We start from the raw sequence: 48,187 nt of genomic DNA, 5'->3' as shown, positions 1-48,187 counted from the left end.
CCAACAGCTATCGACTTGCATAAGCGATTGGTAGCAGAAGTGAAATCAGCTAATCCTTGGTACTATGAGGTTTCTAAATGCGCTCCTCAAGAGGCGTTGCGGCATCTTCAAAAAGCTTTTGGGCATTGGTTTAAAGTTCCCAAAAGAGGTAAGCCAAGATTTAAAAAGAAGAACATCTTGAAAAAGCTCAATGGCTACCACAAAGCCACAATGGATGCAATTATCCGCTGCTACCAGTATTGGATTGCTGTAACTGATTGTGACGGCTTCCGCATTGATGCTGCCAAACACATCCCCAAGGACATCTGTGCCCAGCGTAACAGCTTAGCAGCTACCAACCTGCATCATTACATCTCTAGATACTTTTCTGGAGATGTCTATTCGCCTTCAAGCTTTTGTTTGGCTTGCAGAAGTTCCTGTTTTTGAGCATCACTAATGGTTGGATACTGTAGATTGAGCGACTCTAAGGTGTGGCAAATAATGCTGCTGACAGCGAGATGGGTAAACCATTTGCGATCGGCAGGAATGACGTACCAGGGAGCCCATTCTGTACTCGTGTGGTTAAATACATCTTCAAAAGCACCCATGTAGTCATCCCAAAAATCCCGTTCTTTGACATCATTGGCGGAAAATTTCCAGTTTTTTTCCGGTTCATTAATTCGTTCTAAAAAGCGATTTTTCTGTTCTGCTTTGGACACATTTAGAAAGAATTTTAGAATCACAATGCCGTTGTCAACCAAATATTCTTCAAAGTTATTTATCTGTTTAAACCGCTTTTTCCAAATATCCTGTTTGGCGATCGCAGGCAGTTGTTGACGCTCTAAAAATGCAGGATGCACTCGCACGACCAAAACTTCTTCGTAGTAGGAACGATTAAAAATCCCAATCCGTCCCCGTTCTGGCACCACCTTTGCACATCGCCATAAATAATCATGATGTAATTCTTCTGCTGATGGGCCTTTGAAGCTGTTAACTTCACAACCTTCTGGATTTATACCTGACATGACGTGCTTGATTGTGCCATCTTTTCCGGCTGCATCCAACGCCTGAAATATCAACAGTAAAGCGTAGGTATTCTGAGCATAGAGTTTATCCTGTAACTGAGCCATTTTGGTAATGGTTTGAGTCAGCAGTGCTTCTGCATCATCTTTTGTCACTTCATGAGCTTTGTAACTGGGGTCAAAGTCCTTTTGGAGATTAATCTTTCGATCGGTTGGCACTTTGCACAATTGAATCAGTTCATCGTATTTGATTGGGCTATTCATATTAATTGTTAGGGTTGTAAGGTATCGGTTTAAAGCTGGACATTTTGCAGAGAAAGGCGAACAGGGAAGTGGAAAGTTTGACCAGGATTGACGCATTCTCTGCCTGAAATTTAGATCCCCCCTAGCCCCCCTTAATAAGGGGGGAACTTAATCAAGCCTTAAATGTGGCGTTAACTTCGGAAACCGCCAAACACTAGCCCCCTTAATAAGGGGGGAACTTAATCAAGCCCCCTTTTTAAGGGGGTTGGGGGATCTCGTAAGTCCCAAATCTTAGTCGAGTTTTAACCAGAGATCCGTTGCCAGAGGCTTTGATAGGTTTTGCCTAAGCCAGCTTTTGCTGGGTTGAGAAGGGAATAAACTGCTAATTTGACCCGATCGATCGCCAGGAACCAAACCAAAGCATACAACCAACTAAACCATACACCTTGGAGTCCAATCGGCGCAATCAAAATACCAAATAGTGCAATGCAGGAGGAGATGATAACAGAAGCACCTGTGGCTAGGGCTAAACTTTTAGCGGGTGGCATAGTCCAGAAAGCGCGTCGGGTGCGGACTGAATAAAGCGTCATCATGCCTAACAGGGCGATATTGAGGAAGATATAAGTCTGCGTTTGCGCCGAGTTAAGTTGCCAAAAGCGATCGCACAAGTAATACAACAAAAAGGTAGCAATAACACAGATGGTTCCTAGAACCGATGATAGGGTCAATACTTGACTCATATTCCATTGTTGCGGTGTCTTCGGAATCCGGGCATTATCATAAGCGATCGTGACGATCGCGCCATCATTCAAAATCGCCAAGAAAACGATCATGATTGCTGTAATCGGATAAGTGTTGAAAAACAGAATTGCCAGTGTGGTAAACACCAAAATTTGAATCGTGGCAACGATCCGATAAAGGGTATAGCTAGTCATGCGTTCAAAGATTTGGCGACTGAGTTTAATCGCATCCACAATCACCGAAAGCCCCGGAGTTGAGAGTACAATATCAGCTGCGGAACGAGCCGCATCAGTTGCACCAGATACAGCAATCCCCACATCAGCCTTTTTCAATGCTGGGGCATCATTGACACCATCCCCCGTCATGCCAACAATGTAACCCTGTTTTTGCAAGACATCGACAATGTGGAATTTATCTTCGGGAAACACTTGTCCGAATCCATCCGCCTGTAGGATCTGCTGATCCAATGAAGTCTCCTGTTGCGTGGGTGCTTCCCGAAAGACATTAGCATCCACAATGTTCTGTCCCAATCCTAATTGACGGGAGGTTTCTTTGGCGATCGCTACCTGATCGCCTGTCACCATTTTGATCGGTACGCCTAACTTCAAAGCATTTTGAATGGTGATTTGCGAATCGGAACGAGGTGGGTCAAACATGGGCAGAATGCCGAGAAATTGCCACTCACCATTAGCATCGGTACGCGCTACTCCCAAAGCCCGATAACCTCGTTTAGCATACTCGTCAATTTGTTGATTGACAACAGGTGCAATCTCTGTATGATTCGGAACCAGATCCAGGATCACTTGGGGCGCACCCTTACTCGTTTTAAAGGTTTGACCATTTGACCCTTTCACAGTTGCCTCTGTGCGTTTACCGACAGGATCAAAAGGTTTGAACTGGATGACTTGATAAGGTATCAATTGCTTTGGATCTTTGACTCCCTGAAATACGACTGCATCAATCGGATCTCCATCCTGATTTTTAGATGCCAGCGCCGCCATCAGAACGATCTCATCCTGAGACACTCCAGACATGACAAATGGTTCGCCCAAACTCAACTGATTTAGAGTTAAGGTGCCTGTTTTATCAGAGCAAAGCATATTCATCCCCGCCAGTTCTTCGATCGATGACAGACGAGTAACTAGAGCATTTTTCTCAGAAAGCTGTTTAGCACCGACTGACATACTGACTGATAACACTGTTGGCATAGCAACGGGAACAGAAGCGATCGTCAACACCAAGCAGAACTTTAATAATCTGAGTACATCTACGCCTTGATGGAGATCGATCCCCTGAAATAGTCTGACTAGAATAATGATGCCGATCAACAATAGAGCAATGACGATCAAAAAATCGCCCACCTTCAAAACCGCTTTTTGAAAGTGGCTGACATTCGCGGTTTGGGCGACTAGATTCGCAGTTTTGCCAAAAAAGGTATTAATACCTGTACCATTGACGATCGCTTCTGCATTCCCCTGTTTCATTACCGAACCCGAATAAATCTGCTGTCCTGACGATCGGGTTACTGGCAACGATTCCCCAGTCAAAGCAGCCTGATCGATCTTCACCAGATCTCCCTTTAATAAACGAGCATCGGCTGGGATCACATCGCCAATTTTCAATTGAATCACATCTCCTGGCACCAACTCCCGCGCTGGAACTGTCACCCACTTGCCATCTCGTTTGGCTTTTGCATTCAGGGCTAATTGAGCCTTGAGTGCCGCAACTGCATCCCCAGCGGTTTTTTCCTCAAAATAGCCAATCAAGCCATTCGCCAACAGAAGAACTGAAATAATGGCAAAGTCTACCCAATCTCCGACGATCGCAGAGAAAAGGATCGCAGCTTCAATCATCCAGGAAAATGGATTCCAGAAAAATGACAGAAACTTCAGCAAGGGGCTTTCTTTCTTCTCCGGTAGCTCGTTGTAACCATCTTGGGAAAGACGTGCATGAGCTTCATTCTGGCTCAAACCATCAGCAGAGGATTTGAGCGTTTTTATCAACAAATCCATTGGCATATCTGCCAAATCTGTTTGTTTGCCATTACCTTTTGTGGCAGTCGGTGTAGAACTCATGCAAAATTCCCTCCAAGAAATTACAACCCAAACAGGAAACGATCGCCATCAACATCAGAACAGTGGGAATACAGAACAGTGGGAATACCAAAAGCAGCTTTGATACTGGGCAACAAAAAAATTCCCAGGGTCGCCCCAACCTTGCTAAAAGCATCTGCCAAACCGCTTCCAGATGCCCTCACCTTCGTCGGAAATAACTGGGCTGGCAGGGTAAACCTTTTCGTATACTGCCCTTATCGGTGACAAACTCATGCACCAGGACATTCCTCTGAGTCGTAGCAGGGTGAGAACCAATCATTAACATAATAAATATGAATTGCAAATACTCTACAACTAGAAAGTGACAGACCAGTGAAAAATAGTCTTTTCCCAAAAGATTAATGAATTTTTTCCCATTAACCTGAAAGAGCCAAAGTTACTATCTTTACCAACCACAAAAATCGATTCATATCATGGTTATCTAAGAAACTGGGTAAGACTAAACTTGATCCGAAGTAAGCTAAATGTTGTTCTATAGCGCGATCGAACTGACTGACGCTCAAGCTTTCAAAGGCAAAGAAACCTCGCAGGAGTTCTAATAATCTAAAGTCTAAACAGCCATCCATTCGTCCGATGTACGATCGCATTACTGATGGTGGTTGGGTAATTTCTCCCAGCGTTACACTATCAGATTTTATGCGTCGGGTTGCTTCTCGAAACACTGACCAAAAGGCATGACTCACACCATGAGCATAGTCTAACCGAAAGCCATCACAACCTTGTTGCAACCAGATGCAGGCGTTTTGGATAAAATGCTCGCGAACTCCGGGATGATCGGAATTAACTTCTGGTTGACCGGGAACATCAAAAAAACAATCGTATTCTAATGGATGGTTGCGAAAACGAAACCAATTATATGTCGGGTGTTGTTGATCGCCCAAAGCTGTCTGAAAAGCAGCGTGTTCGCTGGAGACATGATTTACCACGTAATCTAAAATAATCCGAATCCCGCCTTTGACAGCAATCTCTACACCTACTCGCACCGCGATTAAAATCGGTTCGTTTTCTGTGGGATCGATCGGATTGAGAGTGAGGTCGTGAAATAGTCCAACTCGCGCCATTCGGGTTTGTTGCAATCACCCTTGAGAAGTGGAGAGGGGACCAAAGATAAATTCGGGAAGTTGGGAAATTTTGTCCGTCATGGCAAATTTTTAACCAGTGTAAAAGTTACAGTAAACCAATTTTTATCATTAATCAATTTATCAAATTAGGGGATTCAAATGCGGTCTAAATACTTCTTATAAATTTGCTACAAGGATTTGTTAATTGCACTAGTTTTTCACTTTTTTGGATTAACTTGAGGGGTAATAATAAAGCCGTCCTAAAAGGACGGAACTTGTATCCCATTATTTCCAGTCAAGACGATCGCTCCTCAACTAAGAAACTCCGATCTAATTGGGAACAACTTAGCTCTAACTTTCACTATTGAAACTACTCTTTTCACCAATTTGTCACCTTTTTATCCTATTTTTATAGTGGCTTCGAGTTTTGCAGTTTCAGATTTGGCGAACTAAAACGCAATATCTGAGAATATAGCAAAGTTTTAGTGAGGATAAATTTGATGCAATTCGATTTTTCGCGATTCAAAAAGCTATTTTTGCAAACAACGATCGCTAGTTCTGCGATCGCTTTTGGTGCCGTTTTAACCGTTTCATCTTTGGGGAATGCTCAAAACTTAACCCCTTTAGCTTTATCAGAAATTCGCACCGAGTTCAAAAAAGCACCATACAGTAAGATATTTACAATTGGGCCTGCATATTTAATTAAAGATCGCGATTATAAAGCTGGAGCATCTGAAGTTGGAGTATTTGATACCTGGATCAATATTCCCAATCAAAATCGGTTACAGCTAAACGTCAACTACTGTGTTAATAAGGAAGATATCGCCAACACAGGGGCTTACCTTACCGATGTAGTCTTGCTTGATGCCAACAATAAACCCATTGTTGTGATTAATCAATTCATCAAAACATCGGTTTCTCAAACGACGCAAGTAATCCCTGGACAATATATTCCAGGAGCATATTATACCGACCCGTTCTACGATCCATTTGGTTATGATTGGGGTTTTGGGGCACCTATTTATTTTCCCCCTGTTGATTGTAGTATGGGTTTTGCTCGATTTGACCTGATGCCTGTTGCCAAGCAATTAGCCAATTTACCTAACCAAACTATCAAAGCCAAATTAATCTTTAACAATGGATTAAGTTATAACTGGGCAATAGGTAGTGGAACTGTCAGCCAAATAAAATTGCTTCCTACAGTGAACAAAAATTCGTCAATTTAGAATTAAAACAAGGGAAATAAGCTGCTTTGCAGCTAAATTTAATAAGCAGCATTTCTCTTGTTTTTAATTCTCCAAAACCATCTTCCTTCGCGTCCTTCGTGTCTATGCGCTACGCGCACGCTTCGCTAACGTGGTTCCAAAAAAAATCTTTTGTACCCAACAAAGAAGATTCCTATACTTAGATCTTGCACCTGCGTTTCTAGCCCGCCTGCCTTATCAATTCGCAGGCTAATAGCTCAAGTCCATTAAAATGGACTAAAAGCCTTTGAATACTAACTATTTAGTCCTATGATAGAGGAGTTTAGCTATGAGCCTGGGACTTGAGTCCCAGGCGGATTTTGGCACTGGTGCAAGATCTCAGTATACTTTATACCTTTGGGAAACATCCGAGTTTTTCTGTTTCACCGCAAATAAAAAGAAAGAAGAGAAAATTACCTTAATTCTCTCCTCTTCCTTATATTATTTACCCTTTTTTAAACTTCGACCAACCAGAATAAACTGCTTTACTTCCTAACTCTTCTTCAATGCGAAGTAGTTGGTTATATTTAGCGAGTCTTTCTCCGCGACAAGGCGCACCAGTTTTGATTTGTCCCGAACCAGTAGCAACTGCTAAATCTGCGATAAAATCATCAGGAGTTTCGCCAGAACGGTGACTGGTCATGTTAGTATATCCGGCAGCTGTAGCTTCTTTAATGGCGTTTAAAGTTTCTGTAATCGAACCAATTTGGTTAACTTTAATTAAAACAGAATTACCTACGCCATCGGCGATCGCTTTTCGGATAATTGCCGGGTTGGTAACAAATGCGTCATCCCCTACCAATTGAATTCTACTGCCCAAACGTTTGGTTATAAGTTGCCAACCTGACCAATCTTTTTCGCCTAAACCGTCTTCAATGGAAATAATTGGATATTGGTTTACCCAACCTTCCCAAAGATCGATCATTTCTTCGGTAGTTTTCCGACTTTTATCGGACTTGTAAAACTCGTATTTGCCGTCTTCTTCTCGGTACAATTCACTAGTTGCAGGATCGAGTGCGATCGCTACATCTTCCCCAGCTTTTAATCCTACCTTTTCAATTCCTTCTAAAATTACCTCAATTGCTTCCACATTACTTTTCAAACTAGGCGCAAAACCGCCTTCATCGCCTACTCCAGTACCGTAACCTTTCTTCTTCAAAATCGATTTTAGGGCGTGATAAATTTCCGCCCCCATGCGTAAAGATTCGCTGAAAGTTGGTGCTCCCACAGGGCCGATCATAAACTCTTGAAAGTCTACGTTATTATCAGCATGGGCACCGCCATTGAGAATATTAAACATGGGCACAGGCAGTAATACTGCATCATCGCCGCCTAAGTAGCGGTAAAGTGGTAAACCTGCCGAATTTGCTGCCGCCCTTGCCACTGCCATTGATACGCCTAAAATCGAGTTGGCACCTAAGTTAGATTTGTACTCAGTGCCATCCATTTCCAGCATTTTGTTGTCTACACCCGCTTGATCGCTGGCATCTGCGCCGATGAGGGCAGGGGCGATGATTTCATTGACATTTTTCACTGCCTTGAGTACGCCTTTGCCCAGATAGCGTGGTTCTGAGTCCCTCAGTTCTAGAGCTTCCCGACTTCCGGTAGAAGCGCCAGAGGGTACTGCTGCCCGTCCTTTGCTACCATCTTCTAGCACAATATCAACTTCAACTGTTGGGTTGCCGCGAGAGTCAAGAATTTCTCTGCCATGAATGGATGCGATCGCTACCATAAAATCAACTTCCTTTGTTTATATCTAGTGGTACTATCCGCTAACGATTAAACCAGAAGAATGGATTTGCCTCTCGCTACTTTTGTATTCTTTTAATCTACGTTGCCCAGATCCCCGACTTCTTCTGCGAAGTCGGGGATCTAGATTCAGCAAAACTAAATTTTAAATTAAATTATTCTCTCCTGCCCCTGTGCCCCTGTGCCCCTGTGCCCCCTTACTCCTCTTCCTCATCTCGCTGTTTTTTCAGCTGTCTAATTGATTCTTGACAACCACCAATAACTAATCCACTTACACCACCCACTACAGTATAATTCCGGTGCATATCTCGGTAAATTCGACTGCTAAATCTAGGGCGAAAAAGTCCACCCGCAGTGAATCCGATCGTTGCCCCAATTAATGCAGTTATTAAACTAGAAAAAACTATCAGTTTAAAATTCATTTCTTTTCCTCCACTGTTTCTGAACTTTCAGAAGATGTAGAAGACGGCATTTCCTCCGTATCATCTGGTTGCATAACTGTATTATCACTTGATGAAGTAGTTGAAGGTGGATAGTAAATAGTTGGTGAATCCCCATTACCTAATACTATAGTACCTTTACCATCTGCATCGGAACTAACAGTATGAGCAGGTGTTTCTTCAGTCTCTACACTTTCTTTTTCTTCCCTTCTGCCTTCTGCCAACTGACTTCTGCCTTCTTCTTCCTTTCTGCTTTCTACTTGCTTCTTCTTCTTCCCACCAAACACAAATTCTGCCACTTGCTTAATTATCACGTACAACACTGGCACCAAGAAGAAACTCATAATAGTTGCAACTAAAAAACCGCCAAAAACTGCCACTCCCAAAGACCAACGACTTGCAGAAGAAGCACCCTTAGCTACAACTAAAGGCCAAAAACCCACCAAAGTTGAAGCAGCCGTCATCAAAATTGGGCGAAAACGTTCCTTCGCTGCATTCGCCGCTGCTTGGGGAATAGTCATCCCAAAACTTTCTCGCGATTGGTTAGCAAATTCTACGATCAAAATGGCGTTTTTCGCCGCTAAACCTATCAACATTACTAAGGCAATTTGGCAATAAAGATCGTTTACTAACTCTCTGGGGTCAAGGGAAATAAATAGCATTGCCCCCAAAACTGCCATCGGTACAGTCAGCAAAATAATCAAAGGATCGATGTAATTTTCGTATTGTGCCGCTAATACTAAAAACACAATAACTAGACCCAAAGCCATAATTAAAGCACTTTGACCACCTGATTGCACTTCCTCACGGGTGAGTCCAGACCATTCGTAACCTAAATTAGGAATTCCTGCTGATTTAAACACTTGATCCATCGCCTGAATTGCTTGTCCAGAAGATTTACCGGGGGCGGGATTTCCTTGGATTTTAATACTCCGAAATAAGTTAAAGTGGGAAATTACTGATGGGCCAACAATTTGTTTGATTGTGGCTACTTCTTTGAGTTGAATTAGTTTATCGTTGCGCGATCGCAAATATATCTGCCCTAAATCTTCCGGCGCATTACGAAACTGTTCATCTGCTTGCACATACACCCGGTAACTACGTGGCCCAAAGTTAAAATCATTCACATAACGACCACCAATATAAGCACTCAAAGTCGTCATCGCTTGAGCAAAATCGATATTTTGACTTGATAATTTATCCCGGTCAATATCAATCTCAATCTGCGGAGTATTAGCAGTAAATTGCGTGAAAACTCTACTTAAATCCGGGTTTTGATTTGCCTTAGCAATAATCTGATTAGCATTACCAAGGAATTGGTCAAAAGTCAATTTTCCACCCGATTTATCTTGTAACTGAAATTCAAAACCACCCGTAGAACCAAATCCCGGTACTGAGGGTAAGTTAAATGCTTGCACAATTGCTTGTTGATTTTGGGCAAACTGTCGATTTAGTCTCGCCAAAATTGCCTTCACACTTTGATTTTTCTCTGTGCGTTCTGCCCAATTTTTTAACCTTACGAAAAATGTGCCTTTATTTGGGCCACTCCCATCTAAACCAAAACCACTTACAATTAGTGAACCTTGAATTTCAGGCAGTTTTTTAAATTCTTGATAAACTGAATCTGCGACTCGGTTGGTGTAATTTAAAGCCACTCCTTCCGGCGCTTGAATCATCCCCAAAAACAAACCTTGGTCTTCTTCAGGAATAAAACCTGTTGGTACTGACATATAAATCAAACCTGTCGCTACCAACAAAGCAATAAATATTCCAAAAACAACTATTTTCAACTTAATCAAAAGATTAATAACTTTGGTATAACCCGCATTAATCAAATTAAAAACGCGGTTAAATAGCCGGAAGAACCAAGCTAATGGCCCTTTACCTTCTCCCTGTTTATGCCGCAACAATATTGCCGCCATACTCGGAGAAAAACTCAAAGCATTAAACGTAGAAACCACAATGGAAAAGATAATAATTAAGGCAAATTGTTTGTACATAATCCCTGTCGCACCAGGGAAAAATGTCACTGGTAAAAACACAGCTATCAACACTAAAGAAGTGGAAACAACCGCACCCGCCAACTCATTCATTGACTCTAAAGCAGCTTGACGAGCACTCATTCCCTGTTCCATTTTACCAGCGACCGCTTCCACCACCACAATTCCATCATCAACCACCAAACCTGTTGCCAAAATCAAAGCAAACATAGTTAGGGTGTTCAGCGAAAAACCAAAGGCTAAAGCAAACCCCATTGTGCCTAGTAAAGACACGGGAATTGCCACTGCGGGAATAATCGTAGTCCGCCAATCTTGTAAGAAAATGAAAATGATTAAAATTACTAAAAGAATCGCTTCAATCAGAGTTTTAAACACTTCTTCTAAAGAAGTTTCAATAAACTCGGTGATATCATAAACCAAAGAACTTTTTAACCCAGGCGGAAAATCTTTTTCTAAGTCTGCCATTGTTTCTTTGATTTTTGCCGCCACATCAACCGCGTTACTTCCGGGTAATTGATATATTGAAATACCTACCCCTGGTTGACCGTTCACTAAAGCTTGAAAATCGTAATTTTCTGCCCCTAATTCTGTCCGACCGACATCTTTTAGTTTGATTAAAGTGCCATCTGGTTGCACTTTAATCACTAAGTTGGCAAATTCGGTTTCATCTTTTAATCTTCCCTGCACTCTTACCGGAAAAGTGTATGCTTGATCGGTAGGAGCAGGTTGGCTGCCAATTGTCCCTGCACCAATTTGCACATTTTGCGATTGTAAAGCGGAAATTACATCAGCTGCGGTTAATCCTCTGGCTGCCATTGCATTAGGATTAAGCCAAACTCTCATGGCATATTGGCGTTGACCGAGAATCGATAAATCTCCCACTCCCGGCACTCTTTTTAGAGTATCTGTAACGTACAAATCTAAATAATTGCTGATAAAAGTAGCGTCATATTTGTTGTTTTCGGCATTGAAACCATAAACTAACAAAATACTAGTTGAAGCTGTTTTTACTACTACCCCAGTTTGTTTTACTGTGTCTGGTAATTGAGGTTGAGCGAGGGCAACTTTGTTTTGAACGTTTACTTGGTCGATGTTTTTATCTGTGTCGATGCCAAAGAATGCTTGAATCGAACTTGCGCCAGCGTTGGTACTTTGGGAAGTAATGAATTCTAAACCTTCTACACCGTTAATTTGTCTTTCTATGGTTGTAGTAACTGTGTTTTCTACTGTTTGAGCATCAGCACCACTGTAGGTACTGCTTACTTGTACTTGAATCGGCGCAATATCAGGTAAGTTGTTGATGGGTAACAGGGGAATACAAATAGTACCAATCAGCACAATTAGGATTGTACAAACTGTGGTCAGGACTGGTCGTTTGATAAAGTTATCTGAAATTGAGAATATAGCCATCTGTTTAAAAAGTTTTGAGTTTTAAGTTTTGAGTTTTGAGTTGAAAAAGTTTTTTAGATAAAACTCAACATTCAAATTTCAGAACTGGGTTAGCGGTTAAGGTTCGGGAGTAATTAGAGTACCATTTTTTAATTTGAGAATATTGCTAACAGCGATACTTTCACCTGCTTTTAAGCCTTCTTTGACTTGATAATTACTTCCTTGAACTGAGCCTAATTGCACGGGTTTTTGCTCGACGATCGTTTGTGGTTGCCCTTGCTGATTTTTGCTTTGCTGCGCCACAAACGCAAAAGGCTGATTGCCTATTCTGGTGACAGAAGTTGTAGGAATTAAGATTCCTGTGGTTTGATTCCAAACAATTCTGGCTGTAACTGTTAGTTGATCTCGGAGATAATCTTTGATGTTGGGAAATCGTGCTTTGACTAAGATTGTTTGGGTGCTTTGATCGATTTGCGGCGAGATAAAGTTAATGCTTCCTGTGACTGCGGGTTGGTTATTTTGTGGGTTAATAATTTGGACTGGCAAACCGATTTTTAGTTGCGGGGTGCGTTTGACGGAAACGGGAATTTGTAGGTCAAAAGCATTGTTTTGAATAATAGTTGTAAGCGTCTGTCCGGTATTAACGTAATCTCCTACTTTTACCGGAATATTTCCCACTACGCCATTAATGGGGGCGACGACTTTGTTATAGTCTAAGGTTGTTGTGGCAGATTTGACATTTGCTTGGGCTTGGGATACGCCTGCTTGGGCTTGGGATACGGCGGCTTGGGCGGCTTTGATGTTGGCTTGGACTTGGGATACGGCGGCTTGGGCGGCTTTGATGTTGGCTTGGGCTTGAGATACGCCTGCTTGGGCAGATGTGACGGAGGCTTGGGCGCTGGCTAAGGATTTTTGGGCGGCTGCTAGTTGTTGGTTGGCAACGTTGACGGCAGCTTTGGCATTATTTAATTGGGCTGCTTTTTGGTCTAAGTCTTGTTTGGGTAATGCGCCTTGATTGACTAGACTTCTAGAGCGATCGTAATTCACTTGCGCTAGTTGCAACTGACCTTTTTTGGCTTGAATATCCGCAAGGGCTGCTTGCACTTGGGCTTCCTGACGGGCTACATCTGCAAGGGCTGCGGCAACTCTGGCTTGAGCGTTGGCTAAGTTGCTTTGTTGTGCTTGCACTTGGGCTTGGGCGTTGGCTAAGTTGCTTTGTTGTCCTTGGACTTGGGCTTGGGCACCTTGCACATCGGCTTGACTTTTTTCGGGACTCAACAGCATTATTGGCGCATTAGTATTAACGCTCTGTCCTTGGGTGACATATATCTGTTGAATCCGACCGTTTGTTTGCGGTGCTAATGTGACTCTTTGCGCTGCTTGCAATTGTCCTTGGTATTGGTCTATGTCTTCAACCTTGGTAGGCTCAATTTTGAGCAATTTTACGGGAATCGCTGGTGGTGGTGCTTCTGCTGAGGCGGTGGGTTGTTTCTTTTGACTACAAGCTGTACTTGTTAGGGAAACTATTAAGACTGTGCCTATTAGTTGAATCGGGAATGATATGTTAGCTTTTTTCCTATTGGTAGTTGCAATATGAAGTTTTGTCATGATTATTTTTGATTAAATTTGTAACTTAGCCCAATTAACAGCATTGAATTATACAAGTAATTTGGGCTGGATACGTAATTTTAAAGAATTTCTCAAGTTTGTGGTTTTAAGATGAGGTACGTAGTTGCGCTGTCTTCGCTGGCATAAGAGCGAAGACAGCGCAACTACGTACCCATTAACTAGTAAAAATAAGAATGAGATAAGACTTTTCTAAGAGTTTATTTGGAAGATTGTGGAAAAACCTTCAAACCCTCTCCCCTACTGCCTCAACAAGCAATTCAAATGATTAACAGTTTGAGGTTTGGATGTTAAGCTTTGGGAGCCAAAACTGTTAATCCACCAGGGATACATTCAACTTCAATGGGTGTTGTACCAATAATTTCCCCATCTACTACTACTTTTTGGGGTGGATTTGTGCTTAATTTCAGGTACTTAACTTGTCCATGAAAGACATTTTTGTGTTCAAATTCGGTTTTGGTAATTGCTGCGCCAAACATTCTTAACATGGCGGAAACTGCTTCTAGTTTGTTTTCAGGTGTGGCAATGGTGAGATCTAGTAATCCATCATCAAAAATTACTTGTCCTGCACCTTGAGCTAATACGGAAGTTGGCGGTGCGGCATTAGCAATTGTAATTGCTGTTGCTTGAAAATTATATTTTTTTCCTTCTTCTGTTTCGATTTCTGTATCAAACAAAACTGATTGATCGAGTAATTGCCAACCTGCCATGATATATGCCATTGCACCCCAACGATCTTTTAATTCTCGACTGGCTTTTTCTACTGTTGCGGCTTCGTAACCGATGCCTGCTAATAATATCATTGGTAAGTTGTTACATCTAGCTGCGTCTACTGTGCGAGTGTGGTTGGCTAAGATTATTTGACAGGCGTTTCTAATGGGTAATAATCTGGGAATTCCTAAAGAAACGGCAAAGGCATTGGCGGTTCCTCTGGGAATAATTCCTAATGGAATGCCGCTACCAATTAAGGCTCCGGCAACAGCGGAAACTGTGCCATCTCCACCAGAAGCAATTATTATATCTGCTTTGGTGGCGATCGCTTCTTCCGCCAAAGTAGCCGGATCGACTTCTGGTTCGGTAAAGTGAATTTGTAAATGTAAATGTGGTTCTAATAATTCCCGAATTAATGCTAACTCTTGTTCGGCGTTACCTTGCCCGGAAACGGGATTATAGATTAAATGAGCGACTAAGGTTTTGGCTAGGGATGATGCGATCGCTTCTGCTGTTGCTAAATTAGTCGCTATGGCAACATTATGCACCTGACAAATTTGTAAGATTGTCTGCACATTTGGTTCATAAGGTTGGACATAAAAAGACTCAACTAAAAAGATTACCGCAATAATATTACCTGTTACCACTTCGGCGGCAATTTGTACATCTCCGCCCATACTACCAGCAGCAACTTTTTCTATATTCAACCCCGTTTCTGAGGCAATCCTTTCTCCAGTATTAGCTGTGGCAATTAATCTATAACGCCCTAACAAAGGTGCGTGTTTTCTCGCAAAGTTAACGATATCGTCTTTCTTAGCATCGTGAGCAATTAAGGCAATTGTTGCAGGCATAATTCTTTTCAGTTTAGGTGAGAGAGATCCCCGAGAGAGATCCCCGACTTATTGAAGAAGTCGGGGATCTAGTCGTATATTAATCCAAAATTTGCTCTTAATTTAGGTTAGGAAGCAGTAGCGGGAGTCGCGGAAGTACCACTCAAAGCATCTTGCAATTTCTTTTCCGCATCAGGAGACAGAGAAGTTCGCAATACTGTGGCATGATATTTTGCTAGTTCTGGTAATACCTTTTCTGGTGTGGCTTTTCTGACTAAAACAAACAGCGCTGAGGTGCCAGGTTGCATCGACTGTGCCAATTGTTTCATAAATTGGTCATTAACACCAATGTCCGATAAAGCACCACCAATCGCACCGGAAGCAGCACCCACTGCGGCACCCAAAATAGGCATTAAGAAAAGAGTACCAATCAACAATCCCCAAAAGCTACCACTAATTGCCCCGGTAGCAGTTAAGTCTACTGCTTGTTTTAGCTTAACTTTGCCTTCTTTGTTTTTAACTACTACTGCGGCATCTTCTAAGTCAACTAAATGCTCTACTTGCATTTTAGCTAGGTCAAGACGAGCTTCTTCAGCTTTATATTCGTTATCAAAACCAAGTACAATTAATTCACTCATGATGTTTAAAAGACTCCTTGAGATTTGTTCTGGACAAAATCCGATTTTAGTTAGTAAGCCACCTAAAAAACATCTTTCATTTTGAGTAAATTTGGCTGTGTATTTGTCAAGACAAGGGGAGAAAAATCTAGTTTTTGTTCTCGGCTTAATTTTAGCCGCTATTTTTATTAAATTGAATGTAAACTTAATAACTCTGCGTTTCTCATATTGTGCAATAGTAATATAATCCCTTGTATTGTTATACTCTATGTTCCTAATCACAACATCCACCAAAAGAAAGAAAAAGTCCCAGTCCACTAAGCCAGTTGCCCTTTCATCAGTACGCCAGAAAAATTTATTAAAAATTTTCTCTGTCTGTTGTTGTTTAACTTTAGGTATGGTATTTCCAGCCTTAAAACCGAAACCAGTTTTAGGTGCCGAAACAATTTTTATATCTTATGGGCCTTTAGATTTTTCCTTGCCAGTAAGTTCTTTAGAAAAATTTGCTAAGACTGGGGAGGTCGATCGAGATTTAAGTTTTTATGCTAGGTTTCTCGGAGAAAATGGTTTAGTCAATTTTCGGGAATTCTTACAAAGACGTTTAGATATTAGTCCTGTAGTAGTATCCCAATTAACCTATACACCAATTGGCGAACAACTACTGCAAAGATTAGGAACTGTGATTCGCACAGAAGGAAGATTAGATGGTTTTTATGCACTGAGGGCAGCTTTAATATTAGCAGCTGCTGACCCAGAAGGAATGACGATGATTAATATTATGCGAAAGTTTCCTACGTCAGGAATTCGGATGGATGCTAATCAATTATTACAATTACAAAGACAATTTACTATACTTGTTAATTACCAAAGAGCAGCTGTAAACGCAGTTACCCAAGCAACGGAACAAGAAGCAAGAGAATCAAGTACTAAAGTTCCATTACCTAAAAATTTACAGCTACGAGGAAATATTCGCTTTTCCCAACGTACATTACAATTAACTCGAAATACTCAATCTTTAGGAAGAAATAATTCTCCCCATAGTTTTCGGGTGGAATTATACATCCCAGAAGGGTTATCTCAACCTGCGCCAGTGGTGGTAATTTCTCATGGTTTAGGGTCCGATCCAAAAGCGTTTGCTTATTTGGGAGAACATTTAGCTTCTCATGGTTTTGTGGCGGTGTTACCGCAACATATTGGTAGTGATGCGGTAAGGAGACAAGCTTTACTTTTAGGAATAGCTAGAAGCAGTATCGATCGCATGGAATTTGTCAATCGACCATTAGATGTTAAGTATACTCTCGATGAATTAGAACGATTATCGCGATCGGAATTAGCCGGAAAAATGAATCTACAACAAGTTGCGGTAATTGGACATTCTTTTGGTGGTTATACTGCTTTAGCATTGGCAGGAGCAAAATTCAATCAAGCACGGATAGCGCAAGAATGTAACAACCAACAAATCAGCCTCAATGCTTCTTACTTTTTACAATGTTTAGCGGTAGATTTGCCTCCGGTGACTGAGAATTTAAGCGATCCGAGAATTAAAGCTGCGATCGCACTTAATCCTTTAACGAGTATAGTTTTTGGCCCTGAAGGTATGGGTGAGATCAAAATTCCTACTATGATTTTGGGTGGAAGTGCTGATATTATTGCTTCGGTAGTTGAAGAACAAATTCAACCTTTTATTTGGATGAATAATCCCGATAAATATCTATCAGTAATTATTAAGAGCGGTCACGCAGCTGCCGATCAATTTGATGGTACAGATCAAGAACCACAACCTAATAGTTTGGGATTTTTATTGTCTGGCAGAGATCCTAAGTTAGCACGAGATTATATTAAAGGCTTAAGCTTAGTCTTTATGCAAGCTTATCTCAATGGTCGCTCAGAATATAAAGGTTTTCTTAATGCGGCTTATGCTCAATCTGTTAGCCGGGAACCGCTTAAACTAGATCTAATTCGTTCTTTAACTCCCGAACAATTAGAACAAGCTTTTGGGAGAAAAGCACCAATACCGATCGTACCTGAACCTATAAGTTCTGATAACCCCAGGTGATAATTTTTCACTTTCGTTAATTTAGGAGGAAAAAATGGAGATCGATCGCCCTAATGCTCAAGAAGCAACTGCACAAGAGTTACAACAACTAGAAAGGCTCAAAAATATCATTGAAAGAGCAATGGCAGATGGCAAAATTACTTCTGATGAGTATCAAAAAATTAAATCAGAAATTTATGATCATGGAAAAACTTCTGCCGATCAATTTTATCGGGAAATTGAACTGTACAGAAGTTTGGTTCAAGAAAAGCTAGAAAAAGGAGAGTTAGAGTACGAAGCGCCGGGAATGTAGTTTAATAGTAGTCTAGTAGTCTAGTAGGGTGCGTTAATAACGCACCTTACATATAATCAGTGAATTATGATTCTATCTGCATTCGATCAATTCTGGGAATTAATTTGGGGAGCGATCGCACTAAAACCAGAGGCATTTCAACAGATAATTACTCTAAATGATGGAGTATTATTAGCGTTGTTAATTGTGTTGTTAGCTGGGTTATCGAGGGCGATCGGTCAAGGGATTGTTTTATTTCTCAATCGAGTTAAGCCATTAAATCTCACCCAGAACTATTAGAATGGTTGCAAGATGATCCCGGAGAACCGGAACAATTAGAGCAATTATTAAAACTAGGTAAATCCATCAGAGGGAAACTTTTGCCTTTTGGTAGCGCCCGTGCTGATTGGGAAAATAATCAAAGTAATTTGGGAATTAGTCCCGAAGAAGATTTATTTGAAAGATTATTGACAGGGTTACTAAGTTGGCGCACACTTTTACCGCGCCTTACTAGTGAAACAGTAACAAGAATATTTCTGAAACAGGGAGCAACTATTTGGGTACTACGCGCCAATCAAATAGGTGCAGAACCTAACATTGAGCCTATTGCACCCACACCTATTGGTTGGTAAAATCAAAACCTAAAAAACCCGGTTTCTTGGTACAATCGTTGGTTTAAATGAGCTAACTTAACCCAGAAACCGGGTTTTTGACCCACGCTGCGTAAGTTCTGGTTTGGTTAATTATTTTGGCTCTTTGTAGAATTATTCAGCGAAACAAGTTAAAATCTTTCTGGCTTATTTTGGGATAGATTAATCACAAATGTTGAAATTACTGGAATCAAATTCTCCTCCCCCAAGTGTACGGCGCATTGCTACAGAAATGCGTGTAATTGGCTGGACTGGTTTTTGGTTACAATTGTTTTTTGGGTTTATTCCCGTTGCTTTGGCAGTATTTTTTCTGTTTATTCCCAGAAATCCTAATAGATTGGGTAGTTCTGGAACTGTAGCATTCTTTTTTGGTTATGCCTCGCTAATTGCCCTAATTTTCACTATTTATTGGTGTTTTCGTTATACCAAAATTGGGCAAAAATTAACAAATCCTGATTTACGTCCCTCTAGAGTAGAAGTAATTCGCAGTTTATCAATTGGGCTACTTGTGAATATAGCGGGAATGATTTTTGCGGTAATAGTGGCAATGTCCCAAGTAAATAATTTGTTGGTTAAGCTACTATCTTTACCTCAAGGATCGTCTACCATATTTAGTCCCACTCAGGGTACAGCTGTGATGGCAAGAGTTCCAATAACGCCATTACAAATGATGGGATTGCAAGCAGTAATTAGCGCGATCGCAGCTGAAATAATTGGCTTAATTGTCGCCCTTTGGCTACTACATCGAGTTAACCAACGCCCACCAATAGAAGTTAAGGAAAACTACTACGATGAATAAACCACCTAACAATAGTATTTGGCAACAACTAAATAACTCATCGCAAGTTCGGGCTTTACTAATGTTTTTGTTGCTGTTTATTTGTGGTTGGGCATTTATCCAGTTAATCACTTACTTTAGTACGTTGATTTTTGTGTTTACTACAGCGTCAATTGCCGCAGCTTTACTTAACTATCCAGTCAACTGGCTGTCTCGATTAATTCCCAGAAAATTAGCGGTTGCAGTAGTTTTTCTCACTAGTTTATTACTAGGAATAACTTTTGTCGTTACTCTCGGTTTAGAAATTTTAAATCAGGGACAAGGATTAGTCGCAAGACTCAAAGAATTTATTGAAACTGCTGAACCAACTATCCCACCATTAAGAAATTTGAGATTAGAGGAAAATTTTGATAGAATTTTGCAAACCCTCCAGTCAGGCTTAGTTACTGGCTTAGGTTTTTTACAATCTTTATTTTCCAATTTTCTAATGTTTATCATTATTGCTGTCATCTGTTTATATATGTTATTGGATGGCAGCCGAATCTGGCACTCAGTTTTAAAATTAGTGCCTTTGGATGTACGATCGCGCTTTGCCTACAAAACCCAAAAAAGTTTTTTAGGCTTCTTTCGCGCCCAACTAACCTTAATGGCATTCCTCACCATTGCCAGTTTAATAGTCTTCAACATTTTGGGAACTAGATATTCCTTGATTTTGTCCCTAGTTGTAGGAATTATGGACGCAATACCCGGAATCGGCGCAACATTGGGAGTGTTAATAGTCACAACATTAGTATTATCTTCCCAAGGCTTTTGGATGGCTGTAAAAGTTTTAGTAGCTTGTATAGTATTACAACAAATTCAAGACAACTTTATCTCTCCTAAAGTCATGAAAGATTCCCTGGATTTACATCCAGTATTATTATTCTTTGCCATATTTGTCGGCGAAAGAGTCGCCGGAGTCTTAGGTATTTTTCTCTCAATCCCGATCGCTGCTATGATTGCAACTTGGACTGATGAAAAAGATTTTACTGAAGAAAAATTAGAACCAAAACTAGAAAAAGACTAAGAAACTTCCGCAAAGACCGCTCAGCAGATAGCGAATAAGCTCTAGCGTATAGTATTCTTGCGATCGCTTTACCTCCTCGAGTCAAAAAAAAATACCCGCCCAGATGCAGAGCGGGAAGCGGAGGAACGATTGCATGACCTTGTTACTTTATATATATGTCTGAGTCATAGTCACTTATGCAGTATTGAATTAAAAACTATCGAAATGCGTTGGCGTAGCCTGCTCTCTTGCATATCGCCCTAAGTTGTATTACCCAATTCAGGGCGGTTTAATTTTGTATTTTTTGTAGTACAACAATGCCTGTTAGCCTAAAACCCTTGATATCAGTGCTTTTCAGCCATATAGTAAAAAAAGAAAAAAATTTTTCCCAAAACCCTTGACACTTTTGTAGTATGTTTTGTAGTATAAAAAGGTAGCGCGAAAGGGAAAGCGCCAAAAACTTAGCCCCAAGTGCGATCGAACCTTGAAAACTGAATAATTCGCCCATTTAAATTGTTAAGCAAAGAAGTTGACACAGGTACAAAATACCTTATTGCAACGAGTGTAGTTAGCTTTCTTTCTGAACCAGCGATTTAATTTAAAGTTTAAATATTCGTTGATTCATCAAAGATAGTCTGATGCCGAAGGATTTAAGCTCAGTCAAGCTAAAGGTAATCCAACTAAGAGTGAACAAACACTTATCACTCAGGGAGATTCACCAGCAAACAGGAGTGCCGAAAGGAACGCTGAGTAACTGGTTGAAACCCTATCCTCTCCCAGAGGAGATCAGGAAAGCCAAACAAGCTATTGCTTATGAAAAGCTGCAAAACTACGTTAAAACTGTTCGCAAGCGTCAGAGGCCAATAGAGTCTAAATTCCATCAGGCATTGGGCGATCGAGAGCTAACCGCAGATCGGAGAACTGCTATCTCTGAAGCTGCTGTTCTATTTCGCCTAACCTTGTACGGTTTCAAGGTGTATCGATCGCAATTCGACAGTAGAACAGCAGATTGGCTCGGTCATTTGAGGAAATTAAGGGTAAAACCTCTCATGTTCCTCAAGAACAAGACGAAGAAAGGTGGGATAAATTGCTCGATTAATGAGGCTGTAGCTCAGTTGGGAGAGCGTCGCTCTGTCACAGCGAAGGTCGCGGGATCGAGACCCGTCAGCCTCGTTCAAATAGTCCCGTAGGCGAATTGGTTCAAGCCGTCACCCCCTCAAGGTGAAGATTGCGAGTTCAACTCTCGTCGGGACTACCAAATAGACATCTCCAATAACTCTTGTAGGGTAGGCATCCTGCCTGCCTTTGAGATTCTTTATTAGAGATGTCTAATGGTCAGATAGCCAAGTGGTTGAAGGCATCAGACTGCAAATCTGATTTTCGTCGTGGGTTCAAATCCCACTCTGACCTCTTGGTGACATCGCAGCGTAGCTTAACCAGCAAAGCCCCAAGCTCATAACTTGGTTGATACGGGTGCAAATCCCGTCGCTGTTACCATAAGCAGGGATGGTGTAATTGGCAACATCACAGTCTCCAAAACTGTTGTTCTAGGTTCAAGTCCTAGTCTCTGCGTTCTACTGCGTGACCTCACAAAGAAAGCTTACATACTGGTCATCTGATGAAAATCAGAGTTGGTTCAAATCCGACAACCTCCGCCAAAAATGGAGGTTGAAAAACTGTAGCTTTTTAAACTTGCACGGAGTAGAAATTTCCCTAGTGCTGTACGCAAATGGCTTAAGCGGCTTGACTTTCAATCAGGTGATTTGCGGGTTCAAATCCCGTCAGCACTACCAAAAAACCTGGGTTGGCTCTCCTAATTGGTAGGGTAGCTGTCTGTAAAACAGTAGCTTAAAGCATTGCAGGTTCGATTCCTGCCCAGCCCATTGCGGGATAGAGTAGTGGTCACTCACGAGTCTCATAAGCTCGTTTACGAAGGTTCGATTCCTTCTCCCGCGTCCAATCATGGAGAGGTGGCCGAGAGGCTTAAGGCACTTTCCTGCTAAGAAAGAGCGGTGTAACAGCCGCCGAGGGTTCAAATCCCTCCTTCTCCGCCTTGAGAGCGTGGTGTAAGTGGATAACATCTCAGCCTACGAAACTGAAGAAGAAGGTTCAAATCCCTCCGTTCTCGTTTCCCCCGGTAGCTCAGTTGGTCAGAGCACTTGACTGAAAATCAAGGGGTCGTCAGTTCAATACTGACCTGGGGGACTAGCATTGCTTTGTAGCTTAGTGATAGTAGCTTAATATATTACTATCTAAATAATTGTGAAAGGTGCTACTATGCCGCAATGTGAAAAATGTAAAACAAAGTTTCCAAATGCAATTAGATTAAACGGGAAAAAACGAAATCTACAGAACAGAAAATATTGTCTTAATTGTTCACCATTTGGAAAGCACAACACACAAAATTTACTCGAAGAGAGAAGTTCCTTACGAGTATGTAGTATATGTCTTAAAAGTTATGAAGGAGGAAAAGGTAAATACGCTCAAATATGTCCTTCATGCCGAGTGACACAAAGCCGTCAAAAAACAAAGAGGCGTGCAGTTGCATTAATGGGTGGGAAATGTGTAATTTGCGGTTATGACAGATGTATCGCAGCCTTAACTTTTCACCATATTAACCCTACTGAAAAAGAGTTAGAGTTTGGTTCATACTCCATTGCTTGGAGTCGAGTTGAAGAAGAATTGAAAAAATGTATTTTAGTTTGTAACAGGTGTCATGTAGAAATACATACAGGTTTAATCTCTATTCCTCAGTAGCTCAGTGGCAGAGCAGTCGGTTGTTAACCGAAAGTGCGCGGGTTCAAATCCTGCCTGAGGAGTTGTTTGGTTGCTTGACGTTCATAAGTTCAATCCCTACTAGGAACGTCATTTATTTATTGCCGGGTAGACGAATCGGAAAAGTCACCTATCTCTGAAATAGGAGTTTTTTGCAGGTTCAAGCCCTGCCCCGGCAGCCTTTATCAAACATTGAGGAGTCGCCTAATCGGTATGGCACCGTTCTTTGACAGCGGAATAATGCAGGTTCGAGTCCTGCCTCCTCAGTTGTATTTTCCAAAACTTAATTGCTTGGAAAATAATCAATTTTTGCTCCTGTAGCCCAATCGGAAGAGGCAGCAAGCTTAAACCTTGCGCGTTGCTGGTTCAAATCCAGTCAGGAGTATTACGGGGTGTAGCGCAGCTTGGTAGCGCGTCTGCTTTGGGAGCAGAATGTCGTAGGTTCAAATCCTGCCACCCCGATATGCCCCTGTGACGTAATTGGAAACCGTCGCAAGCTCAAACCTTGCGTTTTGCAGGTTCAAGTCCTGTCAGGGGTACTTGGCTAATAGCCTATTTATGCTCCCGTGACGGAATAGGGATACGTGCTGGTTCGAGAAGCCAGATTTTACAGGTTCAAGTCCTGTCGGGAGTACCAAACTTGGGTCGTTGGCAGAGCGGATATGCAGCTGCCTTTTAAGCAGTGTGATCCAGGTTCGACCCCTGGGCGACCCACTAATTATGGGTGTTTGGCAGAACGGTTATGCACCTGACTCTTAATCAGGCTGTGACACAGGTTCGACTCCTGTAGCACCCATAAATTTGTCATAATTAAGAAGGAAAAAGCAAAAATGTCTGAAAATCGATCGCAATTCCCAATCCCACCAAAGGATGAATTCCAAAGTTTTGCCCAAAGAAACATTACCCTGTGAACTCTGCGAACGAGCGATGGATAAATTAACCGTCCATCACTTAATTCCCCGACAAAGCACTAAACGCAAGAAGTTAGATCCAGGCCCAACAATTGATATTTGTTCGGCTTGCCATCGCCAGATTCATGTATTGTTTGATAACAAGTATTTGGCTCAAGAATTAAACAGCAAAGAAAAGCTGAAAAGCGATCGCCAAATGCAGAAATTCCTCGCTTGGGTGCGGAAACAAGACCCTGGTAAACGGGTAAAGGTCGATCGCTAAACTTACAAAATATGGCAGGCAAGATGCCTGCCCCACAAGAGTTTTTCAATCAATTTATGCCCTTGTAGCCCAACCGGAAAGAGGCGCTTCGCTTAGAACGAAGAGGTTGCTGGTTCGACTCCAGTCAGGGGCATTTGGTGACATCGCAGGGATGGAGCAACGGCGGCTCATCAGGCTCATAACCTGAATATCAGATAGGTTCAATTCCTACCCCTGCCACCAAAATATGCAGGTGTGGTGTCAATGGCAAGCATAGGAGCATCGTATGCTTCTGATGCGAGTACACGACTCTCGCCGCCTGCTTTAGAGTAAGTAGCGAGATCGTGTCGCGGTTCAGATAAAGCTTGAATTTCCTCCCTCCCAAATTTGAAGTTGTCTGTCAGCAGCAACTATGCAATTGAGAAATTTGGGTGGATACAGGAAGTTATCATAAGCTAATGCCATCTGTCTAGCAGCTTCATGATAGGGAACTCGCCCTATTCCTGTACCTAATCCCGGACAGGCAACGCTACTAATTTTTCGATCGGCATATTGGTTGTGCCGTCGAACAGCGAGAAGCATTGCCCACATTGCTACGTATGGAATGTCTGTACCAGCAATAGACATTGGCACTCGCATGGTGGGTGTGTGAGCCAGGAAAGAATGCTTTGGATGACCAGTTTCCACGATGAACGATGTTCCAACAGGCTGTTCACCCAGAAATTCATCAAGGATATGCTGCTGAACTTTTGTCATCAGGGAGCGACCAAAGAACCTAACGATCGCTGCATCCATGCCACCATCCATCATTCCAAATGAATTAGCAGGGCTAACTAAACAGTCAAATTCTGGCAACCACTCGAAATAGTTATTGACTATTTCAACGTTGGGTAAATAGCTGAAATGCTGTTGGAAAGCTGTAAATAATTGTGAACTAGGAGCTACAAGTATTAGCTTCAAATTGTGAACTTACCTCCGCTTAGAACGTTATTTTAGTTGCAAACTAAAGCGAGTGTCAACTTGCCTGAAACTGAGTGATGATTGGTAATTTTTAGGGATGAGTTGTAATGCAGGTGTGGTGTCAATGGCAACACAGCAGTCTTGTAAACTGCTTATGCGAGTTCAAATCTCGCCTCCTGCTTGTTAATAAAAAAGGTCGATTTTTAAACTTTAAGGAGTAGAAAAGTATGGTAATGATGACGGTTACGGATGCTTTGGCAGAGCTAACATTATTAGAAAAACGCATTGATTCTGCGAGATTAGGTTTAGATAATAATGCTTTAATTACAGTTTTGGAAGTTGGCAAAGTTCCAACAGGTTTTCGCTCTAGAGATGAGTATCAGGTAAAGGCTCGATCGAGTTTACAAAGAGTTGACGATTTGATTGCTCGTAGACGTACTATTAAAAGAGCGATCGTACTTTCTAATGCTTCCACAACCGTCACCATTGCAGGTCAAGAAATGACTGTTGCAGAAGCGATCGAAATGAAAAGTTTCATCGCTTACTACGAGTCAGTTATGAGTGTAATGCAAGCGGCTTTCATTCGTGCTCGCAAAGATTACGATCAAGCACAAGCTAAAGTTAAAGAACGTCTTGATAAACTAGCAATGGAAGTTTTGGGTAAGAATGCTGCTTCTGAGAAGTATCAATCTTTGGCTGATAGCTTCCTAGCAAGAGAAGGCGTTGAACTTTTAGATCCGACAAATTTAGCCGCAGAAATTGAGAGACGACAATCGTTTATTGAGGACTTTAAATCAACTTGCGATCGCGTACTTTCAATTAGCAACGCTCGGACAACGATCGAAATTCCAGATTAATAGCAATTCGATCCCCCCTAACCCCCCTTAATAAGGGGGGAACCGGATTTAAACTCCTCCTTCTTGTTAAGGGAAACCGGATTTAAACTCCTCCTTCTTGTTAAGGGAAACCGGATTTAAACTCCTCCTTCTTGTTAAGGGAAACCGGATTTAAAGTCCCCCTTCTTGTTAAGGGGAACCGGATTTAAAGTCCCCCTTGTTAAGGGGGATTTAGGGGGATCAAAAACGTATAAACTCATAACTAGTAACTTGAGTTAATATAATTGCTGGTTACTTGAAAATCTCTAAATTTATGGTTTTGAGATGGATCTACATTGGCAGGTAGAAAACCATCTCCTACTTTAGTCAAAGGTTAAAGCTCAAAGCTTAACGCTCAAAGTTCAAACCTTAAACCTTAGTCAATCAAAACTCAAACCATAAAGGTTAAAGTTCGATAAAATCCAGGGTATTGGTTGTAGGTTCCATAAAACCTTGAGGTTTCCACCTGGCTGAGTGGTCAGCATTCTTATCTCTTTTTAATAAGTTAGGATGAAGCTAAAATTATGGATCGAAAAGCGATCGCTCAAAACACTCTCAATATCTTAGAAGATGGTTATTACCAATCTCCTGAAGGCAAACGAGTTGATATTGCGCGAGAATTAGTATCATGTATCGCTCAAACTAAATGCTATGACTTACCGGAAATTGAGCAAATCCAAAAAGCAGTACTTGCTGAAACTCCTAAATTCTATAATACGGTATTTGCGGTCAAAAATGAGACGACGTTGATGGGTGCAGAATTCATGGCGCAAACCCAACAATTTGCTAGAATTGGTGTTTTGAATTTTGCTTCAGCTAAAAACCCTGGAGGTGGATTTCTCAGAGGTGCTCAAGCGCAAGAAGAGAGTTTAGCTCGGAGTTCTGGACTTTACAAAAGTCTGTTAAAATGTCCAGAGTATTATGATTATCATCGAGGTAATCGATCGCTTTTGTATTCCGATCGCATGATTTATTCCCCAGGTTGTCCAGTCTTCAAAAAAGATGATGGAACCTTACTATCAACTGCTTATGTAGTAGATTTTATTACTAGCCCCGCCCCCAACGCTGGCGAAATAGAAAAGAAACAACCTGAAGACAAAGGAAAGATCGCGGAAGTTCTTTATGTTCGCGGTGCTAAATTATTAAGTTTAGCAGCTTACCATGAATGTGATGCTTTAGTTTTAGGCGCTTGGGGTTGTGGAGTATTCCGAAACGATCCGGCAATAGTCGCCCAAATGTTTGCCGATTTATTATTAGCAAACGGGCAATTTTCGGGAAGATTCAAAAGCGTACTTTTTTCAGTTCTCGACACTAGAGGAGAGAGAAAGATTTTTAGAGAATTTTCTCATCGTTTTGGGTAAAACAAATCTGATTAATTGAGGTTTTAAATATGCGGATATGGTGTAGTGAAAGCATATAAGCCTTCCAAGCTTCAGGCACGAGTTTGAACCTCGTTATCCGCTTGAAAAAATGCGGGTGTGATGTAGCGGCTAGCACTTGAGTGTGCCACACTCAACGCATGGGTATCTCCTTCGGAGACGCTTCGCGAACGAGTCCCATCATTCGCTTGAGAACTTTCTGAGAGTATAGCTCAATTGGACAGAGTTTCAGGTTTCGACCCTGACGGTTGTAGGTTCGAGTCCTACTACTCTCGCTGTTCTCAGTCCTGTAACTCAATGGCAGAGAACTTGCCTTACAAGCAAGTAGTCGTAGGTTCGATTCCTACCAGGACTACCAATGCCTCTATAGCTCAGCGGACAGAGCAGCACTCCTCTAAAGTGATTGTCCCAGGTTCAAATCCTGGTGGAGGCGTTACTCGAACCTAAAAGCTGGTATAATATTAAAGTATTCCCAAAATAGGGGTTCGACTTGATAGAACATCATACCAAAGTTAAAGGAGATGTTGCTGTAGCAAAAGCTATAGCTGATTTAACAGCGAGAGGATATGTAGTTTTTACTCCTGTTTTTTCTGAACATCTACCATTTGACCTTGTGGTGTGGAAAGACAACGAATTTATAAGAATTCAGGTGAAATATTCTAGTTTTGGAAAAGTAGCAGGTTATACCTGCTGGAATGACAAAAAAGGAACTCATCAGCGTAAATATAAAACAGGAGATTTTGAGTGTTATGCTATTTACTTACCAGAAAAAGATCGAGTTATTTATCCCAGCATTGATTATAGAGGAGTCAACATTAGGACTGAACTTCCCAACAGTCCAACTCCTTTCTATTGGTGGGAAGATTTTCTCAAATTAGGCTCTAAAGCCGAAAAAAGAAAGCTAGAAGATTTTGGAGTTAAAGTAAAAATTCACAAAGCTTACAAAGCAAGAATTAATACAAGAAAAGTTGAGCGTCCATCCAAGAAAGAACTAGAGAAGCTGGTATGGGAAAAACCAACTACCCAAATAGCTCAAACTTTTGGTGTCAGCGACCAAGCAGTAGCAAAATGGTGCAAAGCGTACAAAATTAAAAAACCGCCAAGAGGTTACTGGGCAAAAAAACAACACGGCAAAATTTAGATATTCTAACTGTGACTGAGAAAGTTGCAGGAGGTTGCTTTTCTTGTAATTTATGACGATAACATCACCGCGATCGCATCCCATCGCGTGCCCTAACATCCAAGAGCCTACATACTTTAGTACGAGAGGAAAAGTGCTGCTGCAAAACAGCAGGCGCGTGGGAACGGGGAGTGCGAAGAACCTGGGAGGTTGGCTTAAAAGTAGCCATCCTTTAAAGAGTGTGTAATAACTCACCAGCGGAGTTCCCCTAGTAACTGAGAAAGCGCAATGCTCTGGTAACTTGCACGCTTTTTATCTGATGCGATCGCACATTCCAAAATGGGTCTGTAGTTCCAATGGGAGAACGCTTCTCTTGCACAGAAGAGGTTGTGGGTTCGACCCCCACCAGATCCACTGTGTCTGAAGCCAAAGTGGTCGCGGCGCTGATTTGTGGCATCAGTAATAGGGGATTCGAGTTCCCCCAGACACCCCAATTTATGGAAGATGCCGCTGAATGGACGGCAACTGGTCTTGAAAACCAGGGCAGGGTGACACCTGGGGGTTCGAGTCCTCCATCTTCCTTTACCCACCGGAGGCGGAAATAGTGACGCGCACAGCCGATAACTGTGTCTTAGAAGGGGCAGTACCTTCCCGGTGGATTAATTTATTGCTGAGAATTCTGCGTCAAAATAGTGGTATTGAGTCTCAAATTGTGAACTATGCCCACTCAACGTCAACGAGTTACTGTCTGGGATTTGGCAGTTTATGACCGTGAAGGTCAACTTATACTTATAGTTGAATTCAAGAGTAAGCTTCATACTTCGCCAGAGTGGGCAGCGAAATTTCGGCGAAATATTCTTGCTCATGGCGATTTTCCAAAAGTACCTTATTTCCTGATGGTGTTTCCCGATAAGTTTTATTTGTGGACTGATAAAGAAGCAAGATTTGATGAAAGTGAACCAACTTATGTTATTGATGCAAGTCCTATTTTTCAGCCTTCTTTTGAAAAAGCTGGTATCAAAAATGAGCAACAAATAAGCGGTGAAAGTCTGGAAATAATTTTCTCCTCTTGGCTGACAAGTATTATTTATTCGCCAGAAGTACTAAATCCGGCAAATGAATCTCAACGGTGGCTAATTGATTCTGGTCTTTATGCTGCTATTGCTGGAGGTAGTTTACAATTTGAGGCTGGGGCGTGAATATTTACGTTGAAACTAATTTTGTCTTGGAATTAGTTTTTCAGCAAGAGCAATGGCAAAGCTGCGAACAGATTTTGCAACTTTGTGAAGCTGGATGTGCAAAGCTTATCGTACCAGCATATAGTTTAGCGGAACCTCACGAAAAATTAAGCCGTCAAGCAAAGAATCGTAGAGAACTTCAACAATTACTTAATACAGAACTCAGTCAATTAGTACGCACGGCATCTTATACGGCTCGGATTCGTAGTATTCAAGATATGGCAAGTTTGCTAGTTCAAAGTAATAAGGAGGAACGCCAACGTTTTGTGCAATATCGCGATCGCCTACTCCATAATGCAGAAGTAATTGCCCTTACTGTTGATATCCTTACTGAAGCAGCAACGTATGAAAATCCTTACAATTTGAAATCACAGGATGCTATTGTCTATGCGTCAATTATTGCTCACCTTCGTCAGCATCATCCCTCAGTAGCTTGTTTCCTGAATCGGAATACCAGAGATTTTGACAATCCTAATATTGTTGACGAATTGAATAATTATAATTGTCGGATGATACCGCGATTTGATGATGGTTATGGTTTTATTAGCTCATTAGCTCAATCATGAGGTGTGGTAATGCAATATCCAGATCCTAAAGTTTTACATCCAATGCCGGGGTTTCCCCAAATTTGTTTTATTAAAAATGTAGTTTCAAATCCTAATATTATCATTGGTGACTATACTTATTATGACGATCCAGAAGACTCGGAAAATTTTGAGCGTAATGTCCTCTATCACTACCCCTTTATTGGTGATAAGTTAATCATCGGCAAATTCTGCGCGATCGCCAGAAATGTTAAATTCATCATGAATGGTGCAAATCATGAAATGTCCGGCTTTTCCACCTATCCATTTTACATTTTTGGTAATGGTTGGGAGCGAGTTACACCTGAATCGAATGAAACATCTTTTAAAGGTGATACCGTAATTGGCAATGATGTCTGGATTGGATATGAAGCAGTGATTATGCCAGGAGTAAAAATTGGCGATGGCGCAATTATTGCTGCTAAATCTGTAGTTACTAAAGATGTGAAACCTTACACCATTGTCGGCGGAAATCCAGCGCAGCTAATCCGCCAACGTTTTTCTGATGAAATAATCAATCTTTTGTTGGAAATTGCCTGGTGGAATTGGGATATTGAAAAGATTACGAGGAATTTGGAAAAAATTGTTAATGCTGATATTGAAGCATTAAAAAGTTGTGTATGATTGAAAAATAGCTGAAATAGGAGAGGCAAAGTGAGCATAAATGTTGACTTACCACCAGAATTAGAAAGTGAGCTTTCTACAGAAGCTTCTCAACTTAATCTGCCTTTGTCTGAATATATTTTGCGTGTTCTGTCGATGAGGGGAAGTATTGCTAATCCTCCGAAAAATGGGGCAGAACTTGTTGCTTATTGGCAAAGTGAAGGTGTGATTAATTCCAGACCTGATATTACTGACAGCCAAGCATATTCTCGTCAGTTGCGCCATGATTCTCAAACACGCGATCGACTGTAGGTAAATTATAGATGTATTTGTTGGATACTGACGGTTTAATTGATATTCAATGGAGTAATTATGTTTCATCAATTTGAGGAATTGCATATAAAATCGTCACAATTAAAATCATGCTTTTATTGTGAAATTCCACTTCCTGCATCAGAAAAAGAACATATATTTAACGCTTCTTGGGGTGGTTCTCACCCAACAGGAGATTTAATTTGTGATAAGTGTAACAAAGGTTTTTCAAAAAAAGTTGATAAAGCATTTTTGATCTATACAGGTGCAGTCATGAACGCTTGGTCATTTAAGGGCAAACGTCACCCATCAATACCCACCATTGGGAAAGAAAACGACTTTATTAAATTGAAAGGAAACTACTTCCTTGATGCAGGTGCAAAATTAAGACTGAAAAAACCGTTAATTGAGGAAGAAAAACAATCTGATGGGTTAGTAAGGTCAAAAATTTCCTTTAATTCACGGGGAGAAGCCAAACGTTGGTTGTTAGAACAACCTTTGAGCCAAGAAAAGCGAAACTCTCTGGAACAGCAAATTAGGCAAGCAAAATTTCGCTCAGAAGATCCACAGCCGCAAGAAGCTTCAGTAACGCTTAACCTTCGAGAGCAGTATCGTTCAGCAGCACACACAATATTAAAGTGTTTAGGTTTTTTCATGCCTGATTGGGTTTGCCATGATCAAACTAAGCAAGTTCGTCAATTTGCCCGATATGGTGAGGGTGATTGGCTGCTATTCGCAGTTGAAGTGGAGCAGCACTTTTCTCTAGCAGATCAAGCAATAAGCCTATTAGGATTAGGAGTTAATCATAATTCAGTCGAAATTTACTGGTCTTCCTATTTGAGAATGGTGATTGGAGTTGTGACAATTCTTAATCGTGTTAAAAGAGCAGTTGTCATCTCCAAAGACTATGTTGGTACAGATAGAGTTTTGTACGTTTTTGAAGATACTCATGGCTCTGGAAAGCCTCCTCGTGCAATTTCAGCAGAAATAAATTCACAAGAATTCTCTGCACCCACAATTGGAATTCAGTACTTCGCGTCCCCAAGCAGAATTAATGAGGTTTTCCGTAGTGAAATTTTAGAGCTTACAGCTACTTACTATCCTATTGATGCCCTTACAGCCAAACTCAAAGAAGAAATTGAAGAAATTAATCAAAAAAATTTGGAAGTCAGTGATAAGATTTGCGAAGAATATCGAGAAGCTTTCCTAAAATTTTTTGTTAATTGGGGTAAAATATTACAAATATCGGTAGACAAAGAACAACTTTGCTCCAAACTGTCAGATTATGGATTTGCAGATTTAGCTCATAGATTTACTGGTAGGACTTGTAATGACAAGGAGTTTAAATTATATGTAGCCAAAATATTCGACAATATTTTAATGGCTTTGAAGTAGTAGTTTAGTGTAGAAGTCTACATAGTACAATCCTTCCAATTCAGTATCTGAAGGTACATAGAAAGCCGCACAGTTATCAGATAAGTGGATACAGTCAACATCCGAATCTTTGAGAAGCTCGTCATACACCCCCTGGCTATAATCAAGAGCTTTCTTAGTTGTTTGCCAAGTCAAGGGTGGTGGGGGGGCAGGTTCACCTTCCAAGTTGGAAGTAGTGTAAAACTTGATTAATCTATTTCTGTCATTTTCAGATAAGGATTTAGTTACAAAGACAGAACAAGTATTGTACAATTTATTATTATGATTGAGGATTTTCTCCATTCCAATGAAGAAACAAAGCTTTTCAATCTTCTGCCAGCGTCTTGTATGTTCAAAGACTACCGTGGCATAGAATTCGTGAGTTTTTGCCCACTCTTTCAAAGATCTAATCATTCTTTTGAGTTCCCCGCCAGTTACTAATTTGTTTGTGTGAGGCATCTCATAGTAAGACATATATGCTTTGGGCTTACCATAGTTAGGATCTTTATTTTTTCTACGCTTTGCTTCTCCCATACACCGTCAAATTAGTGAAAATGTAATTTTACAAATCAGACACATCCAGCAATAGCTTATCATAAATTATACTGAGTAGACAATTTTTGTATTAACATTGGAACAGAGGTTTTTTATGAGCATTAATCTCACCCTTGACCAAGAACGCTTTATTCAAAGTAAGCTCCAAGCTGGGAAATATCGCTCCGCAGAAGAAGTGATCGAAATTGCTTTGCGGTTGTTTGATGAATACGATCGCGCCGAAGCTGAATGGATCGGTACATTAACCGCAGAAGTTAATGATATTGGTGAAAATCACGATCGCTATATAGGTAGTGCATTACATATTAAAATAGATGAATACGATCGCGCCGAAGCAGAATGGATCGACAATGTGCGAGAAAAAATAGATGCAGCGATCGCAATTTCAGAACATACACCACCGATCGACGGTGAGACTTTCATCAACCAAATTCTAGATCGATTCCAACAAGAACATCAGGCACAAGAATGAGAGCCTAATGTTCATCTGGGATTAACATTCAATCCCTATTCTCAATTACGCCAACGAGAGATTGTAAATCAAAATCGCGATCGCGTCCACTCAAACAAATTCCCGAACTAATAACAGTTAAGTCACTTTTAGAAATTGCCGAAGTGTGACGTTGACCATCAGCAGTTGTCCATTCTACCACCCAATGATCTTGGCGATCGCGAAATTCGCGCATTTGCCCACCACCCATTCTTAAAGCTTTTCGCAGACGTTGTTCATCTGTTTTCGCTACAAATGCTTGGGTTTTTTTGGTGGTTAATTGGTAAAGCGATCGCATTTCCGGCGTAATACCTTTAAAGTGCAACTCCTCCAGCGAAGTAGCATTTTTGAGATGTTCTTTCAGGTTTTCAGTGAGTAAGGGATCGGGACGGCGATCGTAATCATCAAACCACCAAGAATTACCATCAAACCGTGCAATAATTGGCTCAAAAGTAGCACCCTCACTCACCAAATGTACCGCGAAAGGTTTAGCAACACCGAAACGTTGTAAAGCATCACCTTCATTCACAGGATAAGCTAACCAAGTTTTACCCCGTAAAGCATAAGCTAAACGCAACCTTAAAGGTTTTAATAACTTTAAATACTCCGCCAACTGTGGCAAACTTGGCTCATCAACCACCCGCGCAAACTTCTCATCAACAGGCTGAAAAATTCCCCACCCCTCAAAATTTCGTGGTTGCGGAGCAAAACTATAAATAATATTAGCAACCCTAGTGCGAACCAACCCACCACGCACGCAGGGTGCAAGAAATTGAGTTTCCTTTAGCTGCATCTCTTGTGCAGCAATTTGATTCAACAGTTTACGAATATCCACACTAGGTTTACCTTTTAAATCACAACTAATTAATCTTTTTGAACCAACAAATTTCCTCTTTCTCCTCCTTTGCGCTCTTTGCGTTCTTTGCGGTTAAAAAAATCAAACAAACTTGTGTCCAAACTCATACATCAAATCAACCCTTCCCTTCCTTAACATCGCCGGATCTAACCTTTCAGTAGTATTACAAGTCAACAACACCACGAATTTTTGTTGCTGCTGAATACCCCCTTCCTCAATCACACTTTGATACAAAGTACCATCCAACAAACTCAAAATATGCTCAGTTCTAGTATTACCTTGAGCCGCTGCACTTCCCCGATCTTGAGCTAAATTATCCGCCTCATTAATTATCAGACAAATTCGCTCCAAATAACTTGGCGGAATGAAATTTTCCACCGCATCATGATCCAAAATAAAGATGACAAAACCCAAAGGCATCAAAATTTCTTTAGCTACCGCTTGAGTCCATGCAGTCTTACCAGTACCCGGTTCACCATGCACCAAAACAGCTAACTGATTTTGGTCAAGAACTGCTTGCTGAACTTTATCAGTAAAGCCTTGAATATCCTCTGGAAAACTGCGAATAGGAAACAAGCTATTAACCTGTCCTACACGACTTTTATATCCACTAAGAATCACCGCCAAATTGTAAGTTGCTTTGTTAATTAATGGCGCTAAATTTTTCGCCATTAAGCTATACCAACGTCGTCCCTTTTCATAGCTTTCTATTTGCAACCAAACTTGGTATTTCGACCAATAGGCGTAAATTGTTCCCGGAGTTTCCAAGCGTTCCCAATTGCTAAATTGAGACACTGGGTAATAGTAATATCGCTCCATGAAATACTGAGTAATAATATCAGGACGACCCAATATTTCCAGAATTTTTTTGACAGTAATTTCTTGGAGACGATTCAAAACATAATCAATCGGAATGCTATCCCGACTGACTGATTGATTAATAGGAGTTTCCGTTGTCAAAACATCTTTGAAACGGTAATCTGGCATAGAAGGTTCGGGAGTCAAGTAATTCCAGAACACATCTATTTCATATTTGACGTTATCAGAAAAAACATTTAAAAGATTAGCCCACCAAGTATATTCATTGCGCCCCAAAGCATTAGCAAGATCGCTAATTACATCAGCAGTTTTCTGAGTCAATTCATTGTTATCATTCCATACTAAATGTAAAAAATATTCTAAATTAAACTGTCTGGATAAAGGTCGCCAGCCTGCTCCTAATAGACCTTTTGATTGGTGATTGTTTTGGCTGTAATTTTCTTCGTTGTTTCCGAAATATCCAAATGGCATAATTAAATTTCAGTGCTATGGTGGCTAATTGTCGGAGGTTTTTACTAATTTTAATCAGCAGCTTTAATTTGGCAACTGTTGTAAATACTTAGAAGGCACACGATCGACTAACCAAACTCCATTCTCCGAACAGTAAAAATCATGTCCATCTTTATACATTGCTACTGCATCTACAGCAAAAACTACAGGTTTACCATGCCTTGTTCCCACTTTTTTTGCATTGCTGATACTCGTAGTTAAATGTACATGATGTCGAGACATTTTACACAGACCATTTTGCAAAATAGATGCCACTGCATTAGCTCCTGTTCCGTGATATAACACATCTGGCGGCAAAGTGGGTGTCAACTGCAAATCAACCTCTACACTGTGACCTTGATTTGCGCGAATTAATTTGCCAGTAGAATCAAAAGAAAAGCGCTTTTTATCATTTTTAGCAACTACTTCATCTAATTCAGCACGAGTGAACAAAAATCCGTTTTTTTGACTCGCTTCCATTAATTCTTCAACCGAAACCCAGCCTCCTTCTCCTAGTTTAATACCTATTTCCTCTGGTGTATGCCGCAAATGTTTACTAAGATATTTGCTAATTTTAACCAAGGGAGAATTGTTCAACACCATATCTTTAAAATTAATTAATATTCCTCCCTTACTTCACATTCCTTACTTGAGCGTACACAAACGATTGTCTTATATTGTAATACAAATTGCGAGAAATTATTTCCGATGCTTTGTTACATTTTATTATCAATAGCTGAGCTTGTGAAAATAACGACTATTCCGCAAAAATTGCACACTCTTTTGAGAAAGCCTTTTAACTTTTTTACTTGCGCCTGTAGGTAGAGGTGAATCAAAATCAGTGACATTTAATTCAGTGAGTCGCTGTTGCACTTCTAAGGCGATAAGTTTGTATACAGATTGCATATTACTCATAACATCACCTACTTTTTTTTGGTTCAAAAACTTTTGATTAAGCAAATAACCCCTAACCCACCCTCGCTAAAATCAATAGATCAGTACATGGTTGTAACTTTGACAATGCACTTTACGCTTGTGACAATACTGGGCGTAATTTGTAATACGATTAGGTATTGCCCCTCCTACCTACTAAAAGCCAATTTATAAGATTGGAAGTAAGGTTATACTCGCCTCTATTGCTTTAGCTACCAACTTGCTTAATCGATTAATTCAGTATTCCAGTTTGCCGCTTGAATAGTTGTATCCAACTCTCGACATTCTCTAGATAAGCGATCGACTTGTGCTTGCAATTCAGTAATGTTTACTGTGCTGAAATACTTGATTTCAGATTGACTGTATCGGTTTTGGTTCAACGCTGCTGCGTTAACTAGAGAATCATAAACACTGCGTTTTAGTAACAGTGTATCTCTTTGTGCTAAGGCATCAGATATAGTTACTCCTTCTCGGAGATTTGTCTGAGAATTGGTTTTGTTAATTCTCTGAATTAAATCTGTTAATTCGCGCAAACTTGTTTCTAATTCTGCAAGTAATGTTGAGGGATTTTCTGGTGGTTGTTCTCCCTCTTGCACTCTGGCACTTCTGAGCAATCTTTGGCGCAGTTGTTCAATTCTTTTTTGGCAATCTGCTCTGAGGATTAAAGCTTCAGATAGTTTCATAATTCCTCTCATATTTTAACGTTTTTTAGGATCTAAAACAATTTCTATGTAAACTGTTGATTCATGTTTATGGTGCTACTTCCTGAGTTAAATAGTATCGGATAATACATAATTTTTTTGGCTTTTATTGCGTAATAAAAGACACATAAACATTAAAAGTGCTTAAATAAAAAACATTCATTAATCATCAAGAAAAACCTGATGAGGAAACGTTTAGGAGTTTTGGCTGGAGTTTTAGTTTTTGCAGAAGGTTTAATGGCTGGTGTAGCTTTAGCAGCAGATAACTTTGGGGCGATCGCCACCTGAGATTCAGGTGCTTACGGCTACTCTTATAACTACCCAACTCGCGAGCAAGCAGAAAGAGCAGCATTAGAAGAATGTGGCGACAGAGGTTGTCGAGTTCAAGTATGGTTCAAAAACGCCTGTGGTGCTGTAGCCAAAGATGGCGAAAATTTAGGTTGGGGGTGGGCAGATAGTCGCGAACAAGCAGAAGCCAACGCCATGTCTGAATGTGGAACTGGGGCTTGTAAAGTAGTTTCTTGGGCTTGTACTACCCGCTAGATTAATGGTGCGTTATGGCTTAGCCTAACGCACCCAACTAGCTACTTAAAAAGCTGGGATTTTGAGGCTTTTTGGTAAATTGGTTTGAGGATCAATTTCACCGCAAAAATCTTCACCATAGTAAGCAGCCACAACTTGAATTTCACCAATAATATGACGGTTGAACTCAGTTAATTCTTCTGCTGGTACCCACAATTCTTGGCAAATTCTACTACCTACAGTTTGGAAAACAAATTTTCTCACATAACTATCACGCACTTCAAATTTGGTAACAAAACCAGCACAACTATTGCTTTTCGTATTCCAATCACGGGCAATTTTTTGGGCATACTCAAAATTGAGTACCGGGTAAAAAATTGGTTGTACAGGAAGACGGGGAGGGAAAGCTTTAAAATTTGCTCTGGCAATTAAGTCGAGTTCTTTTAACCCTACAGGGCGATAGAGAAGCATCTTTACCTCACCTCACTTTTTCGGGGATTCGCGATCGGGAAAAGTCAAAAATTTTCCCTGTCACTAATCACTAGTCCCCTTTATCTAAGTTTGCTTAAGAAACAGGAATTACTAACAAAGTGATATCCCGAATTCCAACTATTAAAATTGGTGCGTCAGGAGGTAGATGCTTTTGCTCATTTGCTTGGTAAAATTCAGCAGGCCAATAACTGCCCATTGCTTTCACTCTACCACGTTGATCAGGTGCAATTGTTTGTGTTACAGTACCGCGCTTTGGTTCTGCAAACATTTCCACTTGAGAACGGAACAATTCACTCATCAGCTGACCCCCTTTAGCTTCCGAGTAGAGAAATAAGTAGGGTACAGTATGATTTGTCACCCCTTTAGTTATTCACTTCCTCTAGCGAATGTTCCGTATTAATTGTGGTTTTTTTTTGCCTGGTGGGTACTGAGCACCTTGCTAGCTACTTATGATCGCGGACTGGCAATGGTGTGTCCAAAATTTCCATTAACAGTTCCAGGCGAGAGGGACGAGACAGCAGAGGAACTAAATTTGGTAATGAGTAGTAGTCACCTGCAAATGTGAATGTTTCTACTGGTACTTGCTTTTGTTTGAGTTGACTTTCTACATAATTAGAAGCAGAACCAACTCGCACAATTACCACGTTTGGCATTACCGCTAAGTCACGGCAATAAGTTTGGTAAGTTTGAGCAAAGTAAGGTGCAGCATTTTCGCCTTCGTCGGTGACAATGATTATTTGTTCAACTGACTGTTTTTTCAAGCGCATTGTTTCCAAGGCACAACCGATACTAGTTCCGCCATTTGCTCTGATATGCTGAAAAGCACGTTCCCAGTCACTCAATTCCTTACCGTTTGCTTTCACAGGGTAAGCTATTGTATCAAAAGCATAGACGAATAAATCAGCGTCAGAAATACCAGAAATTAGGGCGGCGAGTCGCTTACCAACTTCTATGGCATTGGTCATTGAACCTGATTTATCTACTAATAAAGCGGTTGATTTGGCAATTTTGCCGCGCTTTTTCACCTGTTCGTCGGTGACTTTTTCTAACTTGGCTGTTGTTTCGGCATCTAGTTTGCTAACATCAGCAGCAACACGCGCTTTGTAAGCAGAAATTCGGTTAGAGTTTGTCGCTTCTTCCAGTTTTCGATCGATCAGTGCTTTCACTTCTGGGTGATTCATTGCACCTCGTTCTTGGAGAGATTTGAGGTTGTTAATTACCTCTTGCGGCGACATGGAATTAATCAGCGCTACTAAGACGGTTGGTGTTACTTGTTTGACTGCACCGATCGCAACTGCATAAGGTATATTATGCTCTACAATCAAAGCTGCTTGTTCTGCGGGAGTTGCAGATTTTGCCAATTGCTTCAAAATAAAAGCAAGGCTATCTGTTGGCGGCGCATCTTTGAATAATACGGCATCTGCACGTTCATTGGGTTTAATATGCAATGTCGCATACAAATGCTTCATCGCATTACGTCCCCGCAGTGCTGCACGGTCAAAAAATTGCGGACTTTTTTCCCGTTCTCTCAAATAACGAGTCACAGCTGTGCGTGCAGAACGTGGAACTTTTCCTCGATGCTGCTTCATGAAGTCGATAATTCGTGATACTTCATAAGGCGGAAATTGTTGTAACATGACAAAACCAGCATCTCGATGTTCTGTCAAATTACTAGTTAACAAATTCCCCACGAACACTTCTTTATGGTCGCGCACATCACCGTGACGCTGATACCAAACTGCTAAATGTCCGTAAAAAATTGGGTCAAGTTCCACAATTAATTTGTGAATTTCTGCTACTTCTTCCAGCTTGCGGTGGGGGGTAGTCAGCAAGCTGTTGAGCATTTCTAAACGCAAGTCACGTTCTGTAGTATTCATCGCTACCTCCTGAATAGTTTATCTAAAATCCCAAATTTTCAGGAGCAGATATCGCACGCACGGCAATATTATTAATAATAAGCCGCGCAAGTTGAGGGAGCTAAATTTGCCTGCTAATAAAGGCTCAGGCTTGCATCCTACTATCCAATGTAGGAACCTTTCTATCGTGGTAGGATAGAGCTACCTGTGAGGTAGCTGTGTGTAAGCTCCCCCTGTGAGGGCGCGGCGATAACTGCTATTTTTGGTAATTGGTAATTGGTAGTTGGTAATGGGAAGTAATTAAAGTGGTTTTAAGTCTGGTTCTACCCAATTTGTTCTCGCTGACCAGGACATGAGTAAATCATGGCTGTAGTATTCAAAGGGTAGGTTTTTGTTTGCATAATTTTCGATGATTCCATTGGTTAAATCTAAAACTTCTTCGTTAGATTTAGTTGCTAGATATTGGCTGATAATGCAAATCCAAAATAAAGTTATGGTTTCGTGATAGCCGCTATCTTTGGTGGTTTTAATTCCCTTTGTTGAGTTGTATCGCTGGATATGGTTACGGATGCAATTTGTTGCTTCTGTTTCCGAATAATGAGTGAGATACCATAGTGCAACGGTTAAATGTGCTGGATGTGTCCACTCACTTCTGGGTAATGTACAGTCCTCGAAGGCGCGGATTAGATTTTCTATCTCACCGAGAGTTTGGTATGTTGCATTTTCCGCAATCATATTTAGTGTTATTTGAGGGAAACTTTTGCACCGACTGATTCTAACTGATGCTTGATGTCTTCAGCAATGTCGAGATCGATCGCACTTTTCACCACTTGCGGTACTGACTCAACCAAATCTTTTGCTTCCTTCAAACCGAAACCAGTCAATTCTCGCACAACTTTAAGAATGGCAATCTTTTTATTGGCTGGTACTTCTTCCAAAACCACATCAAACGTTTTGAATTCAGTTGGATCTTGGTCTATGACAGGATCGATAATTGGAAGAATCGGGATAACTTTGTTAACTGAAGCATCAACATCGAAAGTCGCCTCAATCTGTTTAACTAATTCGGCAGTTTCTAACAAAGTTAGAGATTTTAATTGTTCTAGAATTTCAATAGTTTTGGCAGTCATAGCTACCTCCTATAAACGATAAACAAATTTGGTAAATTAACACTTCGCACAAGTTGAAAAAGCCGTTTGTTCACACACAGGATTTGAACCTGTATATCTTGAGCTTCAGTCAAGCGCCTTTTCCATTTGGCTAGTATGTAAGCTTTTTAGGTTGGGGTGCGAAGTGCTAATTTTGTTTAGTCATACAAGCTTAATTTAATTAGGTTTGTTCTAGCGACTTTAGTCGTACATTCCAAGGTAGAAGGACTAAAGTCCTGACAACGAACCAGTGTTGAGTAAAATCACTTCGCGCAAGTCAAGAAAGCTGTTTGTTCATACGTAGGATTTGAACCTACTACTTTTCGTTTATGGAACGATCGCTCTACCAATGAGCTAGTATGTAAGCTTTCTAAATTGGGGCGCGAAGTGTTTGTCCTCCAACTAGTAAGAAATAAGGTTGTTCCGCACAAGTTAAAAGAGCTAGTCACTTGCAGTTCTACTATTTGAACTACGGCTCCAAGAAACAGACAAAAGAAAAGAGATTTTCTTCCTTTTGTCTTTGTCTTTCTCCTTTTTCACTTCCGAAAGTGGAGCCGATAGGATTTGCACCTATAACCTCTCGCTTATCAGGCGAATATGTGTGTAAGCTTTTTGGGTTAGGATGCGGAACAAACCATTTGGGATTAAGGGGTTCCAAAACTTTTTGTGTTAGCCGTAAACCGCTTCTGGACGGATAATTAAGTCGCCGCTTGGTCGTCTGTCAATTATATAATGTTGTAAGCGATCGCGTCCGATATCCAAATGCTGTGCTAAACGTTCTTTAATCGCTGTATCATTCATTCCGGGGGTAACATTTAGCTGTCTTTCGGTTAAATCGTAGGAGCGTCCTTCAAAGCGAATATGTACCATTTTAGCACCTCCTTTTTTATTTAAATTGTAGATTTTATCCAAGATTTCTCATAAAGGAGGGCTTTTTAAAAGCTTGTAAAATTTACCAAAAACAACGCCGCTCTAAATGATAATCTTGCTGAATTTGCCTGGTTTTGTCATGAATTTGGCTTGGTCTGAGATGTTCAGAATGTTGAGAGTTTAATTCTGTCTCAGAAGGGTTGGAAGTCAACTTTTTCTGCTCATTTTTTGAGTCAGATTTGGTAGATGGCTTCCTCAATAACTTGGTATAAAGTATCAACATGATACACCATCTCTTAGTTAAGACATTTCAAATTTGTCTTAGTTTGATTGCCTAATTGAGTATTTAGTTTTCAAGGTTCAGATTTCGCGAGCGAGGCGAAGAAGAATCTTTGCTCAACTCATCATGTTTATATACTACAATTATAATACATAAGGTGTCAAGGGGTAAAACAAACTTTTTTTAGCGGGGTGGAAAATGAGGTTTAAACGTCTTTGTAGTACGATACGTTGGTATGGAGTTTGCGGAAGCCAACGGATTCATAAAGTTGTCTTGCGCCGTTGGGATTATCGTAATCTACACCGATTTTGGCGATGTTCATTCCTGCAACAAGTAACTTTTGCATTCCGCTAAGTAACATTGCTTTACCAAGTCCTAAGCGGCGAAAACCACGCCTAGTTCCGAGAGTATTTACCCAACCTTCTTGACGACCGCTGCGATTGTTGTCTTCGGGATAAATGGCACAGTAACAGTAGGAAGCAAAGGTGTTATCGGGAGCGATCGCAACTAAATCCAACTCCGCTTTATAATCAGGATCGGTGTGCCAATGTTTGTAATCTTCCACTGTTAAATCGTGATGATTCCAGTGATCGATAAACGATTGGTTGTGCATTTCTACCCAAGCTTCCGCGTCTTGTTCAACTATTACAGAACGAACTGTAAAACCTGCGGGAAATTGGGGTTCTGCAAGTGGTTCTTCCAAACTGCGTTGCATTGTGAGAAAATAGCGATCGGCACTGAAACCATTTTCATGTAGTACGGCAATGCGATCGATCCGATCGTCCCGACTCTGACAACGCAATTTAACAGAATTAACACCCTGTTCTTTTGCAAGTTCCCGAAGACGTTGTTCTCCCCAATTGATAATTTCCCGTTCCAAAGTTCCCCCACGCGCCAGAGGATGAACGTGAAACCCAAGATAACCATTAGTTAATTCCCCAAGCGGATGCCACAATGTAGCACAAGCAATTAATTTACCTGTGTCATCTTCCCAAAGTTGTAAATCACGTTGTTTGTCGAAAGATGGGTCATTAAAATCGCGTTCCAGTTCGGAAACTGTTGTCCATTGTTCGAGTTGATCTACTGCTTCGCAAGCTTCCCAGAGATTGACGATCGCTTCTAAATCCGTTTCACCCCTGTAGGGGCGCTTTGTTAGAGTTAACATAAGGTGTGTAATTCAGATATACTTCAATATACTACCTAATGTAGTATTAAGTAGCATGGGGTTAACTCCTCCGATCGGGTGAACTGAGATCTTGCACCAGTCCCTAGTCAAGAGTCCCCAATCCCCATTCAATCAACTCAGTAACACCTGCGCCTCTACTATTTGTAGTTACCAAATCTACTCGATCTTTCACAGCAGGAAGGGCATTAGCAACAGCAACAGAGTAACCGCAAATACTTAAAAATGCTAAATCATTTTCCGCATCTCCGACACCAACGATCGCATCAAGAGAAATTCCCAACTCATTAGCTGCGGCAATTAAACCTGCTTCTTTATCAATACCGTTTGGTAAAATCATCACTGCACCTTTATTCAGAATTACTTGTAAATCCAGGTTCATTTCCTGAATTAAAGCAAGTGCTTCTACACTGTAAGGTTCCCAGGTAGCAACGATAATTCTACCAACGCCTACTATTGGGTAATCTGACTGAATATGAGCAAATTCTTTATAACTTTGTTGATTTTTAGCTTGACTTGCTTTGTGAATGCGATCGTTCAACTGTTGAATAAACTCTGCTGATGGAGGTTCAGCTAATGGTTTTTCAAACTTACTAGCTGGTTGATAAAGCATTGCGCCGTTCTCCGCTACCACCCAATCAAAAAAATCGAGACAAGTAGCAATGTTTAATAAATCATCCAACTGACGACCTGTGATTAAAATTAGTTTGCGTCCAGAATCTCGCCATTGTTGCAATGCTGTCAAAGTGCGATCGTCAACCTGTCCATCTGTGGCAAGGGTGCCATCATAATCTGTCGCTAGTGCAAGGTAAGTCATGGGTTTTAAATTTAAGGAATTGCCCCAGCGACTAAAGTCGCGGGCTATACAGACAAAACCTGCCTCCGCAGGTTCAAAACTCGTCAATTTTAGCAGTCCTTGTCAAGCGGACTTTGGTTGTGTAGTAGCGGTTTTAACCGCCAAAACCTTTTCAAACATCCTCTAAAACTGCGATCGCGCCAACTAGATTAAGCTATCTGTAGAATAGCAAATAGCAGCAGTGCAACTTACTCCTGATTGGGAAACTTTAAATGGTAAAGACCCCTGCTAAAATTCTGAGTTTAACTGAATTCTTAAGTCTACCAGAGACGGAACCTGCTAGCGAATATATTGATGGGCGTATCATTCAAAAACCGATGCCGCAAGGAGAACATAGCGCTATTCAGACAGAGTTAGCACCTGCAATTAACTCGATTTTAAAACCGAAAAAGATTGCTCGTGCTTTCTCGGAACTTCGCTGTACTTTTGGCGATCGCTCAATTGTACCTGACATTTCTGTATTTATTTGGGAGCGAATTCCCCGCAAAGAAAACGGTGGAGTTGCTAATATTTTCTCCATTCCTCCAGATTGGACAATTGAAATTTTATCTCCCGATCAAAGTCAAACTAAAGTGACTAAAAATATTCTCCATTGCTTGAAATATGGAACTCAAATGGGATGGTTAATTGATCCTGAAGAGCGATCGGTTTTAGTTTACTTTCCAGATCAACCAACTGCTGTTTACGAAGAACCAGAAACATTATTGCCAGTACCGGAATTTGCTAAAGATTTCCACCAAACAGTAGAAGGTTTATTTAGCTGGTTGCTGGAGTGACGAGTGGTTATACTAAATTAAGTAGGTAGATGTAAATAAAGTGAAAACCAAGGCGGGCAAGATGCCCACCCCACAAAAGTTACAACTTTCTTGTGGGGTGGGCATCCTGCCCGCGCCCCATCCTTAGATAGCTATTATCGCTTTATTTATTTGCACCTACTTACTTCGATAATAAATCTATGTACCCTACCGTAAAGCTGCATTTACATCTGCGTACCCTACGGGAAAGCTTCGCTAACATCTGCGTTTATCTGCTTTCATCTGCGGTTAAAAAAAAGATTATCTCGGAGGCGTTATGTCCATCTTCTTCCACGAACAATTATACAGAACCTCAGAAATAATGGCAAAAATTAAAGACTTTTCCATTACCATCTGTGGCGCGGGTGCTTTAGGCGCAAATATTACCGAAAATTTAGCGCGATCGGGTTTTACTAAGTTGAGAGCGATCGATCGCGATCGCATCGAAGAACGCAACCTTTCCACCCAACCATATTATCGTTCCGATGTCGGTGCATTCAAAGCCAAAATTCTCGCTAATTCCCTTTATCGTGCTTTGGGAGTAACCGTTGACGCACAAACTAAAGAATTAACTGCTACAAATGCGGCGCAATTAATTTCCAGTAACTCTTTAGTTATTGATACCTTTGATAACAGCATTGCCAGAAAAGCAGTTAAAGATTACTGTGAAAATGCTCATCTTCCTTGTTTGCACGTCGGACTAGCAGGAGACTACGCCGAGATAATTTGGAATCAAGAATATCGCGTACCATCCCCTGCAAATGATGATGTCTGCGACTACCCTTTAGCACGCAATTTAGTTACCCTTGCAGTCGCCGTTGCTTGTGAAACAATTGTTACATTTGTCGCCACAGGTAAACAAAACAATTTCACCGTTACTTTGGGAGATTTGGCAATCCAATCCTATCACTAATTCTTCACAATAAAAAGTCCTGTAGTTAACGCAAGTTGCTAGTTATTTACATAAAGGTATGTAGTTGGGCTTTAGCCCTCTTATGCCAGGTAAATTAAGAGGGCTAAAGCCCAACTACGTACAAAGAATCAGACTAATCTTATAACTAGCAACTTGGGTTAGTTACTGAAAACGACAGGACTTAAAAACTAATTGGGGTAGAACAATAGGAAATTACTTGCTAATTTATTTCGCATTTCCCTATAGTTTAGTAACGTCGTTGCCGACTATTACCACCCCAGCCGCCACCCGCAGAAGCTTTTCTATTATCTTCACGAGGTTTAGCTTTATTCACTTTTAAATCGCGACCCATCCACTCAGCGCCATCCAAAGCTTCGATCGCAGCATCTTCTTCTGCATCTGTGGACATTTCCACAAAACCAAAACCTTTTGGACGACCTGTTTCCCGGTCTGTTGGTAAGTGAACTCGCTTAACAGTTCCATACTCTGCAAACACATTAGTTAAATCGTCTGCTTGAACTGAGTAAGAAAGGTTGCCTACATAAATGGACATGAATGATCTCCGAAGCCAGAGTAGTCTAAATTACATAGCAATTGAGATTCGGAGACAAGTCTGCCTATATTATAAGTAAATACTAAAAACACACGCCGCACCGAATTCAATCTCGCTACATCAGTATAACATTAAAACTAAAATCTTTTATAGTATAAATTCAAGTTTTATATCAATAGTTCCCGTTACATAACCATACTGGGATCAACATCTTTCAAAGTAGCACAACCACTTAAAGCCATAGCTAAATCTAATTCATCCCTTAACAGTTCTAATACCTTTTGTACGCCTAGCTGTCCATCAACAGCTAAACCCCATAATACAGGTCTTCCTAAAAGTACTGCTTTTGCTCCCAATGCTAAAGCTTTTAAAACATCAGTACCGCGACGAATACCGCCATCGAGCAAAATTTCTGCTTTGTCTCCCACCGCTGCGACAACATCAGTTAAAGCATCAATAGAAGCGATCGCACCATCCAATTGTCTACCCCCATGATTGGAAACAATTATCGCTTTTGCACCACATTCTACCGCCCGCAAAGCATCATCACCGCGCAAGATTCCTTTTAGTACTAAAGGTAAAGGCGAAATTGACTGTAACCATTCTAAATCTTTCCAAGTTAAAGCCGGGTTAAGCTGTTCTAAAAAGTAGCTAAATAACCCAGATTCACCTTGATGATAAGGAATTTCTAAATCAGTTATACTGGCTAAATTCGCTAGTTCCATTCCTGGAGGTAAAACAAATTGATTGCGTCTGTCTTTTTCTCGTCTTCCTAAAACTGGTGCATCTACAGTTAAGCATAATGCTTGAAAACCTGCTTTGTAAGCCCGTTCTACTAATGCTTTAGTAAGTTGGCGATCGCGATGCACGTATAATTGAAACCAACGCAAACTATCAACC

General features: G+C 40.9%; 47 protein-coding genes, 30 tRNA genes, 3 pseudogenes and 1 other annotated feature (1 of these 81 cut by a window edge). Of the genes and pseudogenes, 52 read left to right on the top strand and 28 right to left on the bottom strand.

The annotated features are described in order from the left end of the window. Positions 1–177: pseudogene (locus ACE1CC_RS36805) on the top strand (RNA-guided endonuclease TnpB family protein); the annotation flags it as partial. Beyond that, positions 178–426 carry an alpha-amylase family glycosyl hydrolase gene (locus ACE1CC_RS36800; RefSeq protein WP_459563833.1) on the top strand — a complete coding sequence of 83 codons (249 nt, stop codon included), beginning with the start codon at positions 178–180 and terminating at the stop codon, positions 424–426. It abuts the pseudogene before it with no gap. Here ACE1CC_RS36800 and ACE1CC_RS12040 read toward each other — a convergent pair. From ACE1CC_RS12040 to ACE1CC_RS12030, 3 genes are all read right to left on the bottom strand, one after another. Next, positions 378–1,265, bottom strand: coding sequence for a polyphosphate kinase 2 family protein (locus ACE1CC_RS12040; protein ID WP_413270672.1), 888 nt, complete (start codon positions 1,263–1,265; stop codon positions 378–380). The genes ACE1CC_RS36800 and ACE1CC_RS12040 overlap by 49 nt on opposite strands. A 281-nt stretch (positions 1,266–1,546) precedes the next feature. After that, positions 1,547–4,060 carry a plasma-membrane proton-efflux P-type ATPase gene (locus ACE1CC_RS12035; RefSeq protein WP_413270671.1) on the bottom strand — a complete coding sequence of 838 codons (2,514 nt, stop codon included), beginning with the start codon at positions 4,058–4,060 and terminating at the stop codon, positions 1,547–1,549. 395 nt (positions 4,061–4,455) lie between these two features. Next, positions 4,456–5,160: an alpha-amylase family glycosyl hydrolase gene (locus ACE1CC_RS12030; protein WP_413270670.1), complete on the bottom strand. Its 705-nt coding sequence runs from the start codon at positions 5,158–5,160 to the stop codon at positions 4,456–4,458. A gap of 500 nt (positions 5,161–5,660) precedes the next feature. Here ACE1CC_RS12030 and ACE1CC_RS12025 point away from each other — a divergent pair, with 500 nt between their 5' ends. Next, positions 5,661–6,386 carry a hypothetical protein gene (locus ACE1CC_RS12025; RefSeq protein WP_413270669.1) on the top strand — a complete coding sequence of 242 codons (726 nt, stop codon included), beginning with the start codon at positions 5,661–5,663 and terminating at the stop codon, positions 6,384–6,386. Positions 6,387–6,849: 463 nt separating this feature from the next. Here the strand turns inward: ACE1CC_RS12025 and eno are convergent, their stop codons facing one another. The 6 genes from eno to ACE1CC_RS11995 all read right to left on the bottom strand — a co-directional run bounded on the left by eno (position 6,850) and on the right by ACE1CC_RS11995 (position 15,787). Beyond that, positions 6,850–8,136, bottom strand: a complete 1,287-nt coding sequence (gene eno / locus ACE1CC_RS12020) for a phosphopyruvate hydratase (RefSeq protein WP_413270668.1) — start codon at positions 8,134–8,136, stop codon at positions 6,850–6,852. 214 nt (positions 8,137–8,350) lie between these two features. After that, entirely contained in the window at positions 8,351–8,575 is a 225-nt protein-coding gene (locus tag ACE1CC_RS12015; protein ID WP_413270667.1) for a hypothetical protein, read from the bottom strand. Continuing rightward, entirely contained in the window at positions 8,572–12,003 is a 3,432-nt protein-coding gene (locus ACE1CC_RS12010) for an efflux RND transporter permease subunit (protein WP_413270666.1), read from the bottom strand. The genes ACE1CC_RS12015 and ACE1CC_RS12010 overlap by 4 nt, the downstream gene beginning before the upstream one ends. 96 nt (positions 12,004–12,099) lie before the next feature. Further along, a complete protein-coding gene (locus ACE1CC_RS12005; protein ID WP_413270665.1) occupies positions 12,100–13,590 on the bottom strand; it encodes an efflux RND transporter periplasmic adaptor subunit in 1,491 nt (496 codons plus the stop codon). Positions 13,591–13,898: 308 nt separating this feature from the next. Next, the gene (gene mgsA / locus ACE1CC_RS12000; protein ID WP_413270664.1) at positions 13,899–15,170 is read right to left on the bottom strand and encodes a methylglyoxal synthase; all 1,272 of its coding nucleotides are present in this window, start codon (positions 15,168–15,170) and stop codon (positions 13,899–13,901) included. Between the two features lie 107 nt (positions 15,171–15,277). Then, positions 15,278–15,787 (bottom strand): DUF1269 domain-containing protein, encoded by a 510-nt coding sequence (locus ACE1CC_RS11995; RefSeq protein WP_413270663.1) that lies wholly within the window; start codon positions 15,785–15,787, stop codon positions 15,278–15,280. A 376-nt stretch (positions 15,788–16,163) separates the two neighbouring features. Between ACE1CC_RS11995 and ACE1CC_RS11990 the strand changes: the two genes are divergently transcribed. The 30 genes from ACE1CC_RS11990 (at position 16,164) to ACE1CC_RS11845 (ending at position 24,736) form a co-directional block, all read left to right on the top strand. Next, positions 16,164–17,822 (top strand): alpha/beta hydrolase, encoded by a 1,659-nt coding sequence (locus ACE1CC_RS11990; RefSeq protein ID WP_413270662.1) that lies wholly within the window; start codon positions 16,164–16,166, stop codon positions 17,820–17,822. Positions 17,823–17,856: 34 nt separating this feature from the next. After that, on the top strand, positions 17,857–18,114 hold the full coding sequence (locus ACE1CC_RS11985) for a hypothetical protein (RefSeq protein WP_413270661.1): 258 nt from the start codon (positions 17,857–17,859) through the stop codon (positions 18,112–18,114). A 66-nt stretch (positions 18,115–18,180) separates the two neighbouring features. Then, the gene (locus tag ACE1CC_RS11980; protein WP_413270660.1) at positions 18,181–18,393 is read left to right on the top strand and encodes a hypothetical protein; all 213 of its coding nucleotides are present in this window, start codon (positions 18,181–18,183) and stop codon (positions 18,391–18,393) included. A 5-nt stretch (positions 18,394–18,398) separates the two neighbouring features. After that, complete coding sequence (locus ACE1CC_RS11975) at positions 18,399–18,725, top strand: hypothetical protein (RefSeq protein ID WP_413270659.1); 327 nt, start codon at positions 18,399–18,401, stop codon at positions 18,723–18,725. Positions 18,726–18,915: 190 nt separating this feature from the next. Continuing rightward, positions 18,916–19,542 (top strand): DUF3611 family protein, encoded by a 627-nt coding sequence (locus tag ACE1CC_RS11970; protein ID WP_413270658.1) that lies wholly within the window; start codon positions 18,916–18,918, stop codon positions 19,540–19,542. Then, positions 19,535–20,587 carry an AI-2E family transporter gene (locus ACE1CC_RS11965; RefSeq protein WP_413270657.1) on the top strand — a complete coding sequence of 351 codons (1,053 nt, stop codon included), beginning with the start codon at positions 19,535–19,537 and terminating at the stop codon, positions 20,585–20,587. Before ACE1CC_RS11970 ends, ACE1CC_RS11965 begins: the two co-directional genes overlap by 8 nt. 1,079 nt (positions 20,588–21,666) lie before the next feature. Then, positions 21,667–21,739: transfer RNA gene (locus ACE1CC_RS11960), tRNA-Asp, on the top strand. A 7-nt stretch (positions 21,740–21,746) separates the two neighbouring features. Then, a tRNA-Glu gene (locus tag ACE1CC_RS11955) sits at positions 21,747–21,824 on the top strand. 75 nt (positions 21,825–21,899) lie between these two features. Beyond that, positions 21,900–21,976, top strand: a tRNA-Cys gene (locus ACE1CC_RS11950). Between the two features lie 11 nt (positions 21,977–21,987). Next, a tRNA-Met gene (locus tag ACE1CC_RS11945) sits at positions 21,988–22,063 on the top strand. 3 nt (positions 22,064–22,066) lie between these two features. Beyond that, a tRNA-Trp gene (locus ACE1CC_RS11940) sits at positions 22,067–22,138 on the top strand. Between the two features lie 143 nt (positions 22,139–22,281). Continuing rightward, positions 22,282–22,359 (top strand) — tRNA-Glu (locus ACE1CC_RS11935). A gap of 8 nt (positions 22,360–22,367) precedes the next feature. Further along, a tRNA-Tyr gene (locus ACE1CC_RS11930) sits at positions 22,368–22,449 on the top strand. A 1-nt stretch (position 22,450) separates the two neighbouring features. Continuing rightward, a tRNA-Met gene (locus ACE1CC_RS11925) sits at positions 22,451–22,525 on the top strand. 5 nt (positions 22,526–22,530) lie between these two features. Beyond that, a tRNA-Ser gene (locus tag ACE1CC_RS11920) sits at positions 22,531–22,617 on the top strand. Positions 22,618–22,621: 4 nt separating this feature from the next. After that, positions 22,622–22,694 (top strand) — tRNA-Arg (locus ACE1CC_RS11915). 3 nt (positions 22,695–22,697) lie between these two features. Further along, a tRNA-Phe gene (locus ACE1CC_RS11910) sits at positions 22,698–22,771 on the top strand. A gap of 57 nt (positions 22,772–22,828) precedes the next feature. Further along, entirely contained in the window at positions 22,829–23,323 is a 495-nt protein-coding gene (locus tag ACE1CC_RS11905; protein WP_413270656.1) for an HNH endonuclease signature motif containing protein, read from the top strand. After that, positions 23,314–23,385 (top strand) — tRNA-Asn (locus ACE1CC_RS11900). The genes ACE1CC_RS11905 and ACE1CC_RS11900 overlap by 10 nt, the downstream gene beginning before the upstream one ends. A 58-nt stretch (positions 23,386–23,443) precedes the next feature. After that, positions 23,444–23,520 (top strand) — tRNA-Gln (locus ACE1CC_RS11895). A 14-nt stretch (positions 23,521–23,534) separates the two neighbouring features. Next, a tRNA-Gln gene (locus tag ACE1CC_RS11890) sits at positions 23,535–23,608 on the top strand. A 44-nt stretch (positions 23,609–23,652) separates the two neighbouring features. Then, positions 23,653–23,726, top strand: a tRNA-Leu gene (locus ACE1CC_RS11885). 3 nt (positions 23,727–23,729) lie between these two features. Further along, positions 23,730–23,803: transfer RNA gene (locus ACE1CC_RS11880), tRNA-Pro, on the top strand. 3 nt (positions 23,804–23,806) lie between these two features. After that, positions 23,807–23,880 (top strand) — tRNA-Leu (locus tag ACE1CC_RS11875). A 21-nt stretch (positions 23,881–23,901) separates the two neighbouring features. After that, positions 23,902–23,978, top strand: a tRNA-Leu gene (locus tag ACE1CC_RS11870). 5 nt (positions 23,979–23,983) lie between these two features. Then, positions 23,984–24,055, top strand: a tRNA-Lys gene (locus tag ACE1CC_RS11865). An 8-nt stretch (positions 24,056–24,063) separates the two neighbouring features. After that, positions 24,064–24,137 (top strand) — tRNA-Lys (locus ACE1CC_RS11860). A gap of 74 nt (positions 24,138–24,211) precedes the next feature. Beyond that, the gene (locus ACE1CC_RS11855) at positions 24,212–24,514 is read left to right on the top strand and encodes an HNH endonuclease (RefSeq protein WP_073592141.1); all 303 of its coding nucleotides are present in this window, start codon (positions 24,212–24,214) and stop codon (positions 24,512–24,514) included. Between the two features lie 58 nt (positions 24,515–24,572). Further along, a tRNA-Leu gene (locus ACE1CC_RS11850) sits at positions 24,573–24,647 on the top strand. An 11-nt stretch (positions 24,648–24,658) separates the two neighbouring features. Further along, positions 24,659–24,736, top strand: a tRNA-Met gene (locus ACE1CC_RS11845). 111 nt (positions 24,737–24,847) lie between these two features. Here the strand turns inward: ACE1CC_RS11845 and ACE1CC_RS11840 are convergent. Beyond that, positions 24,848–25,453: a macro domain-containing protein gene (locus ACE1CC_RS11840; RefSeq protein WP_413270655.1), complete on the bottom strand. Its 606-nt coding sequence runs from the start codon at positions 25,451–25,453 to the stop codon at positions 24,848–24,850. Between the two features lie 109 nt (positions 25,454–25,562). Between ACE1CC_RS11840 and ACE1CC_RS11835 the strand changes: the two genes are divergently transcribed. The 15 genes from ACE1CC_RS11835 (at position 25,563) to ACE1CC_RS11765 (ending at position 32,959) form a co-directional block, all read left to right on the top strand. Continuing rightward, a tRNA-Thr gene (locus ACE1CC_RS11835) sits at positions 25,563–25,634 on the top strand. Positions 25,635–25,680: 46 nt separating this feature from the next. Further along, positions 25,681–26,310 carry a hypothetical protein gene (locus ACE1CC_RS11830; RefSeq protein ID WP_413270654.1) on the top strand — a complete coding sequence of 210 codons (630 nt, stop codon included), beginning with the start codon at positions 25,681–25,683 and terminating at the stop codon, positions 26,308–26,310. Positions 26,311–26,852: 542 nt separating this feature from the next. Continuing rightward, complete coding sequence (locus ACE1CC_RS11825; protein WP_413270653.1) at positions 26,853–27,689, top strand: TIGR02452 family protein; 837 nt, start codon at positions 26,853–26,855, stop codon at positions 27,687–27,689. Between the two features lie 31 nt (positions 27,690–27,720). Next, positions 27,721–27,791 (top strand) — tRNA-Gly (locus tag ACE1CC_RS11820). A gap of 117 nt (positions 27,792–27,908) precedes the next feature. Further along, positions 27,909–27,982, top strand: a tRNA-Arg gene (locus tag ACE1CC_RS11815). An 8-nt stretch (positions 27,983–27,990) separates the two neighbouring features. Next, positions 27,991–28,065: transfer RNA gene (locus ACE1CC_RS11810), tRNA-Val, on the top strand. 2 nt (positions 28,066–28,067) lie between these two features. Further along, a tRNA-Arg gene (locus ACE1CC_RS11805) sits at positions 28,068–28,140 on the top strand. 57 nt (positions 28,141–28,197) lie between these two features. Then, positions 28,198–28,848 (top strand): group I intron-associated PD-(D/E)XK endonuclease, encoded by a 651-nt coding sequence (locus ACE1CC_RS11800; RefSeq protein ID WP_413270652.1) that lies wholly within the window; start codon positions 28,198–28,200, stop codon positions 28,846–28,848. Positions 28,849–29,014: 166 nt separating this feature from the next. Beyond that, positions 29,015–29,097, top strand: a sequence feature (23S ribosomal RNA rRNA prediction is too short). A gap of 71 nt (positions 29,098–29,168) precedes the next feature. Further along, a tRNA-Ala gene (locus ACE1CC_RS11795) sits at positions 29,169–29,241 on the top strand. A gap of 85 nt (positions 29,242–29,326) precedes the next feature. Continuing rightward, a tRNA-OTHER gene (locus tag ACE1CC_RS11790) sits at positions 29,327–29,409 on the top strand. Positions 29,410–29,546: 137 nt separating this feature from the next. Continuing rightward, on the top strand, positions 29,547–30,026 hold the full coding sequence (locus ACE1CC_RS11785) for a hypothetical protein (RefSeq protein ID WP_413270651.1): 480 nt from the start codon (positions 29,547–29,549) through the stop codon (positions 30,024–30,026). Beyond that, positions 30,023–30,631, top strand: a complete 609-nt coding sequence (locus ACE1CC_RS11780; protein WP_413270650.1) for a PIN domain-containing protein — start codon at positions 30,023–30,025, stop codon at positions 30,629–30,631. Before ACE1CC_RS11785 ends, ACE1CC_RS11780 begins: the two co-directional genes overlap by 4 nt. A 9-nt stretch (positions 30,632–30,640) precedes the next feature. Next, on the top strand, positions 30,641–31,273 hold the full coding sequence (locus ACE1CC_RS11775; RefSeq protein ID WP_413270649.1) for a Vat family streptogramin A O-acetyltransferase: 633 nt from the start codon (positions 30,641–30,643) through the stop codon (positions 31,271–31,273). 30 nt (positions 31,274–31,303) lie between these two features. Then, positions 31,304–31,564 carry a hypothetical protein gene (locus ACE1CC_RS11770; protein WP_413270648.1) on the top strand — a complete coding sequence of 87 codons (261 nt, stop codon included), beginning with the start codon at positions 31,304–31,306 and terminating at the stop codon, positions 31,562–31,564. 60 nt (positions 31,565–31,624) lie between these two features. Next, positions 31,625–32,959, top strand: a complete 1,335-nt coding sequence (locus tag ACE1CC_RS11765) for an HNH endonuclease (protein ID WP_413270647.1) — start codon at positions 31,625–31,627, stop codon at positions 32,957–32,959. Here ACE1CC_RS11765 and ACE1CC_RS11760 read toward each other — a convergent pair. Beyond that, entirely contained in the window at positions 32,942–33,511 is a 570-nt protein-coding gene (locus ACE1CC_RS11760; RefSeq protein ID WP_413270646.1) for a hypothetical protein, read from the bottom strand. The genes ACE1CC_RS11765 and ACE1CC_RS11760 overlap by 18 nt on opposite strands. A 115-nt stretch (positions 33,512–33,626) precedes the next feature. Here ACE1CC_RS11760 and ACE1CC_RS36795 point away from each other — a divergent pair. Next, a pseudogene (locus ACE1CC_RS36795) lies at positions 33,627–33,731 on the top strand (ribbon-helix-helix domain-containing protein); the annotation flags it as partial. A gap of 301 nt (positions 33,732–34,032) precedes the next feature. Here the strand turns inward: ACE1CC_RS36795 and ACE1CC_RS11750 are convergent. The 5 genes from ACE1CC_RS11750 to ACE1CC_RS11730 all read right to left on the bottom strand — a co-directional run bounded on the left by ACE1CC_RS11750 (position 34,033) and on the right by ACE1CC_RS11730 (position 37,802). Next, entirely contained in the window at positions 34,033–34,815 is a 783-nt protein-coding gene (locus ACE1CC_RS11750) for a hypothetical protein (protein ID WP_459563832.1), read from the bottom strand. A 144-nt stretch (positions 34,816–34,959) separates the two neighbouring features. Beyond that, on the bottom strand, positions 34,960–36,168 hold the full coding sequence (locus tag ACE1CC_RS11745) for an AAA family ATPase (protein ID WP_413270643.1): 1,209 nt from the start codon (positions 36,166–36,168) through the stop codon (positions 34,960–34,962). A 63-nt stretch (positions 36,169–36,231) separates the two neighbouring features. After that, complete coding sequence (locus ACE1CC_RS11740) at positions 36,232–36,783, bottom strand: RNA 2'-phosphotransferase (RefSeq protein ID WP_459563831.1); 552 nt, start codon at positions 36,781–36,783, stop codon at positions 36,232–36,234. A 132-nt stretch (positions 36,784–36,915) separates the two neighbouring features. Further along, positions 36,916–37,101 (bottom strand): hypothetical protein, encoded by a 186-nt coding sequence (locus ACE1CC_RS11735; protein WP_413270641.1) that lies wholly within the window; start codon positions 37,099–37,101, stop codon positions 36,916–36,918. A 242-nt stretch (positions 37,102–37,343) separates the two neighbouring features. Then, on the bottom strand, positions 37,344–37,802 hold the full coding sequence (locus ACE1CC_RS11730) for a DIP1984 family protein (RefSeq protein ID WP_413270640.1): 459 nt from the start codon (positions 37,800–37,802) through the stop codon (positions 37,344–37,346). Between the two features lie 324 nt (positions 37,803–38,126). Between ACE1CC_RS11730 and ACE1CC_RS11725 the strand changes: the two are divergent. Continuing rightward, positions 38,127–38,363 (top strand): annotated as a pseudogene (locus ACE1CC_RS11725) (DUF4189 domain-containing protein); the annotation flags it as partial. Between the two features lie 45 nt (positions 38,364–38,408). On the opposite strand, the gene ACE1CC_RS11720 reads toward ACE1CC_RS11725, so the two are convergent. The 10 genes from ACE1CC_RS11720 to ACE1CC_RS11675 all read right to left on the bottom strand — a co-directional run bounded on the left by ACE1CC_RS11720 (position 38,409) and on the right by ACE1CC_RS11675 (position 44,988). Continuing rightward, on the bottom strand, positions 38,409–38,813 hold the full coding sequence (locus tag ACE1CC_RS11720; protein WP_413270639.1) for a hypothetical protein: 405 nt from the start codon (positions 38,811–38,813) through the stop codon (positions 38,409–38,411). A 94-nt stretch (positions 38,814–38,907) separates the two neighbouring features. Then, positions 38,908–39,132 carry an NfeD family protein gene (locus tag ACE1CC_RS11715; protein WP_413270638.1) on the bottom strand — a complete coding sequence of 75 codons (225 nt, stop codon included), beginning with the start codon at positions 39,130–39,132 and terminating at the stop codon, positions 38,908–38,910. Between the two features lie 145 nt (positions 39,133–39,277). Beyond that, the gene (locus ACE1CC_RS11710) at positions 39,278–40,711 is read right to left on the bottom strand and encodes a vWA domain-containing protein (protein ID WP_413270637.1); all 1,434 of its coding nucleotides are present in this window, start codon (positions 40,709–40,711) and stop codon (positions 39,278–39,280) included. 279 nt (positions 40,712–40,990) lie between these two features. Continuing rightward, entirely contained in the window at positions 40,991–41,425 is a 435-nt protein-coding gene (locus ACE1CC_RS11705) for a hypothetical protein (RefSeq protein WP_413270636.1), read from the bottom strand. Positions 41,426–41,433: 8 nt separating this feature from the next. After that, the gene (gene rplL, locus ACE1CC_RS11700) at positions 41,434–41,820 is read right to left on the bottom strand and encodes a 50S ribosomal protein L7/L12 (RefSeq protein WP_413270635.1); all 387 of its coding nucleotides are present in this window, start codon (positions 41,818–41,820) and stop codon (positions 41,434–41,436) included. Between the two features lie 70 nt (positions 41,821–41,890). Further along, positions 41,891–41,955: transfer RNA gene (locus ACE1CC_RS11695), tRNA-Phe, on the bottom strand. 552 nt (positions 41,956–42,507) lie between these two features. Further along, positions 42,508–42,708: a hypothetical protein gene (locus ACE1CC_RS11690; RefSeq protein WP_413270634.1), complete on the bottom strand. Its 201-nt coding sequence runs from the start codon at positions 42,706–42,708 to the stop codon at positions 42,508–42,510. An 82-nt stretch (positions 42,709–42,790) separates the two neighbouring features. Beyond that, on the bottom strand, positions 42,791–42,919 hold the full coding sequence (locus ACE1CC_RS11685; protein WP_413270633.1) for a hypothetical protein: 129 nt from the start codon (positions 42,917–42,919) through the stop codon (positions 42,791–42,793). 274 nt (positions 42,920–43,193) lie between these two features. Continuing rightward, positions 43,194–44,153, bottom strand: a complete 960-nt coding sequence (locus ACE1CC_RS11680; protein ID WP_413270632.1) for a GNAT family N-acetyltransferase — start codon at positions 44,151–44,153, stop codon at positions 43,194–43,196. A 103-nt stretch (positions 44,154–44,256) separates the two neighbouring features. Next, positions 44,257–44,988: an HAD family hydrolase gene (locus ACE1CC_RS11675; protein WP_413270631.1), complete on the bottom strand. Its 732-nt coding sequence runs from the start codon at positions 44,986–44,988 to the stop codon at positions 44,257–44,259. A gap of 251 nt (positions 44,989–45,239) precedes the next feature. On the opposite strand from ACE1CC_RS11675, the gene ACE1CC_RS11670 reads away from it, so the two are divergent. Beyond that, complete coding sequence (locus ACE1CC_RS11670; protein WP_413270630.1) at positions 45,240–45,803, top strand: Uma2 family endonuclease; 564 nt, start codon at positions 45,240–45,242, stop codon at positions 45,801–45,803. Positions 45,804–46,098: 295 nt separating this feature from the next. Further along, complete coding sequence (locus ACE1CC_RS11665; protein WP_413270629.1) at positions 46,099–46,734, top strand: ThiF family adenylyltransferase; 636 nt, start codon at positions 46,099–46,101, stop codon at positions 46,732–46,734. 247 nt (positions 46,735–46,981) lie between these two features. Here ACE1CC_RS11665 and ACE1CC_RS11660 read toward each other — a convergent pair whose 3' ends face one another. After that, entirely contained in the window at positions 46,982–47,287 is a 306-nt protein-coding gene (locus tag ACE1CC_RS11660; protein ID WP_413270628.1) for an RNA recognition motif domain-containing protein, read from the bottom strand. 185 nt (positions 47,288–47,472) lie between these two features. Continuing rightward, positions 47,473–48,187: the 3' portion of an alpha-hydroxy acid oxidase gene (locus ACE1CC_RS11655; protein WP_413270627.1), read on the bottom strand. The gene runs 359 nt beyond the window's last position; 715 of the gene's 1,074 nt are visible here — the last part of the coding sequence; the start codon falls outside the window, past its right edge — the gene reads right to left on this strand; the stop codon is at positions 47,473–47,475.

Source organism: Floridaenema aerugineum BLCC-F46 (assembly GCF_041929345.1).
Classification (GTDB): Bacteria; Cyanobacteriota; Cyanobacteriia; order Cyanobacteriales; family Aerosakkonemataceae; genus Floridanema; species Floridanema aerugineum.
Note: the sequence above shows the minus strand (reverse complement) of the source record. Positions and strands in the feature narration are given on the sequence as shown.

Coding starts and splice junctions, on each gene's coding strand:
- ACE1CC_RS12040 (WP_413270672.1), bottom strand. CDS start 1,265: ATGAATAGCCCAATCAAATACGATGAACTGATTCAATTGTGCAAAGTG.
- ACE1CC_RS12035 (WP_413270671.1), bottom strand. CDS start 4,060: ATGAGTTCTACACCGACTGCCACAAAAGGTAATGGCAAACAAACAGAT.
- ACE1CC_RS12030 (WP_413270670.1), bottom strand. CDS start 5,160: ATGGCGCGAGTTGGACTATTTCACGACCTCACTCTCAATCCGATCGAT.
- ACE1CC_RS12025 (WP_413270669.1), top strand. CDS start 5,661: ATGCAATTCGATTTTTCGCGATTCAAAAAGCTATTTTTGCAAACAACG.
- eno (WP_413270668.1), bottom strand. CDS start 8,136: ATGGTAGCGATCGCATCCATTCATGGCAGAGAAATTCTTGACTCTCGC.
- ACE1CC_RS12015 (WP_413270667.1), bottom strand. CDS start 8,575: ATGAATTTTAAACTGATAGTTTTTTCTAGTTTAATAACTGCATTAATT.
- ACE1CC_RS12010 (WP_413270666.1), bottom strand. CDS start 12,003: ATGGCTATATTCTCAATTTCAGATAACTTTATCAAACGACCAGTCCTG.
- ACE1CC_RS12005 (WP_413270665.1), bottom strand. CDS start 13,590: ATGACAAAACTTCATATTGCAACTACCAATAGGAAAAAAGCTAACATA.
- mgsA (WP_413270664.1), bottom strand. CDS start 15,170: ATGCCTGCAACAATTGCCTTAATTGCTCACGATGCTAAGAAAGACGAT.
- ACE1CC_RS11995 (WP_413270663.1), bottom strand. CDS start 15,787: ATGAGTGAATTAATTGTACTTGGTTTTGATAACGAATATAAAGCTGAA.
- ACE1CC_RS11990 (WP_413270662.1), top strand. CDS start 16,164: ATGGTATTTCCAGCCTTAAAACCGAAACCAGTTTTAGGTGCCGAAACA.
- ACE1CC_RS11985 (WP_413270661.1), top strand. CDS start 17,857: ATGGAGATCGATCGCCCTAATGCTCAAGAAGCAACTGCACAAGAGTTA.
- ACE1CC_RS11980 (WP_413270660.1), top strand. CDS start 18,181: ATGATTCTATCTGCATTCGATCAATTCTGGGAATTAATTTGGGGAGCG.
- ACE1CC_RS11970 (WP_413270658.1), top strand. CDS start 18,916: ATGTTGAAATTACTGGAATCAAATTCTCCTCCCCCAAGTGTACGGCGC.
- ACE1CC_RS11965 (WP_413270657.1), top strand. CDS start 19,535: ATGAATAAACCACCTAACAATAGTATTTGGCAACAACTAAATAACTCA.
- ACE1CC_RS11855 (WP_073592141.1), top strand. CDS start 24,212: ATGAATTCCAAAGTTTTGCCCAAAGAAACATTACCCTGTGAACTCTGC.
- ACE1CC_RS11830 (WP_413270654.1), top strand. CDS start 25,681: ATGGTAATGATGACGGTTACGGATGCTTTGGCAGAGCTAACATTATTA.
- ACE1CC_RS11825 (WP_413270653.1), top strand. CDS start 26,853: ATGGATCGAAAAGCGATCGCTCAAAACACTCTCAATATCTTAGAAGAT.
- ACE1CC_RS11785 (WP_413270651.1), top strand. CDS start 29,547: ATGCCCACTCAACGTCAACGAGTTACTGTCTGGGATTTGGCAGTTTAT.
- ACE1CC_RS11775 (WP_413270649.1), top strand. CDS start 30,641: ATGCAATATCCAGATCCTAAAGTTTTACATCCAATGCCGGGGTTTCCC.
- ACE1CC_RS11765 (WP_413270647.1), top strand. CDS start 31,625: ATGTTTCATCAATTTGAGGAATTGCATATAAAATCGTCACAATTAAAA.
- ACE1CC_RS11760 (WP_413270646.1), bottom strand. CDS start 33,511: ATGGGAGAAGCAAAGCGTAGAAAAAATAAAGATCCTAACTATGGTAAG.
- ACE1CC_RS11750 (WP_459563832.1), bottom strand. CDS start 34,815: ATGCAGCTAAAGGAAACTCAATTTCTTGCACCCTGCGTGCGTGGTGGG.
- ACE1CC_RS11745 (WP_413270643.1), bottom strand. CDS start 36,168: ATGCCATTTGGATATTTCGGAAACAACGAAGAAAATTACAGCCAAAAC.
- ACE1CC_RS11735 (WP_413270641.1), bottom strand. CDS start 37,101: ATGAGTAATATGCAATCTGTATACAAACTTATCGCCTTAGAAGTGCAA.
- ACE1CC_RS11730 (WP_413270640.1), bottom strand. CDS start 37,802: ATGAAACTATCTGAAGCTTTAATCCTCAGAGCAGATTGCCAAAAAAGA.
- ACE1CC_RS11720 (WP_413270639.1), bottom strand. CDS start 38,813: ATGCTTCTCTATCGCCCTGTAGGGTTAAAAGAACTCGACTTAATTGCC.
- ACE1CC_RS11715 (WP_413270638.1), bottom strand. CDS start 39,132: ATGAGTGAATTGTTCCGTTCTCAAGTGGAAATGTTTGCAGAACCAAAG.
- ACE1CC_RS11710 (WP_413270637.1), bottom strand. CDS start 40,711: ATGAATACTACAGAACGTGACTTGCGTTTAGAAATGCTCAACAGCTTG.
- ACE1CC_RS11705 (WP_413270636.1), bottom strand. CDS start 41,425: ATGATTGCGGAAAATGCAACATACCAAACTCTCGGTGAGATAGAAAAT.
- rplL (WP_413270635.1), bottom strand. CDS start 41,820: ATGACTGCCAAAACTATTGAAATTCTAGAACAATTAAAATCTCTAACT.
- ACE1CC_RS11690 (WP_413270634.1), bottom strand. CDS start 42,708: ATGGTACATATTCGCTTTGAAGGACGCTCCTACGATTTAACCGAAAGA.
- ACE1CC_RS11680 (WP_413270632.1), bottom strand. CDS start 44,153: ATGTTAACTCTAACAAAGCGCCCCTACAGGGGTGAAACGGATTTAGAA.
- ACE1CC_RS11675 (WP_413270631.1), bottom strand. CDS start 44,988: ATGACTTACCTTGCACTAGCGACAGATTATGATGGCACCCTTGCCACA.
- ACE1CC_RS11670 (WP_413270630.1), top strand. CDS start 45,240: ATGGTAAAGACCCCTGCTAAAATTCTGAGTTTAACTGAATTCTTAAGT.
- ACE1CC_RS11665 (WP_413270629.1), top strand. CDS start 46,099: ATGTCCATCTTCTTCCACGAACAATTATACAGAACCTCAGAAATAATG.
- ACE1CC_RS11660 (WP_413270628.1), bottom strand. CDS start 47,287: ATGTCCATTTATGTAGGCAACCTTTCTTACTCAGTTCAAGCAGACGAT.